The sequence below is a fragment of the Streptomyces sp. NBC_01723 genome (assembly GCF_036246005.1).
Taxonomy (GTDB): Bacteria; Actinomycetota; Actinomycetes; order Streptomycetales; family Streptomycetaceae; genus Streptomyces.
In genome coordinates this window covers 3,001,506-3,059,176 of record NZ_CP109171.1, presented here as the reverse complement: position 1 = coordinate 3,059,176, position 57,671 = coordinate 3,001,506, and the positions used below count along the sequence as shown (strand labels likewise).

Genomic DNA, 57,671 nt, shown 5'->3' with positions numbered 1-57,671 from the left:
ACGGCAAGAAGGGCCCGGACGGCGCGTACACGGCGGTCGAGCCCGCCGAGGGCGCCCTGGGGCCCGACAACACCGCCGACATCGCCGAGACCCTGCACATCGGCCGCATCGGAGTCCTGGACGAGGAGTACGCGCCGCTGGTCATCGACTGGCGGGCGCCCGCCGCGGCCCCCTTCTACCGGGCCACGCCGGTCGATCCGGGCCGGGTCGTGCGCCGCCGGGTGATCCGCTCCAAGGGGCGGCGCGTCCTCGGCGTCGAGGACGACCTCATGCGTCCCGAGGTCACGGCCCGGCTGGCCGGCGAGGAACTGGCCGTGGTCGGCGACGGCGCCCTGATGGCCGCGCTCGGCCAGGCCCGCACGCACACCATGCGGGACATCGTGGCCTCCATCCAGGCCGAGCAGGACCGCGTGATCCGCGCCCCCGCCGCCTCCGTGACCTATGTGGAGGGCGGCCCCGGCACCGGCAAGACCGCCGTCGCCCTGCACCGCGCGGCGTACCTGCTCTACCAGGACCGGCGACGGTACGCGGGCGGCATCCTGATCGTCTCGCCGACCCCGCTGCTGGTGGCGTACACCGAGGGCGTGCTGCCCTCCCTCGGCGAGGAGGGCCAGGTCGCCATTCGCGCGATCGGCTCCCTGGCCGACGACGCCGCGGGTGGCGAGGCCACGCTGTACGACTCCCCGGCCACCGCCCGCGTCAAGGGGTCCTCACGCATGCTCCGGGTGCTGCGCAAGGCCGCGCGCGGCGCGCTGGAGCCGGCCGACTCGCCGACCCTGCTGAGGGTCGTCGCCTTCAACCGCCGACTCGAACTGGAGGCCGAGGAACTGGCCTCCATCCGCCGCACCGTCCTCGGCGGCACCGCCCCGGTCAACCTGCTGCGCCCCCGCGCCCGACGGCTGCTCCTGGACGCCCTGTGGGAGAAGTCCGGTGCCGGGACCCGGCACAGCGACCCGGAGCTGGCCGCCGAGCTGCGTTCCTCCTTCGACGAGGACGTCAGCTCCGAGGACTCCTTCACCGAGTTCCTGGACGCCTGGTGGCCGGAGCTGACCCCGGGTGCCGTCCTGGCGGCCATGGCGGACGAGCGGCGCCTCGGCCGCTGGGCCCGGCGCGTCCTGAACCCGGGCGAGGTCCGCAAGGTGGCCCGTTCGCTGCGGCGCGAGGGCCGCTCCGTGCACGACGTCGCCCTGCTCGACGAACTCCAGGCGATCGTCGGCACCCCGGCCCGCCCCCGCAAGCGCCGCGAGGCGGACCCGCTGGACCAGCTCACCGGCCTGGACGAGCTGATGCCGCAGCGCGAGGAGACCCAGTGGGAGCGCGCCGAGCGGCTGGCGCAGGAACGCACCGAGTACGCGCACGTCATCGTGGACGAGGCGCAGGACCTCACCCCGATGCAGTGGCGGATGGTGGGCCGCCGCGGCCGGCACGCCACCTGGACCGTCGTGGGCGATCCGGCCCAGTCCTCCTGGTCCGACCCCGACGAGGCGGCCCAGGCCCGCGACGAGGCCCTGGGCACCCGTCCGCGCCGCCGCTTCGAGCTGACGGTGAACTACCGCAACCCGGCGGAGATCGCCGAACTGGCGGCCAGGGTGCTCGCCCTCGCCATGCCGGGCGCCACCTCGCCGTCGGCCGTGCGTTCGACCGGCGTGGAGCCGCGCTTCGTCGTCGTGGAGGACTCCCTGTTCGACACCGTCCGCGCGGAGGCGGCCCGGCTGCTCGGCCTCGTGGACGGCACCGTCGGCGTCGTGGTCGCCATGAACCGGCGCGAGGAGGCCCGGCGCAGGCTGGCCGGGCTCGGCGACCGGGTGGTGGCGCTCGGCAGCCTGGAGGCGAAGGGGCTCGAGTACGACGCCACCGTCGTGGTCTCCCCGGCCGAGATCGCCGACGAGTCGCCCGCCGGGCTGCGGGTCCTGTACGTCGCCCTGACCCGGGCCACCCAGCAGCTCACGGTGGTCTCCAGCGAGCGGGACGAGCCCGACGCCCGAGGGGTGCCGGACCTGCTCCGCGACTGAGGCGGACGTGCGAGAGGCCCGCGCCGTCCACGGCGCGGGCCTCTCGTCTCTTCGTTTAGGTGGCACCGACCCGCCATGCTCGCCTCGCGGCAAGTGGTCGCTCGTAGCGACGATGGTTGGGCCCGGGGGCTTGGATCGAGCCGGTGCCACGTCCAAGGTAACAAACGATCCCCGCAAGGCAATTCCCGTCCCGCGGGTTCCTTCGCGGGCCGCTCCGACGGCCGGTCCGCGGCTTCCGCCGCCCACTTCCCCCGACGGGTTTCCTCGGCGGGCAACTTCTCGTATGGTGGAAGTCGTTTTCCGAAAGAGGGCCGCGAACACAAAGTTCGCAATCCGGGGCGGCTACCGCGTACTCAGTGGTAGGTGCGACGATCGGACGGCACAACCCAGTTACACGGTGAAAGCAGAGGAAGTCGGCCATGGCAACGGCGCCCAGCGTCTCCTACTCGATGACGGTCCGGCTGGAGGTGCCCGCGGGCGGAACCGCCGTCTCGCAGCTCACCACCGCGGTGGAGTCCGCCGGAGGCTCGGTCACCGGCCTCGACGTCACGGCCTCCGGCCACGACAAGCTCCGCATCGACGTCACCATCGCGGCGGGCTCGACCTCGCACGCCGACGAGATCGTGGAGCAGCTGCGGGGCATCGACGGCGTCAGCCTGGGCAAGGTCTCGGACCGCACCTTCCTGATGCACCTCGGCGGCAAGATCGAGATGGCGTCGAAGCACCCCATCCGCAACCGTGACGACCTCTCCATGGTCTACACGCCGGGCGTGGCCCGTGTCTGCATGGCGATCGCCGAGAACCCCGAGGACGCCCGCCGCCTGACCATCAAGCGCAACTCCGTTGCGGTCGTGACGGACGGCTCCGCCGTGCTGGGCCTGGGCAACATCGGCCCGAAGGCCGCGCTGCCGGTGATGGAGGGCAAGGCGGCCCTGTTCAAGCGGTTCGCCGGCATCGACGCCTGGCCGCTCTGCCTGGACACCCAGGACACCGACGCGATCGTCGAGATCGTCAAGGCCATCGCCCCGGGCTTCGCGGGCATCAACCTGGAGGACATCTCCGCGCCGCGCTGCTTCGAGATCGAGGCCCGGCTGCGCGAGGCCCTGGACATCCCCGTCTTCCACGACGACCAGCACGGCACGGCCATCGTCGTCCTCGCCGCCCTGACCAACGCCCTGCGTGTGGTGAACAAGGGAATCGAGAACGTACGGGTCGTCATGTCCGGCGCCGGCGCCGCCGGTACGGCCATCCTCAAGCTGCTGCTCGCGGCCGGGGTGAAGAACGCCGTCGTCGCCGACATCCACGGCGTCGTGCACGCCGGACGCGCCGACCTGGTCGACGCCGCGCCCGAGTCGGCGCTGCGCTGGATCGCCGACAACACCAACCCCGAGGGCCTCACCGGCACCCTCAAGGAGGCCGTGCACGGCGCGGACGTCTTCATCGGCGTGTCGGCCCCCAACGTCCTGGACGGCGACGACGTGGCCGCCATGGCGGACGGCGCGATCGTCTTCGCGCTCGCGAACCCGGACCCCGAGGTGGACCCGGCCATCGCCCGCCAGACCGCGGCGGTCGTCGCCACCGGGCGCTCGGACTTCCCGAACCAGATCAACAACGTGCTGGTCTTCCCGGGCGTCTTCCGCGGTCTGCTGGACGCCCAGTCGCGCACCGTCAACACCGAGATGATGCTGGCCGCCGCGCACGCCCTCGCGGACGTCGTCACCGAGGACGAGATCAACCCGAACTACATCATTCCGAGCGTCTTCAACGACAAGGTCGCCGGTGCCGTCGCGGGCGCCGTGCGCGAGGCGGCGAAGTCCGCCGGAGTGGTGGCGTAGGTTCCGCGGGCGGGGGCAGACGGCCTGTGGCGTGGTGGTGAGGATCACCACCACGGGCGGCTCCACCGGCGCGTCGCGCGGCGGCGCGCCTCGGACCGCCCTCTAGTGTGGCGCAAGGCTCAGGCCCTCTCATCGTGTGACTCCCAAGGGTGTTCTCACGACTCCTGGGGGTGCCGGATTGGCTTTACCGCCGCAGGTGGAGGCAGGATGCCTCCCTGGGCGCGAGGGTCTGACGACCGACCCGGGTCCGGGGAGTGTCCGAGGCCCCTGGCAGCATCGGCATCGCTGTGCCCAACATGCGGCTCCGCCGCGTGGCACGCCTCAACGGCAAGAAGAACACGGGAGTAACAACATGAACCGCAGTGAGCTGGTGGCCGCGCTGGCCGACCGCGCCGAGGTGACCCGCAAGGACGCCGACGCCGTGCTGGCCGCGTTCGCCGACGTCGTCGGCGACATCGTCTCCAAGGGCGACGAGAAGGTCACGATCCCCGGCTTCCTGACCTTCGAGCGCACCCACCGTGCCGCTCGCACCGCCCGCAACCCGCAGACCGGCGAGCCGATCCAGATCCCGGCCGGCTACAGCGTCAAGGTCTCCGCGGGCAGCAAGCTCAAGGAAGCCGCCAAGGGCAAGTAGGCGCTCCGCCTGGAGTGCCGGGTAACTGCGCGGACCGTCCGCGTGGCCTGCGGGCCGTGGGCGGGTGCGGCGACGTCGTGGCTTGTCGCGCAGTTCCCCGCGCCCCTGACGGGGCGCACACAGCACAACGCCGATGGGGCGGTCACCCGGACTCCGGGTGACCGCCCCATCGGCGTTGTGCTGTCTAGCCGAGTGCCTTGCCCGGCAGTTCCACCTTCGCGCCCAGCTCCACGAGCTTCTCCATGAAGTTCTCGTAGCCGCGGTTGATCAGGTCGATGCCGTGGACCCGGGACGTGCCCTGGGCCGCGAGGGCGGCGATCAGGTACGAGAAGCCGCCGCGGAGGTCGGGGATGACCAGGTCGGCGCCCTCCAGCTTGGTCGGTCCGGAGACGACCGCCGAGTGGAGGAAGTTGCGCTGGCCGAAGCGGCAGTGGGAGCCGCCCAGGCACTCGCGGTAGAGCTGGATGTGGGCACCCATCTGGTTGAGCGCCGAGGTGAAGCCGAGCCGGGACTCGTAGACCGTCTCGTGGACGATGGACAGGCCCGTCGCCTGCGTCAGCGCGACCACCAGGGGCTGCTGCCAGTCCGTCTGGAAGCCGGGGTGCACGTCCGTCTCCAGGGCGATGGACTTCAGCCGCCCGCCCGGGTGCCAGAAGCGGATGCCCTCGTCCTCGATCTCGAAGGCGCCGCCCACCTTCCGGAAGGTGTTGAGGAACGTCATCATCGACCGCTGCTGGGCGCCGCGGACGTAGACGTCGCCCTCGGTCGCCAGCGCCGCCGACGCCCAGGACGCGGCCTCCAGGCGGTCCGACAGGGCACGGTGGGTGTAGCCGCCCAGCTCGTCCACGCCGGTGATGCGGATCGTGCGGTCGGTGTCCATCGCGATGATCGCGCCCATTTTCTGCAGGACGCAGATCAGGTCCTCGATCTCCGGCTCGACGGCCGCGTTCGACAGCTCGGTGACGCCCTCGGCCAGCACGGCCGTGAGCAGCACCTGCTCGGTCGCGCCGACGGACGGGTACGGCAGCCGGATCTTCGTGCCGCGCAGCCGCTGCGGGGCCTCCAGGTACTGGCCGTCCGCGCGCTTCTCGATCTTCGCGCCGAACTGCCGCAGCACGTCGAAGTGGAAGTCGATGGGCCGGCCGCCGATGTCGCAGCCGCCCAGGCCCGGGATGAAGGCGTGGCCGAGGCGGTGCAGCAGCGGGCCGCAGAAAAGGATCGGGATGCGCGACGAACCCGCGTGGGCATCGATGTCGGCGACGTTCGCGCTCTCCACGTGCGTCGGGTCCATCACCAGCTCGCCGGGCTCGTCGCCCGGACGGACCGTCACCCCGTGCAGTTGCAGCAGTCCGCGTACGACCCGCACGTCGCGGATGTCCGGCACGTTGCGCAGCCGGCTCGGCGCACTGCCCAGCAGGGCGGCCACCATGGCCTTCGGCACGAGGTTCTTCGCACCGCGGACCCGGATCTCGCCCTCCAGCGGGGTTCCGCCGTGGACAAGCAGTACGTCATCAGCGCCGTTGACGGTCATGAATCTCGCGTTCCGTGGGTTACGGGCAGGGGCCAGAAGGGAAAGGGTAATCGCCTTGTACCCCCCTTCCGTAAGCATGTGCAGGATCGGGCTACGTCATGGATTCGTCACAACACGCCGCGTTCCCCGGCGCGTACGGGGGGTCACGACCGTGGGGCGTGCGCGGGGTGCGTGTTCACCCCCGTGCCCCCGATTGCCTCCCCACGGGAGGGGAACATGCGGGATCATGTCAGGCATGACCGAGGTGTCCTCGCTCACGGGGCGGCTGCTCGTGGCAACGCCCGCCCTGGCGGACCCGAACTTCGAGCGTGCGGTGGTGCTCCTTCTCGACCACGACGAGGAGGGCTCCCTCGGTGTCGTCCTCAACCGTCCCACACCGGTCGACGTGGGCGACATCCTGGAGGACTGGGCGGACCTGGCCGGCGAACCGGGCGTGGTCTTCCAGGGCGGCCCGGTGTCGCTCGACTCGGCCCTCGGGGTCGCCGTCGTCCCGGGCGGAGCCTCCGGCGAGCGCGCGCCGCTGGGCTGGCGCCGGGTGCACGGCGCGATCGGCCTGGTCGACCTGGAGGCGCCGCCGGAACTGCTGGCGCCCGCCGTGGGCGCCCTGCGCATCTTCGCGGGGTACGCCGGCTGGGGGCCGGGTCAACTGGAGGACGAGTTGGCGGAGGGTGCCTGGTACGTGGTCGAGTCCGAACCCGGCGACGTGTCCTCCCCCTTCCCGGAGCGGCTCTGGCGCGAGGTCCTGCGCCGCCAGCGGGGCGACCTGGCGATGGTGGCCACGTATCCGGACGACCCGTCGCTCAACTGAAGCGTGTGAGCTTCAGTACCCTTGGCGTTTATGAGCACTCTCGAGCCCGAGCGCGGGACTGGTACGGGGACCCTCGTTGAGCCGACGCCGCAGACGTCCCACGGCGACGGCGACCACGAGCGCTTCGCCCATTACGTCCAGAAGGACAAGATCATGGCGAGCGCCCTCGACGGCACCCCCGTCGTGGCGCTGTGCGGCAAGGTCTGGGTGCCGGGCCGCGACCCGAAGAAGTATCCGGTCTGCCCCATGTGCAAGGAGATCTACGAGTCCATGAGCGGCGGCGGGGACGAGGGCAAGGGCGGCGACAAGAAGTAGCGGCCCCGCCCGCAGAGACTTTCCCGAAGGCCCCCGGAGTGTGCCCGCGCGCACTCCGGGGGCCTTCGTGCGTTCCGGGGCCGTCGAGCTTCACGAATTGGTTCAGACCTCTTGTGGACCTGTTCATGTACTCCCTACTCTCCTGACTGTTGTGCAGAGCGAAACCGTCGTTGCATATGCTGCAACGCACGTCCGGAGGAAACACTCCATGAAGCTCGCCCCACGCCTGGCCCTCCTGCTCGCCGTCGCCGTCGTCTCCGCGACCGCCTGCGCCCCCCAGACCTCCGACAACTCCTCCTCCGGCAAGGACGAGAAGAGCGGCACGCTACGGGTCTGGCTCTTCCAGGAGGTCAACACCAAGCCGAAGGAGAAGGCCGTCGACGCGGTCCTCGCCGACTTCGAGAAGGCGCACGCGGACACCGACGTCACGGTCGAGTACATCCCCGTCGAGACGCGCGCCCAGCGCATCAAGGCCGCCTTCAACGACCCGAAGAGCGCCCCGGACGTCATCGAGTTCGGCAACACCGACACCGCGGGTTACGTGAAGGACGGCGGACTCGCCGACGTCACCGAGGAGTTCGGGGACTGGGACGAGGCCAAGGACACCGACCCCACCGCCCGCCAGTCGGTCACCGTCGACGGCAAGGTCTACGGCGCCCCCTACTTCGTCGGCGTCCGCGCCCTGTACTACCGCACCGACGTCTTCGAGAAGCTGAACCTCGACGTCCCCCGCACGCTGGCGGAGGTGGCGTCCACCGCGAAGCAGGTCAGGGCGGCCGAGCCCGACCTGTACGGCCTCGCGGTCGGCGGCGCCTACACCTACGGCGCGATGCCGTTCATCTGGGCCAACGGCGGCGAACTCGCCACCGGCAAGGGCGGCTCGTACGCCTCGGCGATCGACAGCGCCGCCGCACGCAAGGGCATCGAGGCGTACACGTCCCTGTTCGGCGACGACAACTGCCCGGCCGCCAAGTGCGCCGGCATGGGCGGCAACGACACCGTCACCGCCTTCGCCTCCGGCAAGGCGGCCATGGCGATCGGCGGCGACTTCAGCCACCAGGCCGTGGAGGCCGGCAAGGTGAAGGGCAAGTACGCGGTCGTGCCGCTGCCCGGCGTCGAGCCCGGCTCCATAGCCCCGGCCTTCGCGGGCGGCAACAACATCGGCGTCCTCAAGAGCACCTCGCACCGCACCCTCGCCGTCGACCTGATGAAGCGGCTCGCGTCGAAGAAGGCGCAGGCCGACCTGTTCGACGCGATGGGCTTCCTGCCGACCTTCACGGACGTGCGGCAGCAGGTGGCGAAGGAGGAGCCGTTCGTGAAGCCGTTCGTCGACACGCTCGGCGCCGGTACGAAGTTCGTTCCGGCTTCGCCGGCTTGGGCGACGATCGACTCCTCGCAGGTGCTGCCGACGATGTTCCAGGAGGTCGTCAGCGGCAAGAAGGACGTCAGCGCTGCCGCCGGGGACGCCGCGAAGAAGATGGACGCGGCGTTTGGCTCCGCCGGATGAGTGTGGCGCCTACTGGCTCGGGGGGTGCGGTTCCAGGGCGGGTGCGGGAGCGTCGTGGCTTGTCGCGCCCACGCGGCGGCAGCCGCAAGTCCCACACGGCCCCGCGCCCCTTTCGGGGCGCTGCCCGTACCCCCTGGTTGTATCTCGCCCCCGCGCTCGTCGTCCTCGGCGGGCTGCTCGTCTACCCCGTCTACCAGCTCGGGCTGATCTCCTTCCTGGAGTACACGCAGGCCCAGGTGTCCGGTGGGGAGCCGACGACCTTCCGGGGGTTCGGGAACTACGCGGAGCTGTTCGGGGACGGGGAGTTCTGGCGGGTGCTGCTCGCCACCGTCGTGTTCGCCGCCGCCTGCGTGGTCTCCACGCTGGCCGTGGGGTGTGCGCTGGCCGTGCTGCTCACGCGGGTGCGGGCCGTGCCGCGGCTCGTGCTGATGCTGGCCGCCCTCGGCGCGTGGGCGACCCCGGCGGTGACCGGGTCCACGGTGTGGCTGCTGCTGTTCGACCCGGACTTCGGGCCGGTCAACCGGATGCTCGGGCTCGGCGACCACTCCTGGACGTACGGGCGCTACAGCGCCTTCCTGCTCGTCCTGCTCGAAGTGGTCTGGTGCTCCTTCCCGTTCGTCATGGTGACCGTCTACGCCGGGATCCGGGCCGTGCCCGCGGAGGTGCTGGAGGCGGCCGCGCTGGACGGTGCCTCCCAGTGGCGGATCTGGCGCTCGGTGCTGGCGCCGATGCTCCGGCCGATCCTGGTGGTCGTCACCATCCAGTCGGTCATCTGGGACTTCAAGGTCTTCACCCAGATCTACGTCATGACGAACGGCGGCGGCATCGCCGGCCAGAACCTCGTCCTCAACGTCTACGCCTACCAGAAGGCGTTCGCGTCCTCGCAGTACAGCCTCGGCTCGGCGATCGGCGTCGTGATGCTGCTGATCCTGCTCGCCGTGACGCTGGTCTACCTGCGGCTGCTGCGCCGCCAGGGGGAGGAACTGTGAATCTTCCACTGCGCCTTCCACGCGCGCGCGTGCGCCGTCCGTGGCGGCTGGCGGCCGAGGCGTCGGCGCTGCTGATCGCGGTCGTGGTGGCCTTCCCGCTGTACTGGATGGTGCTCAGCGCCTTCAAACCGGCCGGTGAGATCGAGTCGACCGAGCCGCGGCCGTGGACGCTGACGCCTACGCTGGACTCCTTCCGGCGGGTCTTCGGGCAGCAGGAATTCGGTCGTTACTTTCTCAACAGTCTGCTCGTGGCGGGCACCGTCGTGATCGCCTCGGCGCTGATCGCGTTCCTCGCGGCGACGGCGGTGACGCGATTCCGGTTCCGTTTCCGGACCACCCTGCTGATCATGTTCCTGGTGGCCCAGATGGTGCCCGTGGAGGCGCTCACGATCCCGCTGTTCTTCCTCATGCGGGACGCCGGTCAGCTGAACACCCTGGGGTCGCTGATCCTGCCCCACATCGCCTTCTCGCTGCCCTTCGCGATCTGGATGCTGCGGGGCTTTGTGAAAGCCGTGCCGGAGGCCCTGGAGGAGGCCGCCTACATGGACGGGGCGAGCCGGTCGAGATTCCTCTGGCAGATCCTTTTCCCGCTGGTCTTCCCGGGACTGGTGGCGACCAGCGTCTTCTCCTTCATCTCGACCTGGAACGACTTCCTGTTCGCCAAGTCGTTCATCATCAGCGACACCTCGCAGTCGACGCTGCCGATGGCACTGCTGGTCTTCTACAAGCCGGACGATCCCGACTGGGGCGGCGTCATGGCCGCGTCCACGGTGATGACGATTCCGGTGCTGGTCTTCTTCGTACTCGTGCAACGACGACTCGTCTCCGGCCTCGGCGGAGCGGTAAAGGACTGACGTGACGGACGTGATTCCCCAGCCCGTGCAAGTGACGTCCGGCGAGGGCGGCTTCTTCGCCCTCGGTCCGGACACCAGGGTGGTGGCGGACGAGGGCACCGGGTCCACCGAGCGGTGGCTGCGCGCCACGCTGGGCGCGGCCACCGGCCTGCCGCTGGCCCCCGGCACGGGGGACGACGGCGTGGTCCGCCTGTGCCTCGACGCCGCACTGCCCGACGAGGGCTACCGCCTCGACGTCGCACCGGCCGGCGTGCGGCTGACCGGCGGCGGTCCGGCCGGCCTCTTCTGGGGCGCCCAGACGCTGCGGCAGCTGCTCGGCCCGGACGCCTTCCGGCGCGCGCCGCTGCCCGACCGCCGGTGGCGGCTGCCGGCGGTCCGCATCGAGGACGCACCCCGCTTCCGCTGGCGCGGGCTGATGCTGGACGTCGCCCGGCACTTCATGCCGAAGGACGGCGTCCTGCGCTACCTGGACCTGATGGCCGCCCACAAACTCAACGTCCTGCACTTCCACCTGACGGACGATCAGGGCTGGCGCGTCGAGATCAGGCGGCACCCGAAGCTCACCGAGACCGGCTCCTGGCGGGCACGCACCAAATACGGCCACCGTGCCTCGCCGTTGTGGGAGGACAAACCCCACGGCGGCTACTACACCCAGGAGGACATCCGGGAGATCGTCGCCTACGCCGCCGAACGGCACATCACCGTCGTCCCCGAAATCGACGTACCGGGACACTCGCAGGCCGCCATCGCCGCGTATCCGGAACTCGGCAACACCGATGTGATCGACACCACCGCCCTCTCCGTCTGGGACACCTGGGGCGTCTCGCCGAACGTACTCGCCCCCACCGAGAACACACTGCGCTTCTACGAGGGCGTGTTCGAGGAACTCCTGGAGCTTTTCCCCTCGGAGTTCATCCACATCGGCGGCGACGAATGCCCCAAGGAGCAGTGGCGGCGCTCGGCCACCGCGCAGGCCCGCATCGAGGAACTCGCCCTCGCCGACGAGGACGAACTCCAGGCCTGGTTCATCCAGCACTTCGACACCTGGCTGAGCGAACGCGGACGCCGGCTCATCGGCTGGGACGAGATCCTGGAGGGCGGACTCGCCAAGGGCGCGGCCGTGGCCTCCTGGCGCGGGTACGCGGGCGGGATGGCCGCCGCACGCGCGGGACACGACGTGGTGATGTGCCCCGAGCAGCAGGTGTACCTGGACCACCGGCAGCACGCGGGTGAGGACGAGCCGGTGCCGATCGGCTTCGTGCGCACCCTGGAGGACGTCTACCGGTTCGAGCCGGTTCCCGCGGAACTGACACCGGACGAGTCCGGACATGTGATCGGCACCCAGGCGAACGTGTGGACCGAGGTGATGGAGAACCAGGTACGCGTCGACTACCAGACCTTCCCGAGGCTGGCCGCGTTCGCCGAGGTGGCCTGGAGCGCCCTGCCCGAACCGGCCGACCGGGACTTCGACGCCTTCGAGGAGCGGATGGCCGCCCACTACCGGCGACTTGACGCCCTGGGCGTCGGATACCGGCCGCCCGGCGGTCCGCTGCCCTGGCAGCGGCGGCCCGGCGTGCTCGGCCGGCCCCTCGACGGGCCACCGCCGAACAAGTAAGGAGAAAGCCCCTGAACGCCACCTGAGAGTGGCAACTCGCACGCATCGCGCGTAGTTCCGATCGCCGGAGATCCCTAGGTAAACCGCCCGACTTGTGGACGAGTCGGGCGAATGCCTCCTAGCGGACCCCTGCGTTCGGGCCCTGCAAAGATGTGCCAGAGTTGCCACGTCCGCCCTGTCAGGTCGTACCGTACGGCCACATGGGCGGGACCAGGTGGGACAGCGGGAAGGGGCAGTCGGTTTGACCACGCACGCACCGCAGGCGGCGCAGGCCGTCACGCTGCCCACGACTCTGGACGAGGCCGTGGCGGCGCTGGCCGCCATGCCCGCCGCCGTCCCCGTCGCGGGCGGCACCGACCTGATGGCCGCGGTCAACTCCGGCCAGCTCAGGCCCGCCGCGCTGGTGGGCCTCGGCCGGATCAGCGAGATCCGCGGCTGGCAGTACCAGGACGGCCACGCGCTGCTCGGCGCGGGCCTCACGCACGCCCGCATGGGCCGCCCCGACTTCGCCGCGCTCATCCCGGCGCTCGCCGCCGCCGCGCGGGCGGCCGGACCGCCGCAGATCCGCAACGCCGGCACCCTGGGCGGAAACATCGCCTCGGCCGCCCCCACCGGGGACGCGCTGCCGGTGCTGGCCGCCCTGGAGGCGACGCTGATCATCGCCGGCCCGGACGGCGCCCGCCGGGAGATGCCGGTCTCGCACCTGCTGGCCGGCATGGAGATGCTCCGCGCGGGCGAGCTGATCGGCTACGTGCGCATGCCGCTGCTGCACGCGCCGCAGGTCTTCCTGAAGGCCACCGGCCGCACCGGTCCGGGCCGCGCGACGGCCTCCGTCGCGCTGGTCCTCGACCCCGCCCGGCGCGGGGTGCGCTGCGCCGTGGGCGCCATCGCGCCGATGCCGCTGCGGCCCCTGGAGGCCGAGCAGTGGGTGGCCTCGCTCATCGACTGGGACAACGGCCGCGCGATCGTCCCGGAGGCGCTGCACGGCTTCGGCGAGTACGTCGCCGCCGCCTGCATCCCCGACGCGGCCCCCGCCGAGGACGGCTCCGTGGCGCAGCTCCCGCCCGCCGTACTGCACCTGCGGCGCACCGTCGCCGCGCTGGCCCGACGAGCACTGGGGAGGGCGCTGTCGTGACCGACGACCAGCACGGCGACCGGTACGACGACCGGCACGGAGAGGGCGCGCCCCCGAGCGGCGGCCGCTGGGACCCGCTGCCCCAGGGCGACTACGACGACGGCGCCACCGCCTTCGTGAAGCTTCCCGAGGGCGGCGTGGACGCGCTCTTCGCCTCCTCGGACAGCCCGCTCGCCGCACCCGGACACGGCTACGTGCCGCCGCAGATCACGGTCGCGCCCGCCACCGGCACCGACCCGGCCGCCACCGGCTCCTGGACCATGCCGTCCGCCCCCGTGGACGGCACCCAGTGGCAGCTGCCGGACACCGGACAGGAGCACGCCGCTCAGCAGGGCCACGCCGACTATCCGCCGCCGCACGACCCCTACGGCGGCGCCGCGCCCTACGACGCGAACGCCGGGCAGGGCGACGGTGAACGGTTCACCTACCGGCCCGGCGCCACCGGCCAGTGGGACTTCTCCGAGGCCGCGCCCCCCGAGGACGCGCAGCCGGGGTCCGGCCAGGACGTGACCGGACAGTGGTCCATCCCCGTCGCCGACGGTGACCTTCCGGACGAATCGGGCGAGTTCACCACCTCGTCCCTGGCCGAGCAGTGGGGCACCGGCGCTCCGGCCACCCTGCCGGGCGGCGCCACCGCGCCCTGGGCGACCCAGCCCACCGGGCAGCCGTGGGGCGACGACCCGGCGGAGGGCGGCCCCGGCGCCGGCGAGCAGCTGACGTCCAGCACGTCGCGCCCGCCCCGGCACCCGGCCGATCCGTACGCCCAGGCACCCGCCGAACCCGCCGCGGAGACCGACCCCGTGGCACCGGCGGCCGAAGCCACGGCGACCGGCGGTCCCCGTGGTGCCGAGGAGGCCCCTGAGGGCCCCGCCGGGCGCTCGGAGGGCCCCGCGGAGGGCGTGACCGCGGAATCCGTCCCGGAGGCCGCGGAGGAGCCCGTGACGGGCATGGCCGCCGCGACCGGCGACCGGACCGAACCGGCCGACGGAGCCGACCCGGCCGAGGCCGCGAGCGACACGCCCGCCGACGTGCACACCGACGTACGGGCCGCCCCGCCCGCGGCCGACGAACGCGCCCCGGCCGCCGCGCACGACGAGCACCCCCTCGCCTCGTACGTGCTGCGGGTCAACGGCGCCGACCGGCCCGTCACCGACGCCTGGATCGGCGAGTCGCTGCTCTACGTGCTGCGGGAGCGGCTCGGCCTCGCGGGCGCCAAGGACGGCTGCTCGCAGGGCGAGTGCGGCGCCTGCAACGTGCAGGTCGACGGACGTCTCGTCGCCTCCTGCCTGGTCCCGTCCGTGACCGCGGCCGGCAGCGAGGTGCGCACCGTCGAGGGCCTGGCCGCCGACGGACAGCCGTCGGACGTGCAGCGGGCGCTCGCCCGGCGGGGCGCCGTGCAGTGCGGCTTCTGCGTGCCCGGCATGGCGATGACCGTGCACAACCTCCTGGAGGGCAACCCGGCGCCGACCGACCTGGAGGCCCGCCAGGCCCTGTGCGGCAACCTGTGCCGCTGCTCCGGGTACCGCGGCGTCCTGGAGGCGGTCCAGGAGGTCGTCGCCGAACGCGAGGCACACGCCGGCGCCGACGCGCACACCGGCGCGGAGGGCGACGAGCCCCGCATCCCGCACCAGGCCGGCCCGGGCGCGGGCGGCGTCAACGCGTCGGCCTTCGAACCCCAGCCACCGCCCGGCGCGCCGGACCCGGCAGCGGGACCCCACGACCGGCCCTTCGGTGACCACGGCCAGGACGGAGGCCACGCGTGAGCAACGACACCGCGACTGCGGAGGCCGCGGGACCCGCCGAGGCGGCGCCCCCCGTCGCCGAGCCGATCCCGCACGGCCTCGGCGTGTCCCTGCCGCCCGCCGACGCCCGCGCCAAGACGGAGGGCACCTTCCCGTACGCCGCCGACCTGTGGGCCGAGGGCCTGCTGTGGGCGGCCGTACTGCGCTCACCGCACCCGCACGCGCGCATCGTGTCCATCGACACCACCCACGCGCGGGAGATGCCCGGCGTCCGTGCGGTCGTCACCCACGAGGACGTGCCCGGCGCCGTGCTGCACGGACGCGGCCGGGCCGACCGCCCGGTCTTCGCCTCCGAGGTGGTACGCCACCACGGCGAGCCCCTCGCCGCCGTCGCCGCCGACCACCCCGACACCGCGCGGATGGCCGCCGCCGCCGTCATCGTCGAGTACGAGGTGCTCGACCCGGTGATCGACCCCGAGCAGGCCTTCGAGGCCGAGCCGCTGCACCCCGACGGCAACCTCATCCGGCACATCCCGCTGCGCCACGGCGACCCGGACGCGGCCGGCGAGATCGTCGTCGAGGGCCTCTACCGCATCGGCCGCCAGGACCCGGCGCCGATAGGAGCCGAGGCGGGCCTGGCCGTACCGCGCCCCGACGGCGGCGTGGAGCTGTACCTGGCCTCCACCGACCCGCACGGCGACCGGGACGCGGCCGCCGAGTGCTACGGCCTGACGCCCGAACAGGTGAAGATCGTCGTCACAGGGGTGCCCGGCGCCACCGCCGACCGCGAGGACCAGGGCTTCCAACTGCCCCTCGGCCTGCTCGCGCTGAAGACCGGCTGCCCGGTGAAACTCACCGCCACGCGCGAGGAGTCCTTCCTCGGCCACGCCCACCGGCACCCCACCCTCCTGCGCTACCGCCACCACGCCGACGCCGAGGGCCGGGTGGTGAAGGTCGAGGCGCAGATCCTGCTCGACGCGGGCGCCTACGCCGACACCTCGTCGGACGCCCTGGCCGCCGCGGTCGCCTTCGCCTGCGGGCCGTACGTCGTCCCGAACGCCTTCATCGAGGGCTGGGCCGTACGCACCAACAACCCGCCCTCCGGCCACGTGCGCGGCGAGGGCGCCATGCAGGTCTGCGCCGCCTACGAGGCGCAGATGGACAAGATCGCCAAGAAGCTCGGCCTGGACCCGGCCGAGGTGCGGCTGCGCAACGTACTGGCCACCGGGGACGTGCTCCCTACCGGCCAGTCCGTCACCTGCCCCGCCCCGGTCGCCGAACTCCTCCAGGCCGTACGCGACTTCCCGCTGCCCGCCCTGCCCAAGGACACGCCCGAGGACGAGTGGCTGCTGCCCGGCGGCCCCGAGGGCGCGGGCGAACCGGGCGCGGTGCGCCGGGGCGTGGGCTACGGCATCGGCATGGTGCACATGCTCGGCGCCGAGGGCGCGGACGAGGTCTCCACCGCCACCGTGAAGGTCCAGGACGGCGTGGCGACGGTGCTGTGCGCGGCGGTCGAGACCGGCCAGGGCTTCACCACCCTCGCCCGGCAGATCGTGCAGGACACCCTCGGAGTCGACGACGTGCAGGTGGCGCCGGTCGACACCGACCAGCCCCCGGCCGGCGCGGGCTGCCGCGGCCGCCACACCTGGGTGTCGGGCGGCGCGGTGGAACGGGCGGCCAAGATGGTCCGCACCCAGCTCCTCCAGCCCCTGGCGCACCAGTTCGGGATGTCGACCGAGCTGCTCCAGATCGCCGACGGCAAGATCACCTCGTACGACGGCGTGCTGTCGACCACGGTCGCCGAGGCGCTGGACGGCAAGGAACTGTGGGCCACCGCCCAGTGCCGCCCGCACCCGACCGAACCGCTGGACGAGACCGGCCAGGGCGACGCCTTCGTCGGCATGGCCTTCTGCGCGATCCGCGCGGTGGTCGACGTCGACATCGAGATCGGCTCGGTACGGGTCGTGGAGCTGGCCGTCGCACAGGACGTCGGCCGGGTGCTCAACCCGGCCCAGCTGACCGCCCGGATCGAGGCGGGCGTCACGCAGGGCGTCGGCATCGCGCTCACGGAGAACCTCCGCACCCCGCGCGGCCTGATCCGGCACCCCGACCTGACGGGCTACGCCCTGCCGACCGCGCTGGACGCCCCGGACATCCGGATCGTGAAGCTAGTCGAGGAGCGCGACGTGGTCGCCCCCTTCGGCGCGAAGGCGGTCAGCGCGGTGCCGGTGGTGGCCTCTCCGGCCGCCGTCGCCTCCGCCGTACGGGCGGCCACGGGCCGCCCGGTGAACCGGCTCCCGATCCGGCCCCAGGCCGCGGTGGTCACGGCGACCTGACGCCCTTCCCGACGCCCTTCGCCCGGGAGGCAACGCGCGCGGCACGGGACGCGTCCTACGTAGCGGGACGGGCGGGGCCCGTGCGACGGGGCGTTGTCAGTGGCGGGCCCTAGGCTGCGAAGCGGTGGGGACGACTGCCGCTCCCACCGCGCTCGAGCACACCCGGGGGAGACGATGCAGGCGGTCACGAAGGATGCGACGGACACGACGGACACGACGGACACGACGGACACGACGGACACGACTGAGGCGCCACAGCGCCTGCCGTCCCTGCCGTCCCTGCTGACCCTCGCCCGCCTCACCACGGCCTCGGCGCGGGAGCCCTCCCGCTGCCCGGCGCCGCCGGGGCGCGAGACGCCGCTGTTCTGGACGTCGGCGGCGCTGATCGGCTGTCTGCTCGTGTCGGCGGGCCGGCGCACGACGTCCGGCCTCGCCCTGGATCTGCCCTACCGGCTGCTGACCCGCGAGTTGGGCCGGGGCCGGGTGGCCCGCTTCGAGGACGTCGACTTCCCCCCGGCCCTCACCCACGAGCCCACCCGCCGCTTCCTGCGGGAGACGGGCCTGCCGGAGGACACCTTCCCGCTGCTGGCGGACACCGACGGAATGGCGCTGCCGACCCTCGCGGAGTACTACGGCACGGAGTTCGCGGAGGCGCCGCCTGCCCACCTGGTCCGGCTGGGCCGGCTCCCCGACGGAGCCGACGTGGCGGTCGACGGCGCGACGGGCGCGGTATCGACCTGGCACCCGTCCGACGCGGACCCACGCCCGCTCACGCCGGACGTCTCGACCCTCGTCTTCAGCCTGTGGCTGCTGCACCACGCGGCAGCCGCGGAGGCCGTGGAGGCCGTGGCGGGATTCGAACCCGCGTAACTCGCTTTGCAGGCGAGCCCCTGAACCACTCGGGCACACGGCCGTGTCCCTCACTCGTGACCGACCGTAGGGCGGCCGGCGCGGGTGCTCAAGGAGTCCGGCGGGGCCGCAACACGACTGCCATACCGCGTTCATGAACGGGGCGGGTCGTACGACCAAGGTCCCGGTCCGGTACCGCCTCCCGACAGGGGTCAAGCGGTGCTGTGGCCCTTACCCTGGCGACCATGACCGTCCCTGAGCCCCGCGACACCGATGTCGCCGTCCCCGCCGCGACCGCCGGCGCACCCTCCGTTCCCTCCGACCCCGCCGTCCCCGACGAGACCGTGCTGAGCCGCGCCTACCGGGCGCTGAGCATCGGCATCGTCTCCGTCATCGTGCTGATCGCCTTCGAGGCGACGGCGGTCGGTACGGCGATGCCGGTGGCGGCGCGGGAGCTGGACGGGGTGTCGCTGTACGCGTTCGCGTTCTCGGGGTACTTCACGACGAGTCTCTTCGGGATGGTGCTCTCCGGCCAGTGGTCGGACCGGCGGGGCCCGCTGGCGCCGCTGACCTCTGGCATCGCCGCCTTCGCGGTGGGCCTCGTGCTGTCCGGGACGGCCGGCACGATGTGGCTGTTCATCCTCGGGCGGGCCGTGCAGGGGCTCGGCGGCGGCCTGGTGATCGTCGCCCTCTACGTCGTCGTCGGGCGGGCCTACCCGGAGCGGCTGCGGCCCGCGATCATGGCGGCGTTCGCGGCGGGCTGGGTCGTCCCGTCGGTCGTCGGCCCGCTCGCCTCCGGCGCGGTGACCGAGCACCTCGGCTGGCGCTGGGTGTTCGTCGGCATCCCGGTGCTCGTCGTCTTCCCGCTGGCGCTCGCGCTGCCGCAGATACGCGCCCGAGCGTCCGGTGCCGTCGGCGGCGGGAACGCGCCCGCCTCCTTCGACGGCCGCCGCATCCGGCTCGCCCTCGCCATCTCACTGGGCGCGGGTCTGCTCCAGTACGCCGCCCAGGACCTGCGCTGGGTCTCGCTCCTGCCCGGCGCGGTGGGCGTGGCGCTGCTCGTCCCGGCCGTCTTCGGCCTGCTGCCGCGCGGCACCTACCGGGCGGTGCGCGGGCTGCCCTCCGTGGTGCTGCTGCGCGGGATCGCCGCCGGGTCCTTCATCGCCGCCGAGTCCTTCGTACCGCTGATGCTGGTCACGCAGCGCGGCCTCAGCCCCACGCTGGCCGGCCTGTCCCTCGCCGCGGGCGGTGCGACCTGGGCCGCGGGGTCCTGGCTCCAGTCCCGGCCGCGCCTGGAACCCCACCGCGAGCGCCTGATGGCCCTCGGCATGGTCCTGGTGGGGGCGGCCATCACCACGGCACCCAGCGTGCTGATCGACGCCGTACCCGCCTGGACGGTGGCCGTCGCCTGGGGCTTCGGCTGCTTCGGGATGGGCCTGGTGATCTCCTCCACCAGCGTGCTCCTGCTCAAGCTCTCCGCCCCCGAGGAGGCCGGCAGCAACTCCGCCGCCCTCCAGATCTCCGACGGCCTCTCCAACGTCGTCCTGCTGTCGGTCGGCGGCGCCGCCTTCGCGGCCCTCGGCGGCGGCACGGTCAGCCACGCGGCCACGCAGGCGACCGGCTCCCATCCGGCGGCCTTCGCGGCGGTGTTCCTGCCGATGGCGGGCGTGGCGCTGGTCGGGGCGTGGGTGGCGACGCGGCTGCGGGCGCGGTGAGCACGGCGCCGGCGGTGCGCGGCCGGCCGTCGCGGTGAGCCCGGTGCGGCGCGCGGGTGCGCCGGGGCGGTTGTGACGTCCGTCCCACCCGGGGGTGACCCACCCCGGTGCGCGCGTCGATCGCGCCGGGGCGCCGGTAGGGTGGCCCGGTTGTCATACGTGGCCGAGCCGCTCTACCCCCTTCGGAGACCGTGACTACCACCGCCAGCTCCAGCACCTCGCACCACCTGTCCCCGGCCTTCCCCGGCCGTGCCCCCTGGGGCACCGCCAGCAAGCTGCGGGCCTGGCAGGAGGGGGCGATGGAGAAGTACCTCCAGGAACAGCCCCGGGACTTCCTGGCGGTCGCCACACCCGGCGCCGGAAAGACCACGTTCGCGCTGACGCTGGCGTCCTGGCTGCTGCACCACCACGTCGTGCAGCAGGTGACCGTGGTCGCGCCGACCGAGCACCTGAAGAAGCAGTGGGCGGAGGCCGCGGCCCGGATAGGCATCAAGCTCGACCCCGAGTACAGCGCCGGTCCGCTCAGCCGCGAGTACCACGGCATCGCCATCACGTACGCGGGCGTCGGCGTCCGCCCGATGCTGCACCGCAACCGCTCCGAGCAGCGCAAGACTCTCGTCATCCTCGACGAGATCCACCACGCCGGCGACTCCAAGTCCTGGGGCGAGGCCTGCCTGGAGGCGTTCGAGCCGGCCACCCGGCGCCTCGCGCTCACCGGCACGCCCTTCCGCTCGGACACCAACCCGATCCCCTTCGTCACGTACGAGGAGGGCAACGACGGCATCCGCCGCTCCGCCGCCGACTACACCTACGGGTACGGCTCCGCGCTCGCCGACGGCGTCGTGCGCCCCGTCATCTTCATGAGCTACAGCGGCAACATGCGCTGGCGCACGAAGGCGGGCGACGAGATCGCGGCGCGGCTCGGCGAGCCGATGACCAAGGACGCCGTCAGCCAGGCCTGGCGCACCGCGCTCGACCCGCGCGGCGAGTGGATGCCCGCCGTACTCCGCGCCGCCGACCAGCGGCTCACCGAGGTCCGCAAGGCCATCCCGGACGCCGGCGCCCTCGTCATCGCCGCCGACCAGGACGCCGCCCGCGCCTACGCCAAGCTGATCCGCGAGATCACCGGCGACAAGGCCACCGTCGTACTCTCCGACGACGTCGGCGCGTCCAAGAACATCGACACCTTCAGTCAGGACAACTCCCGCTGGATGGTCGCCGTCCGCATGGTGTCCGAGGGCGTCGACGTGCCGCGCCTGGCGGTGGGCGTCTACGCCACCACGATCTCGACCCCCCTCTTCTTCGCCCAGGCCGTGGGCCGCTTCGTCCGCTCCAGGCGACGCGGCGAGACCGCCTCCGTCTTCCTCCCCACCGTGCCCGACCTCCTCACGTTCGCGAACGAAATGGAACGCGAGCGCGACCACGTCCTCGACAAGCCCAAGAAGGACGGCGAGGAGGACCCGTACGCCGAGTCCGAGAAGGAGATGGAGGAGGCGAACCGGGAGCAGGACGAGGACACCGGCGAGCAGGAGCAGTTCTCCTTCGAGGCGCTGGAGTCCGAGGCCACCTTCGACCGGGTCATGTACAACGGCGCCGAGTTCGGCATGCAGGCCCACCCGGGCAGCGAGGAGGAGCAGGACTACCTCGGCATCCCGGGGCTCCTCGAACCCGACCAGGTCCAGCTCCTCCTCCAGAAGCGCCAGGCCCGCCAGATCGCGCACAGCCGCAAGAAGCCCGACGACGAGGCCGACCTGCTCGAACTGCCCGCCGAGCGGCGCCCGGTCGTCTCCCACAAGGAGCTGATGGAGCTGCGCAAGCAGCTCAACACGATGGTCGGCGCCTACGTCCACCAGAGCGGCAAGCCGCACGGCGTGATCCACACCGAACTGCGCCGCGTGTGCGGCGGCCCGCCCAGCGCCGAGGCCACCGGCGGACAGCTGCGCCAGCGCATCGCCAAGGTGCAGGAGTGGGCGACGCGCATGAAGTGACGCCGCCCCCCTCGGCGGCGTGTGCGGTACGTACCAGGACAAACACCGGCAGTGGATAACGGTTGCCGCCCGGATTCTGGACGGAGCCTTCCGCTGAGCGGACCTGGTCGTTACTGTCCCGCTACGCACACGCCCCGTGGCAGCGCCGCCGCGGAGCGCAGCCGTGAAGCGACGGGGCCCGGGTAAGAGGCCGGACCGTCAGCCGATCGGCGGCCTCTGAAGCGCGTCACTGACGGGACTCGGTGACGCATCCGCCGCGAGGGGGCCGCCGACCTCACCACTAAGGAGTGGGCGTCGTGACCGCGGAGACCTCTCAGACGCTCGACCGGGGACTGCGGGTCCTCAAGCTGCTGGCCGACACGGACCACGGGCTGACCGTCACCGAGCTGTCCCACAAGCTGGGCGTGAACCGGACGGTCGTCTACCGGTTGCTCGCCACGCTGGAACAGCACGCGCTGGTACGCCGTGACCTGGGCGGCCGCGCCCGGGTCGGACTCGGCGTACTGGGCCTGGGCCGCCAGGTGCACCCCCTCGTCCGCGAGGCCGCCATGCCGGCCCTGCGCTCGCTGGCCGAGGACATCGGGGCGACGGCCCATCTGACCCTGGTGGACGGAGCGGAGGCCCTGGCCGTGGCCGTCGTCGAACCCACCTGGACCGACTACCACGTCGCCTACCGCGCGGGCTTCCGCCACCCCCTGGAACGCGGCGCCGCCGGCAAGGCCATCCTCTCCGCCCGCCAGCCCGGCGACGCCGCGGACGACCCCGGCTACACCCTGACCCACGGCGAACTGGAGGCCGGCGCCTGCGGGGCGGCCGCGCCGCTGCTCGGGGTGACGGGCGTGGAGGGCAGCGTGGGCGTGGTCATGCTCTCGGAGGTGGTCCCGGAACGCGTGGGCGAACGCGTGATGCACGCGGCCCGGGAGGTGGCGGAGGCCCTGCGGTGACGTGCCTCGCCTCAGCCGTGCGAGGCGTGGGCGACGAAGTCGCGCCAGGCGGCGGGGGAGAGGGCGAGCTGGGGGCCGCGCCGGTCCTTGGTGTCACGGACGTGGACGGCGGCGGGGCACGTTGCGACCTCGACGCAATCACCGTCCCCGCTGCTGCTGTAGCTGCTCTTGAACCAGGCGATGCCTACTTCAACGCAGTCACCGTCTCCGCCGCTGCTGTAGCTGCTCTTGAACCATGCCAGCTCAGTGCTGCTCATCGGGCTCCTCGCATCTCCTGCAACAGGCCCAGGGAGTCTTCGAGTGAGAGAGCCTGTGAGCGCATCCTGGCATACCTCATCTGGAGGACGCTCACTTCCTTCGGGTCGGAGACGAACAGGCCCCCGCGCTGTCCCTCGTTGTAGGCGAACCAGCGGGCCTCGGGGGTCTCCAGCAGTTGCATGGGACCGGCCAGGCCGGCATGAGCCGCCCGTACCAACGGCATCACCTGCACTTCGACATTGCGCAGAGCTGCCAGCTCCATTACGTGCTCGATCAGCTGCCGGGTCGCATCTGCCCCGCCCGTGCGGCGCAGGAACAAATGCTCCTCGACGATGAAGCTGAACGCCGTGTTCGGCCGCTCCCGGAGCAGTTTCTGCCGTTCCGTCCTCGCCATCCATCGTGCCTCGATCTGTTCGTCGCTCAGGGGAGGCAACTGGTTCTCGAACAACGCGCGCGCATACGTCTCCGTCTGCAACAGACCCGGTACGAGCCGGCATTCATACGTACTGAGGCTGACGGCAGTGGCCTCCAGCCCAGCCCACTGCCGAAACCAGCTCGCGAGCCCCGGCTGCCGGGAAAGGTGCCGCACGGCCCCGCTGAGGATCCCGGCCGCATCCAGCACGTCCTCGGCCCGCCGTACGTACTCCGCCGTGGGAAAGCGCCGCCCCTGCTCAACCGACGCCACGGTCTGCACGGAGTACCGAACCCGTTCGGCCAACTCCTCCTGCGTCATCCCGGCCCGCTTCCGGAACCCCTGGACCACCGCCCCGAACGTCCTGAGGCTGTCGGACACGTCGGGCTCACCGCCCCCGCCGACCACGCCCGCATCCACCGCACCGTCCGCCATGGCGGCCACCTTCCGCACGCTCTCCCCGCCGCACACTTTGAAGACGCCCAGGCTTACAGCCCGTCACCACCACTGTCCACTCTTCGCACTCGTACGCTGACGGAGCGTACGAGTAGCTGACCTGGTGAAGTACGCGGCCGAACGCCACGGTGACCCCATGACGCCACTCTCGCCCCACCAACTGCCAGTCACCGTACGTATGTTCACGCAGCGCTTCAGCTCCACCCCACTCGGCGCCCGCCTCGCCCGCCACTTGGCCGCCACCCAGCTCCACGCGTGGGGCATCCCGTACAGAACCGCCCTCTCCGACGCCGCCACCCTCATCGTCGCGGAGCTGGCGGCCAACGCCGTGACCCACGGCCGAGTCCCGGGCCGCGACTTCGAACTGCGCCTCATCCACGCCCCGCACGTCCACCTCCACATCGAGGTCTCGGACACCAGGGCAGAACGCAGGCCACCCGCACCCGGGGAAGCACCGCCCCCGAGCCCGCTGGACGACACCGGCCGAGGCCTGCTCCTGGTCGACGCACTCGCCGACCACTGGGAGGTGGTCGACCGGATCTCACGGGGCGTCGCGCTGCCCGGCAAGACGGTCCGGGCCGAACTGAACCTCCGGCCGTCCGCTTGAACCCGGCTCACCTTCCACTCGAACACTCGCACCTTGTAAGTTCACGTGTGCATACGGGTTGTTGCTGTTGTGGGTGCGTCGACGGGGGTTGCGTGATGGTGGGCCACAGGCCGAGTGACTGGCATGTCCTGGACCTGGACAAGGACCCGACGCCGGGCGACCCGCAGCGCGTGCGCACGCTCGCGAAGACGTTGCACGACTTCGCGGACGACGTGTCCGAGGCGCTGCGTCTGGTCAAGGGCATGGCGGGGGAGACCACGCTCGCGGAGTGGGCGGGCAAGTCCGCGACGGTCTTCAAGGAGGAGTTCTCCGGCGTTCCGAAGAACCTGAAGAAGCTCGAGAAGTCGTACGGCATGTGCGGCGACGCTCTCGCCGACTTCTGGCCGAAGCTGGAGCGCGCCCAGGCCCTGGCCGACCGGGCCCTGGTGAAAGCCCGTGAAGCCCGTCAGGACCTGTCCTCCGCGCAGTCGAAGCTGTCCTCCGCGGACTCGTGGGTGACGCGGGCCACGAAGGAAGCCGACAAGTACAAGGACGATCCGACGGGCAGCAAGTCGGACGGGGACAAGCCGGACGAGGCGAAGGTCCGCGCCGCCACCCGTGACGCCCAGCACGCGAAGACGGCCCAGACAAACGCGCAGTCGGCCGTCGACTCGGCGCAGAGTGCGCTGGACGCGGCGAAGAAGATGGCCGAGGACGCGCGCAAGATGCGCGAGGACGCGGCCCGGGACGCGAAGAACAAGATCGACGAGGCGTCGGACGCCGGCATCCAGAACCGTTCGTGGTGGGAGGACGTCGGCGACTGGTTCTCCGACAACTGGGACACGATCGTCGCGGTCTGCAAGGTCGTCGTCGCGGTGCTCGGCATCGTCGTGATGATCATCGGCGGTCCGATTCTCGCCGCGATCGTGGTCGTGGCCGCTCTCGTGGTCCTCGCGGACACGCTCTACAAATACAGCAAGGGGCAAGCATCCCTGTGGGACGTGGGGCTGGCGGCTCTGGACTGCATACCCGGCATGAAAGGCCTGACCACCCTCGGCGGACTCGCCAAGGGTATGAAGGGGATGGCCACCGCCATGCGGGGTGGTCTGAAGACCTTGCGTTCCGGTGCCAAGGACCTTCTTGCGAAAGCCAAGCCCTACAAGGGCCGGTGCCGGGGCGGCGACCCGATCGACATGGTGTCCGGCGAGATGCTCATGGAGCAGGTGGACCTGGAACTCGGCGGGCTCCTGCCGTTGTTGGTCCGACGCACCCACGTCTCGACCTACCGCTGGGGTCGATGCTTCGGGGCGAGTTGGGCCTCGACGCTGGACCAGCGCCTGGAGATCGACGACCAGGGTGTCGTGTTCGCCAGTGAGGACGGCATGCTCCTGGCCTATCCGATTCCCGCACCCGGCACCGCGACCCTGCCTCTGGAGGGACCTCGACGGCCGCTGACGTGGAACGGTGACGACGAAGGCGCGATCACCGTCCACGACGACGAGACCGGACTGACCCACCACTTCTCCCCCGGTGTACGGCGCGATGATGGCACCCCCGCCTACACCCTGCCTCTCGCCGCGATAACCGACCGCAACGGGCACCGCATCGACTTCCTCTACGACGAGGGGGGCGCCCTCGCCGAGATGCGCCACTCGGGCGGCTACCGGGTGGCCATCGCCACGGAAGAGGGCCGGATCACGTCCCTGAGCGTTCTCAGCTCACCGGAAGACGGCTACGGCGCGGAAGTCCACTCACCATGGGCGGTGGTGCGACGCTACGCCTACGACACGGAGGGCAATCTCCGCGTCGTCTCCGACGGGCAGGGCCGGGACTTCCAGCTCACGTACGACGCCGAGTCCCGCATCACAAGCTGGACCGACCGCAACGGCGGTTGGTATCGCTACACCTACGACGAGCGGCACAGGGTCACGGCCGGCAGAGGAGCGGACGGTTTCCTCGACTGCTCCCTCACCTACGACGACGCGGCACGCGTCAACACGTACCGCAACTCCCTCGGCCGGACCACCACCTACCGGTTCGACGAGCGTCTGCAACTCGTCCAGGTCACCGACCCCCTGGGAGCCTCGACCCGCCGGGAGTGGGACGAGAACGGACGCCTCGTCTCCTGGACCGACCCCCTGGGCCGCACCACCCGGCAGGTCTTCGACGCGGCCGGTCACCTGACCGAGGTGGTCAGACCGGACCTCAGCTCTGTCCGGGCCGACTACGACGAGGCAGGCCGCACCCGCCGGCTCACGGAGCCCGACGGTTCGTTCTGGACCTACACCTACGACGAGCGGGGCAACCGCCTGTCCGTCACCGACCCGTCCGGGGCGACCACTCGCTACAGCTACGACGCTCTGGGGCGGCCCCTCTCCGTCACCGACGCGCTCGGCCACACCCGGCACATCCAGACCGATCCGGCCGGTCTGCCGCTGGCCCTCACCGACCCGGAGGGCCGGACGACCCGAGCACGACGCGACTCCCTCGGACGCGTGACCGCTGTGACCGACCCCGCCGGCGCCACCGATCGATTCGGCTGGACCGTCGAAGGACTGGCCTCGTGGCGTTCGCTCCCGGACGGCGCGACGGAGGCCTGGAGCTGGGACGGCGAGGGCAATCCCGTCTCGCACACGGCCCGCGACGGTGCGGTCACCACGTACGAGTTCACCCACTTCCACCAACCGGCCTCCCGCACCACACCGGACGGCCGCCGCTACACGTTCTCCTACGACACCGAACTGAACCTGACCGGTGTCCACAACGCGGACGGCCGCACCTGGGAGTACGCATACAACGAGGCCAACCGCCTGATCCGGGAGACGGACTTCAACGGCCGCACGCTCACCTACACCCACGACGCGGCCGGGCAGCGTACGTCGTGGACCAATGGCGCCGGACAGACCACGGACGTGACCGTGGACCTGCTTGGCCGGCCACGCCAGTACCGCACGGGGGACGAGAGCACTCGCTACGAGTACGACAGCACCGGCTCACTGCTCCGCGCGGCCAACCGCGACACCACGGTCGAACGCACCTACGACTCCATGGGGCGCACGTTGACCGAGACGGTCAACGGCCGGACCACCAGCTACACGTACGACGCCCTCGGCCGTCGCATCAGCCGGCGCACTCCCTCGGGCATCACCTCGACGTGGACGTACGAGGCGACGGGCCACCCGCGGACCCTGAGCGGCGCCGGCAGCCAACTGCGCTTCGACTACGACACCGCCCATCATGAGATCCGCAGGACGCTGGGTGCGGAGGCGGTACTCCACCAGAGCTGGGATGGTTCCGGCCGGCTGACCGAGCAGTCGGTCACCGCGCCCAACCGCGGCAGGGGCGACGCAGGCGGTGAGCTGCTCCAGCACCGCACCTACGCGTACGACGTCGACGGAGCGCTCAGGGAGATCGACGAGCTGCTCGGCGAAAGCCGTCGGTTCGACGTGGATCCGGTCGGCAGGCTGACCGCGGTCAGGACCGCCGACCGCGAAGAGAACTACGGGTACGACCGTGCGGGCAACCTCGTCACCAGCTCCCCGTACGACGGCACCACGGAACCGCTGCCCCACCACGTCGACGGCACCAGACTGCACCGTGCCGGACGCACCACCTACGCCTACGACGGCCAGGGGCGCCTGATCCGCAAGACGGTCCGTCTCCTCAGTGGCGGACGACGCACCTCCCACTACGGGTGGAGCCCGGAGGACCGCCTGGTCCGGGCCGTCACACCGGACGGATCCGAGTGGCGCTACACCTACGATCCGGACGGCCGACGGGTCGGCAAACAACGCCTCGGCATCGTCGGGGACGTGCTGGAGGAGACGACGTTCAGCTGGGACGGAACACGCCTCGCCGAACAGATCGAGACCGACGGCACCGTCACCACGTGGGACTACGCGCCGGGTTCCTACCGACCCGTCGCCCAGACAGTGAGCGGTGGCGGCGAACGGGCGGTGGCGGACCGAGGCGGAAGCGACCTGAGCGACGACACGGACGCCCGCTTCTACGCCATCGTCACCGACCTCGTCGGAACACCGACCGAACTCGTCTCGGCGGACGGCCGGATCGTCTGGCACCGCAGATTCACGGCCTGGGGGCAGCCGACCGGCGCACCGCCCCCAGCCCCGGAGGCCGACTGCCCGCTGCGGTTCCCCGGGCAGTACGCGGACGCCGAGACCGGCTGGAACTACAACTACTTCCGTTACTACGACCCGGAGACCGCGCGCTACGTCAGCGCCGATCCGCTGGGACTGGCCCCGGACCCGAACGACTACGCCTACATCACCAACCCGCTTGTTCTCCTCGACCCGCTGGGCCTCATCCGCATCCGCGGCCAGCAAGGTCGCTGGGAGAGGGACCCGAACTCGCCCGTACAGGCCCACAACCGCGACACCGAGTACCCCGGCAGCTATCGCCAGTCCACCCATGACGCCATGGCCGCCACCTGGACCGACGAGGGCATCGCCCAGGGCGGCACACCCATGCGGCCCACCGGACAGCTCGACCCCCAGGGTCGTCAGATCATGGAACGCATCCCAAGGTCTGAGCTGACCTGGCGCAACTCCGCGGGCGAGATCATCCCGTCCAACCAGCTCACGTACGAGCACCTGACACCGGTGGTCGATCACTGGAACCAGACGGGCTACCGTTCCGACCGGGCCGTACGCAACGACTTCTACAACCGCCCCGAGAACATGGAGCCCATGACGCGAAGCGAGAACTCCCGCGGCGGTGCGCTCATGGACGCCACCTACCGCCAGGATGTCCACCCCACCCTCTACTCATGCAGCTAGGGCCCCCGACCCGAGCACAGGAGCCACCCTCATGAACCCTGGATCCGTCCTGTCCGCCATGCCCGGCGCCGCTCCCGTTCCCGGTCTGGCCTCCGCGTGGCGGTGGTCGCCGAACCCGATGTTCACCTTCACCGCCGCGCTTTCCACCGACGGCGGGCACAACCTGCAGGTCAACGTACGTGGTCGCTACGACGAGGCGCTCGTCACGGCTTTGCTCGCCCACGCGCGCGCCCATGACGACACCTTCGTGGGTCAGGGGCGGCCCCTGGTGGCCGTCGGCGGCTTCCACCACGACGGGACGCAGTTCGACACCGTAGGGGTGGCGGCCCCCGAAGTGCACGGCTACCACGCCACCGAGAACCCGGAGCTGTCAGCGGTCACCTACGCCGTCTTTCCCGCCTACGCCAGTGAGATCTCCGGCAGCGAGAACGAGGAGGAGGCATGGGGGAGGTTCCGCAAGATGCTCCAGCCGAACAAGCTCGACCGAACCGAGATGCCGTTCGTCAAGATGCGCTACGACAACACCCGTACCCAGAGCATGAGCAAGGGCGACGCCCGCGGCTTCGCTCCCCTGGACACGCTGGTGCGAGAACTGGAACTGCTCGACGGTGCTCCCGGCAGCTTCGTCGAGTGGGAGAACCGGCACGGCGCCGTCTGGCGGGTGGACAGCACCGGCGACACACTCGAGCTGACGCACGACGCGACGCAGGAGCCGGTGATCCCCGGCCGACTGCAAGCCGTGGCCCGCACCAGCGTTCAGTAAGTCCCCATCCGTCTCCCGTAGCCCCCGGCACCCGGCGGACCGTGCCGCACGGCGCCGCCGCCCCGCCCCCACCCCGAGCGCCCGCGCCCCCACGTTAGATTGACCCCGTGCTCTCACGTCTCTCCCGCCCCCAGTTCCTCGCCGTCTGCGGTGTCCCCGTCGTGGGGCTGCTCGCTGCCGCGCTCTTCGCGCCGTTGCCGTTCTCCGTGGCGCAGCCGGGGCTGACGGCGGACGTGCTGGGGAAGAACCGGGGCGCCGAGGTGATCACCATCAAGGGCGCGCCGACGCGCGAGACCAGCGGGCAGTTGCGGATGACGACCATCGAGGCGACCGGGCCGGATGCCAGCGTGCGCCTCGGTGACGTGGTCGACAGCTGGTTCGACACCGACCGGGCCGTGATGCCGCGCGATGCCGTCTACCCGAGCGGCGACGACGTGGGCGAGATCGAGCAGTACAACCAGGAGCAGATGAAGGAGTCGCAGGACGCGGCGACCACGGCCGCCCTGGACTACCTGCGGCTCGACGGGCGTGACATCGACGTCGACCTGCGGCTGGAGGACGTCGGCGGGCCCAGCGCCGGGCTGCTCTTCTCCCTCGGCATCGTCGACAAGCTCGGCGCCGGCGATCTCACCGGCGGCGAGGTCATCGCCGGTACCGGCACCATCACCACCGGCGGCAAGGTAGGCGCCGTGGGTGGCGTGCCGCTGAAGACGCAGGCCGCGCGGCGGGACGGGGCGACCGTCTTCCTCGTACCGAAGGCCGAGTGCTCCGACGCGCAGGCCGAGCTGCCGAAGGGACTGCGGCTGATCCCGGTCACCACCCTCAAGGGCGCCGTCGACTCCCTCACGGCCCTGGAGAGCGGCAAGGGCAGCGTGCCCGCCTGCTGAGGCCGGACAACCGGAGACCGGGGCCGCCTAGCCCTCCACCACGAAGCCCTTCTCCTTCATCCAGTCCAGTGCCACCTGGTGCGGATCCTCGCCGTCCACGTCGACCTTCGCGTTCAGGGTCTGCGCGACGTCGTTGGTCAGCGCCTTGGTGACCGGGTCGAGGACCGAGGCGATCGCCGGCCAGGCCTTCAGGGTGGCGGTCCGGACCATGGGTGCCGCGTTGTAGTTCGGGAAGAACTTTCGGTCGTCCTCCATCACCACCAGGTTCATCGACTTGATCCGGCCGTCGGTGGTGAAGACCTCGCCGAAGGTGCACGCGCCCTTCGCGGTCTGGGTGTAGATGATGCCGGTGTCCATCTGCGTGACGTTCCCGGCCGGCAGGGACATCCCGTACGCCTTCTCCAGCCCCGGCAGCCCGTCCGCGCGGTTGGCGAACTCGCCCTCCACGCAGAGCGTCACCGCGCCCGGGTCCGACTTCGACAGCTCGGCCACCTCCGAGAGCGTCTTCGTGCCGTACTTCTTGTAGTTCGCCTGGTTCATCGCCAGCGCGTACGTGTTGTTCATCGGCGCCGGCGGCAGCCAGGTCAGGCCCTTCTTCGCGTCCGCGTCCTTCACCGCCTGCCACTGCTGCCGGGGGTCGGGGATCGGCTTGCTGTTGCCCAGGTACGTGATCCAGGCGGTGCCCGTGTACTCGTACGTGGCGTCGGCGTCGCCGTTCTCCACCGCCGCCCGGGTGCCGACGGAGCCCTGGATGCCCGTGCGGTCGAGCACCTCCGCACCGGCCGCCTGGAAGGCGATGCCCATGATCGCGCCGAGCACCAGCTGCTCGGTGAACTCCTTGGACGTCACCGTGAGGTCGGCGTCCGCGAGGGGCCGGCCCCGCCCGATGGACCCGGGACCCACGTCGTCGACCATGGGGGAGCCGCTGGTCAGCCCGCACCCGGCGGAGGCCACCAGGACGGCGGCGGTCAGCATCAGACACGTACGCCTGCTCACGGCGCCGACTCGGGGCCGTCTCATGTCCCCACCTCCAGGCCCCGCGGCCGCAGCAGCAGTTCCGCCAGCGAGGCCAGCCAGTCCACCAGCAGCGCCAGCGCCACGGTGAGGATCGAGCCGAGCACCAGCACCGGCATCCGCTGGCTGGTGATCCCGGTGGTGATCAGCACGCCCAGGCCGCCGCCCCCGCCGAAGGTCGCCAGCGTCGCCGTACCGACGTTCAGGACGAGCGCCGTGCGCACGCCGGCCAGGATGAGGGGGACGGCCAGGGGGAGTTCCACCCGGGTGAGCACGCCCAGCGGGGACATGCCGATGCCGCGGGCCGCCTCCAGAAGCGTCGGGTCGTTCGCCTTCAGGCCGGCGATGGTGTTGGAGAGCACGGGCAGCACGGCGTAGATGATGATGCCGATCAGGGCGGCCCGGCGGCCGATGCCCAGCCAGATCACCAGCAGCGCGAGCAGACCGATCGCGGGGGTCGCCTGGCCCATGTTGGCGAACGCCATCGCGACCGGCGTGGCCTTCCGGAACATCCGCCGGGTCAGCAGGATGCCCAGCGGGATCGCGATGATCAGTACGAAGAACGTGGAGATCACCGTGAGCTGCACGTGCTGCCACAGCGCCTTGGTGACCTGCCCGTTCGACAGCGCGTTCCGGCTGAGCGCGTCCAGGTCCGCCTGCCGGAACCACAGCCAGGTCGCCAGCAGTACGGCGATCAGCACGACCGGCAGCAGGGTCAGCTTCCGCCAGCCGATCCGGAGCTGGGCCGCCTGCGGGGACGCCCGCCGGGGCTCCGGTTCGGCCTCGTGCTCCGCCTCGTCCCCGGGGTCGTCCCGGAAGGCCACGCCGCCGGGCTCGTGCTCGCCCCCGGGGCGCCGGCCGCCGGGGGAGGGGGAGGAACCGCTCATGCCCGGCCCCCGATCCCCCCGAAGCCCTCCTGCTCGGCATGGGTCTGCTCGCTCCGGGTCTCCTCCAGGTCGTGCCGGTGCTCCAGCGCGTCCAGCCGGTCGGCCTCCAGCAGCTCGTGCACGGAGTTCATCAGCGTCTCCATGTCGACGACGCCCGTGTACTCCCCGCGCCGCCCGGTCACCGCGACCCGCCCCGCGTTGTCGGTGAGCACCGCCTCCAGCGCGTCCCGCAGCGTCGCGTCCCGGGTCACCGTGTCGTGGACCAGCGTCCCGGCCCGCGCCAGCGAACCCCTGGCCCGCATCAGGTCGCCGCGCCGCAGCCACTTGTAGGGCCGGCCGCGCCGGTCGAGGAGCAGGATCTCGTTGGTGCCCGCGTCCCGGAGCCGGTCGAAGATGTGCTGGAGCGGGTCCTCCACGGTCACCGTCGGGTAGTCGGTGATCGCCACGTCCCGCACCCGGCTCAGGTTCAGCCGCTTCAGCGCCGCACCCGCGCCCACGAAGCCCGAGACGAAGTCGTCCGCCGGGTTGGTGAGAATGGCCTCCGGGGTGTCGAACTGCGCGATGTGGGAGCGTTCGCGCAGCACGGCGATCCGGTCGCCCAGCTTGATCGCCTCGTCGAAGTCGTGGGTGACGAAGACGATCGTCTTGTGCAGCTCGTGCTGGAGCCGGATCAGCTCGTCCTGGAGGTGGTCCCGGGTGATCGGGTCGACCGCGCCGAAAGGTTCGTCCATCAGCAGCACCGGCGGATCCGCCGCCAGCGCCCTCGCCACGCCCACCCGCTGCTGCTGGCCGCCGGACAGCTGGCGCGGATAGCGGTTGTGGAACTCCCCGGGGTCGAGACCGACCAGGTCCAGCATCTCCTCCACCCGCGACTTGATCCGCGCCTTCGACCAGCCGATCATCCGCGGCACCAGGGCGATGTTCTGGGCGACGGTCATGTGCGGGAAGAGACCGGAGGCCTGGATCGCGTAGCCGACCTTGCGGCGCAGCTTGACCGGGTCGATGTCGGTGACGTCCTCGCCGTTGATGCGGATGCGTCCGCCGCTGGGCTCGATCAGCCGGTTGATCATCTTCAGGGTGGTGGACTTTCCGCAGCCCGACGGGCCGACGAAGATGACCATCTCGCCGGCCTTGATCTCCATCGACACGTTCTCGACGGCCGGCTGCGGGTTGCCGGGATAGAGCTTGGTGAGGGACTCCAGCTCGATGGTCGCTCCGGTGGTGGCCCGGGTGGCGGCACCGTCCCCCTCGGGCGCGGCGGTGGGCTCGGTCGTCTCAGGCACGGATCCCCCTGGGAATGGTCAGGCGTCCGAGCAGGACGTACGCGGCGTCGAACAGAAGAGCCAGGATGATGATCCCGAGCGTGCCCGCGAGCACCTGGTTCAGCGCGTTCTTGCTGCCCAGCGAGGCGATGCCGCGGAAGATCTCGTTGCCGAGGCCGGGACCCGAGGCGTAGGCGGCGATCGCGGCGATGCCCATCAGCATCTGGGTCGAGACGCGGATGCCGGTGAGGATCGGCGGCCAGGCCAGCGGCAGCTCCACCCGCAGCAGCCGGGCCGGGCGCGACATCCCGATGCCCGTGGCGGCGTCCACCAGCGCCGGGTCGACCCCGCGCAGGCCGACGATCGAGTTCCGCACGATCGGCAGCAGCCCGTACAGGGTCAGGGCCGTCACCGTCGGCGGCACGCCCAGACCCACGATCGGGATGAGCAGACCGATCATGGCCAGCGACGGGATGGTGAGGATGGTCGACGTGGACAGCGTCGCCAGGTTTCCCGCCCACTCGCTGCGGTAGGTGACCACGCCGATCAGCACCCCGAGCAGCGTCGCCACCACCATGCACTGGAAGACGGCGCTGGCGTGCTGATAGGCGTCGGCGAGCAGCTGCTGGTGGCGGCTGCCCAGGAAGTCCCAGAAGTTCACGTCCGCTCACCTCCGGGATCGGGTCGTCTCAGTCGCCTCTGCCGGTGTCCTCGGCCGCCTGCTCCACCAGCGGGATGATCCGCAGCGGGACGGGGTTCTCCATGACGATCGCCGTGGAGGCCCGGACGATGCCATCAAAACCGACGACCAGGTCGATCACACGCTGGAGATCGGCGTTCGAGCGGGCCACCAGCCGGCACAGCATGTCCCCGGTACCGGTGGTGGTGTGCAGCTCCAGCACCTCCGGCACGGTCGCCAAGTGGGCCCGTACATCGGCCCCTTGACCCTGCCGGATCTGGAGCGTCGCGAACGCGGTGACCGGGTAGCCGAGGGCCGCCGGGTCCACCTCGGGACCGAAGCCGCGGATGACTCCGTTCGACTGAAGCCGGTCGAGGCGGGCCTGCGCGGTGCCCCGCGCCACCCCGAGCCGACGGGACATCTCCAGCACCCCGATCCGCGGCTCCCGGGCCAGCAGCCCGATGATCCGCCCGTCCAGCCGATCGATCCCCGCACCCGCCATGACCGCACCCTCCCGGCCGGTCGCCCCGGCTAGTCATCCCCGCTAGTCATCCTGTACAGATCGCCCGCACCGACCGTTGTTTCACTAGTCAGGTTGCCCACTGAAAAGGCGAACTATTGCGCACCTTGCAGGCAGGGGAGAACCTGCGGCTATGACGCAGACCACACACCACACTCCCGACACCGCCCGGCAGGCCGATCCCTTCCCGGTCAAGGGAATGGACGCGGTCGTCTTCGCCGTGGGCAACGCCAAGCAGGCCGCGCACTACTACTCCACCGCCTTCGGCATGAAGCTGGTCGCCTACTCCGGACCGGAGAACGGCAGCCGGGAGACCGCGAGCTACGTCCTGGAGAGCGGCTCCGCCCGCTTCGTGTTCACCTCGGTGATCAAGCCGTCCACCGAGTGGGGCACGTTCCTCACCCAGCACGTGGCCGAGCACGGCGACGGCGTCGTCGACCTCGCCATCGAGGTGCCGGACGCGCGCGCCGCCCACGCGTACGCCGTCGAGCACGGCGCCCGCTCGCTCGCCGAGCCCCACGAGGTCAAGGACGAGCACGGCACCGTCGTCCTCGCCGCGATCGCCACCTACGGCGAGACCCGCCACACGCTCGTCGAGCGCACCGGCTACGACGGCCCCTACCTGCCCGGCTACGCCGCCGCCGAGCCCATGGTCGAGCCGCCCGCCCGGCGCACCTTCCAGGCCGTCGACCACTGCGTCGGCAACGTCGAACTCGGCCGGATGAACGAGTGGGTCGGCTTCTACAACAAGGTCATGGGCTTCACGAACATGAAGGAGTTCGTGGGCGACGACATCGCCACCGAGTACAGCGCCCTGATGTCGAAGGTCGTGGCCGACGGCACCCTCAAGGTCAAGTTCCCGATCAACGAGCCCGCGATCGCCAAGAAGAAGTCCCAGATCGACGAGTACCTGGAGTTCTACGGCGGCGCCGGCGTCCAGCACATCGCGCTGAACACCAACGACATCGTGCAGACCGTCCGCTCCATGCGCGCGGCCGGCGTCCAGTTCCTGGACACCCCCGACTCGTACTACGACACGCTCGGCGAGTGGGCCGGCGAGACCCGGGTGCCGGTCGAGACCCTGCGCGAGCTGAAGATCCTCGTCGACCGGGACGAGGACGGCTACCTGCTGCAGATCTTCACCAAGCCGGTCCAGGACCGCCCGACCGTCTTCTTCGAGATGATCGAGCGGCACGGCTCGATGGGCTTCGGCAAGGGCAACTTCAAGGCCCTGTTCGAGGCGATCGAGCGCGAGCAGGAGAAGCGCGGCAACCTCTGACGGCCGTCGTCACCGGACGCGTCAGCTGGGCGGGCCCTCCTCCGAGGGCTCGCCCAGCTCCTTCAGCGCCCGCTCCGCCTCCGGCGCCCCCAGCGGCGAGAAGTGCGGGTTGATCATCAGCGCCTCCCGCAGATGCCGCCGCGCGGGTCCGTACCGCTCCAGCTCCTTCTCGATCACACCCCGGTGGAACACGTACAGCGCGCTGCGCACCCCGCCGCCCTTCTCGCTGTCCGTCGCGAGGGCCGCGAACTCCAGCGCCTCCTCGTGCTCACCGCTTCGGTGCAGTGCCCAGCCCAGCGCGTCGGCGACCGCGGTCCCCGGCTGCCGCCCCCACTCCTCCCGCAGCCGCCGCACCGCGGCCGCCGGGTCCCCGTGGTCCGCCTCGAACCGCCCCAGCACCAGCTCCTCGTCGGCCCCGGCCGCCTCGGCGCCGCGCACCCGCGCGCGCAACAGGTCGTACTGCACCCGCGCGGCCTGCTCCAGCCCCAGCGACTCGTACAGCTCGCCCAGCTCCAGGGCGTACTCGGGACTCGGCCGCTTCGCCAGCGCCGCCTGATACGCGGTCAGCGCGTCGGTCGTCCGTCCCAGCGCCGCCATCGCCCGGCCCTGCCCGGCCTGCGCGGCCCGCTGGTCGGGGTCGGTGCGCAGCGACTCCTGGAAGAACCGCAGCGCCCCCTGAAGGTCCCCGCGCTCGAACGCCAGCCGCCCGGCCTGCTCCAGATACGCGGCCCGCTCGGCCGGCGCCTGAGCCGCGGCCGCCGCGTCGGAGATCTGCGCCGCCGCGTCCTCCCGCCAGCCCCGGTCCCGGTACACGGCCGCGGCCCGCGCCTTCACGGCCGGTGTGCCCGCACGCAGCTCCAGCATCCTGTCCAGGGCGCGGCCGACGCCCTTGTGGTCGCCGAGCCCGGTGTAGGCGTCGATCAGCACCGCGTGCGCCGTCCAGCGCTTCGGCGCCGCCTCGGCCGCGCGCTCGCCCCACTTCTTCGCCGCGGGGAAGTCCCGGCGCGCGACCGCCAGCGCCGCCAGCCCCTCGAGGGCCTGCGGGTTGCGCTCCGCCCCCACCTTCAGCGAGGTGTTCAGCGCCTTCTCGGCCTTCGCCCAGTTCGCGAAGGACTCCGTCCGGCGGCCCTGCTCGACGTAGGCCGTCCCCAGCACCGCCCACGACACCCCGTCCAGCGGATGCGCCCGCAGGTGCGACTCCCGGTCCCCGATCAGCACCGCCAGGTCCGGGAGCGCGGCCGGCACCCCGGTGGTCACCGCCCCCCGGGCCACGGCTGCGGGACCCGGCGCGGGCGGGGGAGCGTCGTCCCCCTCCCGGGGCAGCAGCACCAGGACCCCGCCGAGTACGACGGCTCCGGCGACTGAGGCGATCAGCACCCGGCGCGTGCGGCGGGAACGCCACCCGTGTTCGATCTCCATGGCGCCCACTGTGCGCCCATATGACGAGCACACCGTGCTTGCGCCGGGCGGCGTCCACGGGGTTCACACCGATGGCCCCGAGTGCGAACCTGTGATCATGAGCCGTATCGAAGCGCCTCAAGACGCAGCCGACGCAGCCGACGGAGCCGACGCAGCCGACGGAGCCCCGGCGGTCGCCAGCGCCCTCGTCGAGCGTCTCCTCGCCGGGCTGCCCGGCGAGGCCGTTCTCACCGACCCCGACGTCACGGCCTCCTACGCCAACGACATGGCGAGCTTCTGCCCGTCCGGCGTCCCCGCGGTGGTCGTCCTGCCGCGTACCGTCGAGGACGTCCAGCACGTCATGCGCACCGCCACCGAGCTGCGCGTCCCGGTCGTCCCGCAGGGCGCCCGCACCGGGCTGTCCGGCGCGGCCAACGCCACCGACGGCTGCGTGGTGCTCTCCCTGACCAGGATGGACCGCATCCTGGAGATCAACCCGGTCGACCGCGTCGCCGTCGTCGAGCCGGGCGTCGTCAACGCCACGCTCTCCCGCGCGGTGAACGAACACGGCCTGTACTACCCGCCGGACCCCTCCAGCTGGGAGATGTGCACCATCGGCGGCAACATCGGCACCGCCTCCGGCGGCCTGTGCTGCGTCAAGTACGGGGTGACCGCCGAGTACGTCCTCGGCCTGGACGTCGTCCTCGCCGACGGCCGCCTGATGTCCACCGGCCGCCGCACCGCCAAGGGCGTCGCCGGATACGACCTCACCCGCCTGTTCGTCGGCTCCGAGGGCTCCCTCGGCATCGTCGTACGGGCCGTCCTCGCCCTGCGCCCCAAGCCGCCCGAGCAGCTGGTGCTGGCCGCCGAGTTCGCCTCCGCGTCGGCCGCCTGCGACGCGGTCTGCCGGATCATGGAGGGCGGCCACGTGCCGTCCCTCCTCGAACTGATGGACCGTACGACCGTCAAGGCGGTCAACGACCTCGCCCACATGGGTCTGCCGGAGACCACGGAAGCCCTGCTGCTGGCCGCCTTCGACACCACCGACCCCGCCGCCGACCTGGGCGCCGTCGGCGCGCTGTGCGAGGCCGCCGGTGCCACCCAGGTGGTGCCCGCCGACGACGTCGCCGAGTCCGAACTCCTCCTCCAGGCGCGGCGCCTGTCCCTCACCGCGCTGGAGGCGGTCAAGGGCACCACGATGATCGACGACGTGTGCGTGCCGCGCTCCCGGCTCGGCGACATGCTGGAGGGCATCGAGTGCGTCGCCGCGAAGTACGACCTCACCATCGGGGTCTGCGCCCACGCGGGCGACGGCAACACCCACCCCACCGTCTGCTTCGACGCGCGGGACCCCGACGAGTCGCGGCGGGCCCGCGAGTCCTTCGACGAGATCATGGCCCTCGGCCTGGAACTGGGCGGCACCATCACCGGCGAGCACGGCGTGGGCGTCCTGAAGAAGGAGTGGCTGGCCCGCGAGATCGGCCCGGTGGGACTGGAGATGCAGCGGGCCGTCAAGCACGTCTTCGACCCGCTGGGCATCCTCAACCCCGGCAAGCTCTTCTGACCCGCGGAGGGGCTCACCGGGCGAGCAGTTCGGCCAGTCCGTCGTCGATGCCGAGCTGTCCGCCCTCGGTGCCCGGCGGCACGGCGCGCAGCGTCCGCTCCAGCCAGGAGGACACCTGGGCGGCGGGCGCCTCCAGGAGGGCGTCCCCGTCGGGGCTGCTCAGCGCCATCAGTACGACGCTGCGGCCCTCCGCCTTCGACGGCCACACCCGCACGTCCCCGTGCCCGGACGGCCGGAAGACCCCCTCCACCAGGAGTTCGCGCGCGAACGTCCAGTGCACCGGGTGACCGGAGTCGATGTGGAAGGTGATGTGCACGGCGTAGGGGTCGTCGGTGTGGTAGCCGAGCAGGGCCGGCACGGCGATACCGCATTCGGGGGACAGGACGAGCCTCAGCTCCAGCTCGCGTTCCACGACGGTGGGGTGCATGGCGGGTTGTTCCTCTCTCGTACGGATCCGCACGGGCCGCCCGGAGCGGGCCCGCACGAGTGAGAGCGGCCGGAGCCGCGAGCGTTACGCGGGTTCGCGGAACTTTTTTCCCACCACCTCTGTCCCAGGTGTGAAGGTCCATGCACGAGGTTGCCCGGAAAGGAGTGGGTCCGGCGGGACCGGCGGTGCGGATTGCGCCCGTCTGATAGATGTTTGGTGCCCCTCTATCAACCCCCGAGCAGATACGGGACGACGGACATGAGCGCCCCAACCCCGGCCCCCGGCGACGACAGGCCCCGCGAAGGGTATTACCCGGACCCGTCCATTCCTGGATACGTCCGGTACTGGAACGGCGCCTCCTGGGTGTCGGGCACCAGCCGGCCCGCCCCCAAGGACGGCGAGTCGCTCGTGCCGCCGCCCGGCGCGCCGGCCTCGGCCTCCGTCGAGGAGACCGGCCCGCACTTCTTCGACGAGGACCCGATCGCGGAACAGCCGCCCACGGCGTCGCAGCACGGCAGCCGTCCCGAACCCGCGACGGCCTGGGGCGCCGACCGCGCCCAGCGCTCCGGCCACCCGGACGCCCCGGGCCGGTCCGTCGCCTGGCCGGGCCCGGCGCAGGGGACCGACCCGAGGATCCCGCACGCCCGGCAGGGGGGACCGGCCGCTGAGGCCGCCCCCGCCGACGCGCGCTCTGGCGCGGGTGCCGGTGCCGGTGCCGCGCGGGCGGACGTCCCGGCGGAGCCCGCGTCCGGCGAGGCGGAGGACCGGGGCGGCAACACCTTCGTCTTCCGCCGCCCGACGGCGGGCCCGCAGGACGCCCCGGCCGCGGGCGGCACCCCGGCCCCCGCCCCCGCCCCCGCGTCTCCCGCCGACGACGAGGGCACCATGACCTTCCGTGCCGTCAAGCCCCGCGCGGGCGCGCAGCCCGGCGGCGCCGCCGCTGCGGACGGACCCGGATTCGGCGCCGGGAAGGCGGCCGCCGCCCGGGCGGCCTCCCCGCAGTCTCCGTCCCCGCAGGCGCCCGCGAGCCCGGCCGGTCCGGCCGTTCCCCAGCAGGCGCCCGCTGCCCACCAGGCGCCCACGCCGCAGCCCGCCACGCCGGTCGCGGCCGGTCCCGGCGGCGGTCAGTCCTCGTGGGCGCAGCAGGTGCACCGGCTGGCGGGGGCGGGCGGCGAGGAGCAGCCCGTCGTGCCGTGGAAGCCGCCGGTCGAGGACGTGTTCCAGGCCGCCGCCCGGCGCCAGGCGGCGGCCCGGCCCGCCGGTCTCGGCAAGCGGCTGGCCGCGCGGCTGATCGACACCGTCGTCCTCGCGGGCGTCACCGCCGTGGCCGCCGTACCGCTCGGCACCAAGGCGATCGACCACGTCAACGACAAGATCGATCAGGCGAAGCTCTCCGGTGAGACGGTCACGGTCTGGCTGCTCGACGGCACGACGTCGCTGTACCTGGGGATCGTGCTGGCCGTGCTGCTCGTCTTCGGTGCCGTCTACGAGGCGCTGCCCACCGCCAAGTGGGGCCGCACCCTGGGCAAGCGGCTGCTCGGCCTTGAGGTGCGGGACATCGAGGCCCACGAGGCGCCGTCCTTCGGCGCCGCGCTGCGCCGCTGGCTGGTCTACAGCGTGCCCGGCCTTCTGGTCGTCGGTGTGGTGGGCGTCGCATGGTGCCTGTTCGACCGGCCGTGGCACCAGTGCTGGCACGACAAGGCCGCCGGCACGTTTGTCGCGGGCTGACCGGGCGGGGCGGGGCCGGGGGCGGGGGGCTTGCGTCTCGTGCCGGGTGCGGGTGCGGGTGCGGGTGCGTGGGGGCTGGTCGCGCAGTTCCCCGCGCCCCTTGAGGGACGTGCGCTGGACGTGCCCCGAAGGGGCGCGGGGAACTGCGCGAGTGACCACAGCGCACCCGCACCCGGCGACGCACCCTTGGCCGCTTCCCCTGACGGCGTACTCCGGACGGCCGCTCGCCGGATGCGGGGAAAGAGAGTCCGAGTTCGACTCGGGACATGAGCAGCGAACCGCCCCCCGGATCCGGCGGGCAGCCGCCGGAAGACGACCCGTTCAGGAAACCGCCTCCGTCCCCCGGCCCGGGCCCGGAGCCCGGATCCGGCGAGGGCGGCCCCTACGGCACCCCGCCTCCGGGTGGCACCCCGCCCCCGGGTGGTGCACAGCCCCCCGGCGGAGGAGGCCCGTACGGTGCTCCGCCCCCCGGCGGAGGAGACCCGTACGGTGCTCCGCCCCCCGGCGGCGGTGGCCCCTACGGCGCCCCACCTCCCGGCGGCGGCGGCCCCTACGGCGGTGACCCCTACGGTGGTGGCGGCGCCCCCGGCGACCCCCTCGCCGGGATGCCCCCGCTCGCCGACAGCGGTCGCCGCACCCTCGCGCGGATCATCGACATGATCCTCGTGGGCATCGTGGTCTGGCTGCTCAGCTGGGCCTTCAATGTCCAGGAGTACACGGTGGACGGCGAGGACATCGAGGTCGGCAACTCGCTCTGGCAGTCCGTGATCGCCGCCGTGCTCTACATCGCCTACGACACCTACCTGATCAGCAGGACGGGCCAGACCCTGGGCAAGAAGTGGCTCGGGATGCGCGTGGCCAACCTGGACAACGGCGCGACGCCCTCGGCGCAGACGTCGCTGATCCGTGCCCTGGTGCTGTGGATCCCGTTCGCGTTCTGCTGTGCCTGCGTCTGGACGGTCATCGCGGGCGGCTGGAGCTACTTCGACCGGCCCTACAAACAGGGCCTGCACGACAAGGCCGCCAAGACGGTGGTGGTCAGCACCCGCTGACGGCCCCGCCGACGGCCCGGACGCCGGCTCCTAAGCGGCGCGTCCCCGCGACTCGCCCGCCCCCGCGGAGATCCGGGCCGCCGGCACCGGCGTCCGGTCCGCGGCGGGCCCGCGGGCGGCAACGGGGGACATGGTGCGTGTCCTGGGCTGGGGGACCGTCATGGCGACCAGCAGCCCGAGGGCGAGCGCGGCGACGGCGATGACGGCGACTGAGGGACCCGAACTCGTCTGTGACAGCAGCAGCATGGCGAGTGTCGAGAAGATCACGGTGCACGAACCGTAGGCGAACTGTGCGGCAGTCGGACGGGGCATGGCCATCGTGTCCTCGGAAGACGATCTTGGGGGTGAGACGGGCTGTCGGCCTGGCTGTCCGCCGGCTTCCGGGCGTTCCGCCAAGCGACTCTAACCCGCTGTGTGCCCTAGTGGAACCAGCAGTAAGCATGACCTAACCGACATGGCCGATGCACGGGGGGCGCACGGATTCATGGCGTCCGGGAAGTGGACGGTGCCGCGCGCCCGCCGGAGGGGCCGGCGGCCCTGGCCGGGTGTCCGCAAAGCGAACGAGGTCTCCGCATAGTGCACTTGTTCTGCTCAAGTCAAGGTCTGTCTTTTCTGGTGAACCTCTAGTCAAATGTCGTCACTTGACTACACGCGTTGAGCACGTGTGCGCGGACTTTGCTCTGTCCTTGTCCCCCCATCCGCGCGCGTGGACGCGGGGGAGGAACTCAAGTGACCAGCAGATCCTGGATGTTCAGAACGGCGGCGACCACCGTCGCATTCGCCGCGGCGACCGCCACGCTGTCCGCGGCCGGCGTGGCCCAGGCGGACTCGCCGGCCCGGCCCTCGGCCGTGGACCGCCAAGACCCGAACCCGGCGAAGGGCACGGACTCCCACGACCTCAAGGGCCCGCTGAGCGACACGCAGGCCGCCCAGCGGGAGGAGGCCCTCAACCAGGTCATATCCGGCAAGGCCTCGGTGAAGAAGAAGGACGGCTCCAACGTCGTCCAGCTCAAGAGCAAGAAGGGCGACAGCAAGTACGTCGAGCTGGGCCGGGAGAAGACCGACAAGATCTTCACCATCCTGGTCGAGTTCGGCGACAAGGTCGACAGCCGCTACGGCGGCGAGGCCGGCCCGCTGCACAACCAGATAGCCAAGCCGAACCGCAAGACGGACAACTCCACGGCCTGGAAGGAGGACTACGACCAGCAGCACTTCCAGGACCTGTACTTCGGTTCGGGCAAGGGCGTCGACTCGGTCAAGACGTACTACGAGAAGCAGTCCTCCGGCCGCTACTCGGTCGAGGGCGAGGTCTCCGACTGGGTCAAGGTCCCCTACAACGAGGCACGCTACGGCAACAACGCCTGCGGCGACACCAACTGCCCGAGCGTGTGGAACGTCGTCAGCGACGGCCTGAACGCCTGGGTCGAGCAGCAGAAGGCGGCCGGCCGCACCGACGCCCAGATCAAGGCGGACGCCGCCCGCTTCGACGAGTGGGACCGCTACGACTTCGACGGCGACGGCGACTTCAACGAGCCCGACGGCTACATCGACCACTTCCAGGTCGTGCACGCGGGCGAGGACGAGTCCGCGGGCGGCGGCGTCCAGGGCACCGACGCGATCTGGGCGCACCGCTGGTACGCCTTCGGCACGGACGCCGGCGCCACCGGCCCCGCGCAGAACAAGCTCGGCGGCTCGCAGATCGGCTCCACCGGCGTCTGGGTCGGCGACTACACGATCCAGCCCGAGAACGGCGGACTCGGCGTCTACGCCCACGAGTACGGCCACGACCTCGGTCTGCCGGACCACTACGACACGGCCGGCGGCGACAACTCCACCGGCTTCTGGACGCTGATGTCGTCCGGCTCGTGGCTGGGCACCGGCCGCAACGAGATCGGCGACCTGCCCGGCGACATGAACGCCTGGGACAAGCTCCAGCTGGGCTGGCTGAACTACGACACCGCCAAGGCGGGCGTCAGCTCCTGGCACAAGCTGGGCCTGGCCGAGTACAACACCAAGCACAAGCAGGGCCTGGTCGTCGAGCTGCCGAAGAAGGCGGTCACCACCGAGATCGTCACCCCCGCCGAGGGCAAGACCCAGTGGTGGAGCGGCAGCGGTGACAACCTCAAGAACACGCTGACCCGCAGCGTCGACCTCACCGGCAAGTCGTCCGCCGCCCTCACCCTGGACGGCTGGTACGACATCGAGGCCAACTACGACTACCTCTACACCGAGGTGTCCACCGACGGCGGCGCCAACTGGACCGCCATCGACGGCACGTTCGACGGCCAGCCGATCCCGCGCGACGCCGCCGACAAGCCGGCCCTGCACGGCACGGCCGACGCCCACGGCAAGCTGGCCTACCCGCTGGACGCCTACGCCGGCAAGAAGATCGACCTCCGCTTCCGCTACCAGACCGACGGCGGCGTGGCCCAGAAGGGCTTCACGGCCGACGCGATCACCGTGACGGCCGACGGCGAGGCGCTCTTCACCGACAACGCCGAGACCGCGGACGCCGCTTGGACCGCCAACGGCTTCTCCCGCGTGGGCGCGTCCTTCACCAAGGACTACGCGCAGTACTACATCGCCGAGAACCGTCAGTACGTGTCGTACGACAAGACGCTGAAGACCGGCCCGTACAACTTCGGCTTCTCGGAGCGTCCGAACTGGGTGGAGCACTACGCGTACCAGAACGGCCTGCTGATCTGGAAGTGGGACACCTCCCAGGCGGACAACAACACCAGCCAGCACCCGGGCTCCGGCCTGGTCCTGCCGATCGACTCGCACCCGACCGCGCTGAAGTGGAAGGACGGCACCCTGATGCGCAACCGCATCCAGGCGTACGACTCGCCGTTCAGCCTCTACAAGACGGACGGCATGACGCTGCACCAGGCGGACGTCGCGAAGTACATCCCGGGCTCGAAGGGCGTCTCGGTCTTCAACGACCGCACGAACGACTACTACGACCCGGCGAACCCCACCGGCGGTGTCAAGATCACTGACACCAACACGAAGATCAAGATCCTCAAGGAGGCCAAGGATGGCTCGACGATCGAGCTGGAAGTGGGCTCCGCAGGCAGGTAAACAGCATTAGTGCAGGTCAGACGGTGTTCGGCGGTGACCCCCTGGCGGGTCACCGCCGATCCGTGTTTAGGTGCGTCCTGTGGTTCTCTTATTGACACCGGGTCCGACGCCCGGACCGACGCCGGCTGACACGGGGGTATGACCGCATGGCCGCAGGAGGCTTCTGCAAGCTGCCGAACGGCACGGTGGTGGTGGCACTGAACCTGCCCAGCCCCGCCCGCCCGGAGGGCAGCCTGCGCTTTCTCATCCACGCCCGCAACCGGGCGCGCGCCCTGACCAGGCTGCGCAACCTGGGACTGCGTGCGGTCTACCTGCGGGGCAACGCGGCCCCGCCGACCCCGGACGAGATCACCGCGGTCCTGCACCACCCGGACGGCCTGATATGGCGCACGGCGCCGGTCGCCGGGGTGGCGGGCGGCCCGGACCTGGTCCAGGAGCTGTGGCACCCGATCCGCGCCCTGCTCGGACGCCCGACGGCCCAGACCCAGACCCAGACCCAGACCTAGAGCCGACCGGCCGACTACTGCACGACCGGCTTCCCGGACAGCTCCACGCCCGCCTCCAGCAGCTCCTCCAGAGCCCGCTCGGTGGTCGCCTGGGCCACGCCGGCGGTCAGGTCGAGCAGCACCTGGGTGCGGAAGCCCTCGCGGGCCGCGTCCAGGGCGGTGGCCCGCACGCAGTGGTCGGTGGCGATGCCCACCACGTCGACCTCGTCGATCTCCCGGGCCCGCAGCCACTCGGCGAGCGGCGTGCCGTTCTCGTCGGCGCCCTCGAAGCCGCTGTAGGCCGCCGAGTACGCCCCCTTGTCGAAGACGGCGTCTATGGCGCCGGAGGCGACGGCCGGCGCGAAGTTCGGATGGAAGCCGACTCCCTCGGTGCCGGCGACGCAGTGCGCCGGCCAGGAGTGGACGTAGTCGGGGTTGTCGGCGAAGTGGCCGCCCGGCGCGATGTGGTGGTCGCGGGTGGCCACGACGTGGCGGTAGCCGGCGGGCGCCTGCCCGATCAGCTCGGTGATGGCGGCGGCCACGTCGGCACCGCCGGACACCGCGAGGCTGCCCCCCTCGCAGAAGTCGTTCTGCACGTCTACGACGATCAAGGCGCGGCGCATGGTCGGTGTCCTTCGACTGGGTCGATTGGTCGATTGTGAGGTCGGTGGGAACGGGCGGTGCGGGGGCCTGGCGGTCCGTACCAGCTTTAGTTACCCGAGCCCTCGTGCGCGTACTCCGTCGGAATGACTGGTTCCCCTCGGGAGAGCTGCGTGGCGGAGAGCGGCAGCCCGGCGCGCGCGGCCGCGTGCCGGTCCCGGGCGGCGTCCAGCGGCTCGCGGGCGACCACCTCACCGCCCTTGACCAGCTCGACCAGGAGCTGCCGGTCGGCGAGGTCCGCGGGCACCGGCCCGGTGCCGATGACCTCGGCCTCCGCGTGGCCGTCGGCGTCCAGGCGCCGGGCGGCCCACTTGCGTCCGCCGATCGACGTCTTGCCGCCGCTGGACTTCTTGGCCACCGGCACCAGCGGCGCGCCGTCGCCGGCGCCGCCGGACTCGCGGGCGACCAGCTTGTAGACCATCGAGGCCGTCGGGTGCCCGGACCCGGTCACCAGCTGGGTGCCGACCCCGTACGCGTCCACGGGCGCCGCCGCCAGCGAGGCGATGGCGTACTCGTCCAGGTCCGAGGTCACGACGATCTTCGTCCGGGTGGCGCCCAGCTCGTCCAGCTGCTGGCGCACCCGGTGCGCGACCAGCAGCAGGTCGCCGGAGTCGATGCGCACGGCGCCCAGCTCGGGCCCGGCGACCTCCACCGCCGTGCGGACGGCCTCGGCGACGTCGTAGGTGTCCACCAGGAGCGTGGTGTCCCGGCCGAGGGCGTCGACCTGGGCCCGGAAGGCGTCGCGCTCCCTGTCGTGCAGCAGGGTGAAGGCGTGCGCCGAGGTGCCGACGGTGGGGATGTTGTAGCGGAAGCCGGCCGCCAGGTCGGAGGTGGTGGCGAAGCCGCCGACGTAGGCGGAGCGGGCGGCGGCGACCGCGGCCAGCTCGTGGGTGCGGCGGGCGCCCATCTCGATCAGCGGGCGGTCCCCGGCGGCCGAGGACATCCGGGAGGCGGCGGCGGCGATCGCCGAGTCGTGGTTCAGGATGGAGAGGATCACCGTCTCCAGCAGCACGCACTCGCCGAAGGTCCCCTCGACCCGCATGATCGGCGAGCCGGGGAAGTACACCTCGCCCTCGGGGTAGCCCCAGATGTCGCCGCTGAAGCGGTACTGGGCGAGCCAGTCCAGGGTCTGCTCGTCGACGATGTCCTTCTCGCGCAGGAAGCTCAGCACGTCCGCGTCGAAGCGGAAGTTCTCCACCGCGTCCAGCACCCGCCCGGTGCCCGCCACGACGCCGTAGCGGCGCCCGTCCGGCAGCCGGCGGGTGAAGACCTCGAACACGCTCCGCCGCCCGGCGGTGCCCGCCTTCAGGGCGGCCCGCAACATGGTCAGCTCGTACTGGTCGGTGAAGAGCGCCGTGGAGGGAACGTCGACCGGCAGCCCAAGGTCCGCTGTGTTCATACGACGGATCGTACCCCCATTTCGTCACTCTGACGATTTCGATGCCCGCCCGGTTCGCGTGGCGCCCGCCACAGGCCCGTTTGTGCGGGTGCCCCCCTGTGGTGGCAGCATGGGCCCTGTGACGGCAGCCGCACCCATGGAGATCGAGAAGACCGAGTCGGCGGAGGAGGTCTTCGCCGTACCCGAGCCCGACGTGCCCTGGGTGACGATCGTGCACAACGACCCCGTCAACCTCATGAGCTACGTGACGTACGTCTTCCAGTCGTACTTCGGCTACTCCAAGGACAAGGCCACCAAGCTGATGATGGATGTCCACCACAAGGGCCGGGCGGTCGTCTCCGTCGGCTCGCGCGAGGAGATGGAGCGGGACGTCCAGGCCATGCACGGCTACGGCCTGTGGGCCACCCTCCAGCAGGACCGGAAATGACCCTCGCCCGCCCGCAGGACGGAAGTAGCTGAATCGCCGCCATGTCAGGACAGTTCGAACCGCTCCCCGGCGGCGGCGCGGCCGTCGCCCTCGACGACGTCGAGATCTCCATCATCCGCTCGCTGGCCGTGCAGCTCCTGGAGCTGATCGGCCCCGGCCCCGCCGAGGACGCCTCCGACGACCCGCTCGCCGAGCTGTTCGCCGAGGGTCCGAGCGAGCCGCCGTCCGACCCGGTGCTGCGCCGCCTGTTCCCGGACGCCTACGGTGACCCGGAGGGCACCCCGCAGGCCCGGGAGGCCGAGGAGCAGCGGGCGTCCTCCGCCGAGTTCCGCCGGTACACCGAGAACGACCTGCGGGCCGGCAAGCGGGAGACCGCGCTCGCCGTGATCCGCGCGCTGGACGCCGTGGCCTCCCGGTCGGCCGGCAAGGACGCGGCGGTGCTGAAGCTGTCGGCGGAGGAGTCCCGGCAGTGGCTGGGAGCCCTGAACGACCTGCGCCTCGCGATCGGCTCCCGGCTGGAGATCACCGACGAGGACGACACCGACCTGCTCTACCGGCTCCCGGACGAGGACCCGCGCAAGCCGATGGTGATGGCGTACCTGTGGCTCGGTGGGCTGCAGGAGTCGCTCGTCGCGACCCTCATGCCCTGACCGCGGACCTGTGCCCGGAAGGTGTCGGTTCGTTCACCCTTCGTGTCCGCTCAGCGGAGCCTCAAATCCGGATAACGATCACCCCAAAAGCGCGCCCTTTTTTGCACCTCCAGTTCGCCATGTGTCCTCTTTTGTCTGTGTGACGCGTCACAGTCGGCCCCTGTGATCAGCTCCGCGGTCGTGGTAAATCTTCACGACCGCCCGGCGAACACCACCCGAATGTTCGGCCGGGTGCGCCACCGAGCCGGCGACCGCCGGCCAGGCACCGAGCGGGATGTGAGGCCCGCTCAGCTCCATCATCCGGGGGGATCGCGACCCGATCCGAGACCGTCCAAAGGTCCGGATCGGCATGGAGAAAGGCGCATCACACATGACCTCTGCGCAGGTCGACACGGAGAAGGCACCGGAAGAGGGCTACGAGCGCGGACTCAACAGCCGCCAGGTCCAGATGATCGCGATCGGCGGCGCCATCGGCGTCGGTCTCTTCCTGGGCGCCGGTGCGAACATCGCCAAGGCCGGCCCCAGCATCATCCTCATGTACGCCCTCGCGGGCGTGATCATCTTCTTCATCATGCGGGCGCTCGGCGAGCTCCTGCTCTACCGTCCCGTCTCCGGCTCCTTCGCCGAGTACTCGCGCGAGTTCCTCGGCCCCTTCTTCGGTTACTTCACCGGCTGGACGTACTGGCTGATGTGGGTGGTCACCGGCATGGCGGAACTCACCGCCGCCGCCATCTACATCCATTACTGGTTCCCCGAGATCCCGCAGTGGGTCTCCGCCCTGGTCTTCCTGGTCCTGCTCTTCGGGGCCAACCTCATCTCGGTGAAACTCTTCGGCGAGATCGAGTTCTGGTTCTCGATGGTCAAGGTCACCGCCATCATCGGCATGATCGTGATCGGCCTCGGCGTGCTCACCCTCGGCTTCAGCCAGGCCGGCGACACCGCCGCCGTCTCCAACCTGTGGGCCTTCGACGGCTTCTTCCCCAAGGGCATCGGCTCGTCCCTGATGACCCTTCAGGGCGTCATGTTCGCCTACCTCGCCGTCGAGCTGGTCGGCGTCACCGCCGGCGAGTCCGAGAACCCGGAGAAGACCCTCCCCAAGGCGATCAACACCCTGCCCTGGCGCATCGCGCTCTTCTACGTCGGCGCCCTCACCGTCATCCTGGCGGTGGTCAAGTGGACCGAGTTCGCCGAGGGCGTCAGCCCCTTCGTGGAGGCGTTCACCGTCATCGGCATCCCGGCCGGCGCCGGCATCGTCAACTTCGTCGTGCTGACCGCCGCCCTGTCCTCCTGCAACTCCGGCATGTACTCCACGGGCCGCATGCTGCGCACCCTGGCGGACAACGGCGAGGCCCCCAAGGTCTTCAGCCGGCTGTCGTCGACCAAGACCCCGGCGTTCGGCATCGCGGTCTCCGTCGTCTTCATGGGCATCGGCGTGGTGCTGAACTACGTCGTCCCGGAGAAGGCCTTCGGCTACGTCACCTCCGTCGCCACCGCGGCCGGCATCTGGACCTGGCTGATGATCCTCATCAGTCACGTCCTGTACCGCCGCAAGGTCGTCGCGGGCCGCCTGCCCGCCTCCTCCTTCCCGGCCCCGGGCGGCTCCGTCTGCTCCTACATCGCCATCGCCTTCCTCCTCTTCGTCACCTGCCTCATCGCCTACGACGCCGACGCCCGCGTCTGTCTGTACGTGATGGCCGGCTGGGCCGCCGCCCTCGGCATCGGCTGGGCCGTGCTCAAGAGCCGCAACCCGCAGATCGCCGAGCGGCACGGCGAGCCGGAGCTGGAGAAACTCGGCTGACCTGCGCGTTCGCGCGCTTCGCGGACATCCGGCCGCACGGGGTGCTCGTGGCACCCGGCACGGCCACCGCTCAGGATGTCCGGCATACGAGCCGGTCCGTACCACCCCTCGGTACGGATCGGCCCGCCCGTCTCCCGCCACCACCCTGCCTGACGCGCTACGCGCGGCCCCTTTCACTCTGCTTATCCTGGCCGCATGCTGACCATCACCCAGGCCCTGTACGACCAGATCGTCGCCCACGCGCGCGAGGACCACCCCGACGAGGCGTGCGGCGTGGTGGCCGGTCCCGAGGGCGAGGGCCGCCCCGAGCGGTTCATCCCGATGCTGAACGCGGCCCGCTCACCCACCTTCTACGAGTTCGACTCGCAGGACCTGCTCAAGCTCTACCGCGAGATGGACGACCGCGACGAGGAGCCGGCGGTCATCTACCACTCGCACACCGCCACCGAGGCCTACCCCTCCCGCACCGACATCAGCTACGCCAACGAGCCCGGCGCGCACTACGTCCTGGTCTCCACGGCGGACGCCGACGGCGCCGGCGACTTCCAGTTCCGTTCCTTCCGGATCGTGGCGGGAGAGGTCACGGAGGAGGAGGTCAAGGTGGTGGAGGCCTACTGATATCGCATGGCGGACGAAAATCGTCCACGATGCGATATCACACTCCGGAAGCCGGACCGGGAATCGATACGATGAGCCCATGGTTCTTCTCGACGTGAGCGACAAAGCGCCGGGCACGCTGCTCGTGGCGCGGCTGCACGTCGACCTGTGCAGGCTGAACAGCGCCATCTGTTGATCTTCCGCCGCCGCCGTACGGCCCTGTGGCCGTGCGCCGCGGCGTGCCGACGTGTGCCGCCGCGTGCCCTCCGAACCCACCACGAACTTCCGACAGGAGCCCTCAGCCATGGCCATCGAGGTCCGCATCCCGACCATCCTCCGCCAGTACACCGACGGTCAGAAGGCGGTGGAGGGCAACGGGGACACCCTCGCCAAGCTCTTCGCCGACCTCGAGACCCGGCACACGGGCATCCAGGCGCGCATCGTGGACGGCGAGCAGCTCCGCCGCTTCGTCAACGTCTACCTGAACGACGAGGACGTCCGCTTCCTGGACGGCATCGACACGAAGCTCAGCGACGGCGACAGCATCACGATCCTGCCGGCCGTCGCCGGCGGTATGGCCTGATCGGGATGCGGTACGACTCCCCGCTGGCAGCGGTGGGCAACACCCCCCTGGTGCGCCTGCCGCGGCTCTCGCCGTCCGACGACGTCCGCATCTGGGCCAAGCTGGAGGACCGCAACCCGACCGGCTCCATCAAGGACCGCCCCGCCCTGCACATGATCGAGCAGGCGGAGAAGGACGGCCGCCTCACCGCGGGCTGCACGATCCTGGAGCCGACCAGCGGGAACACCGGCATCTCCCTGGCCATGGCGGCCAGGCTCAAGGGCTACCGCATCGTCTGCGTGATGCCCGAGAACACCTCGCAGGAGCGACGGGACCTGCTCACCATGTGGGGCGCGGAGATCATCTCCTCGCCGGCCGCGGGCGGCTCCAACACCGCGGTACGGGTCGCCAAGGAACTCTCGGCCGAGCACCCGGACTGGGTGATGCTCTACCAGTACGGCAACCCGGACAATGCGGGCGCCCACTACGCCGGCACCGGTCCCGAGATCCTGGCCGACCTCCCGTCCGTCACCCACTTCGTGGCCGGCCTCGGCACCACCGGCACCCTCATGGGCGTCGGCCGCTACCTGCGCGAGCACAAGCCGGACGTCAGGATCGTCGCCGCCGAGCCGCGCTACGACGACCTGGTCTACGGGCTGCGCAACCTCGACGAGGGCTTCGTACCCGAGCTGTACGACGCCTCCGTGCTCACCACCCGCTTCTCGGTGGGCTCCGCCGACGCGGTCACCCGCACCCGGGAACTCCTCCAGCAGGAGGGCATCTTCGCGGGCGTCTCCACCGGCGCCGCGCTGCACGCCGCGATCGGCGTGGGCAACAAGGCGGTGAAGGCCGGCGAGAGCGCGGACATCGTGTTCGTCGTCGCCGACGGCGGCTGGAAGTACCTCTCCACCGGCGTCTACACGGCGGCCACCACCGAAGCGGCCATCGAGACCCTCCAGGGCCAGCTCTGGGCCTGACCGCCGGCTGAGGCCTACTGCGCGAGGTGACGGACCTGGTCCCACAGGACCGGGTCCACCACACCCACCCGGCGCCGGAAGTCGCCCACGGGCACCTCACGCAGCTCGTCGGTCTCCAGGAAGCTCGTCCGGCCCCGGGCGTCCCCGACGGAGCCCGGCGGCAACGTGATCACCCCGGTCCGCCCGTCCCGGTGCCGCGTGGTGATCTTCGCGACCAGTACCCGCCGCCCCCGCACCGAGATCACCAGGCACGGCCGGTCCTTGGCACCGGCGGTGTCCTCGTACGGCACGTTCGCCCACCAGATCTCCGCGGGCCGCGGACGCGTGGACCGGGCCCGGGGACCCGTGGGGCGTCCCGGCGGCCGCCGGCTGCCGCCCGGCCGGGGAGGGCGACGCCCGCGGCCCCAGCCGTCGACGACCGTGGCGACGGCTGCGAGCAGGACCACCGCCGCGAGGGCGAGCCACCAGGACGTGTGCATACCGAGACGGTACCGGCGCGCACTCTCCACGCGCGCCCCTTCAGTGCCTCCACGCGCCCCGGTTCCAGCCGAACCGGTGACACCGCAGGTGAGTTCGCCCACAACGCACCCTGGTGGAGGAGCGACCCGGGGTTTTGCGCCTTACGCTCGACGAACCGCACGACCCCCGTCTCTCCATACGCGCCAGCGGAGGTTTCTGCTTCATGAAGCTCACCGTCGTCGGCTGCTCGGGGTCGTTCCCGTCCGCGGAATCGGCCTGCTCGAGCTACCTCGTCGAGGCCGACGGCTTCCGGCTGCTCCTCGACATGGGCAACGGTGCCCTCGGCGAGCTGCAGCGCCACTGCGGTCTCTACGACCTCGACGCGATCTTCCTCAGCCACCTGCACTCCGACCACTGCATCGACATGTGCGCCTACTTCGTGGCGCGCTACTACCGGCACGAAGGCGGCCGCTGCGCCCCGCTCCCGGTCTACGGACCCGAGGGCACCGAGCACCGGCTCACCACCGCCTACGCCGACACCCCCTCGGCCTCGTCCATGAGCGAGGTGTTCGACTTCCACACGGTCAAGCCGTCGACCTTCGAGATCGGCCCCTTCACCGTGCACACCGAGCGGGTCGCCCACCCCGTGGAGGCCTACGCCATCCGCGTCGAGCACGGCGGCCGCTCGCTCACCTACTCCGGCGACACGGGTGTCACCCCCGTGCTGGACGAACTCGCCCGGGACACCGACCTGTTCCTGTGCGAGGCCGCCTTCACGCACGGCAAGGAGAGCATCCCCGACCTGCACCTCAACGGCCGCGAGGCGGGCGAGACCGCCGCCCGCGCCGGCGCCCGCCGCCTGGTGCTCACCCACATCCCCCCGTGGACCGACCCCCGGATCAACCTGGCCGACGCGCGCGAGGTCTACGACGGAGCGGTGGAGGTCGCGGCGACGGGTGCGGTGTACGAGGTCTAGCCCCGCCCGCGGACGTACGCGAAGGCCCCGGAACCTGCCCGGTTCCGGGGCCTTCGTCATGCCGTACGGCGGGGACTCACGCCTTCGTGAGGTCCTCGACCTCCTCCTCGGGCTCGCGGCCCGGGGTCTTCAGGTCGAACTTGACGATCGCGAAGCGGAACGTCACGTAGTAGATCGCCGCGAACACCAGACCGATCGGGATGATCAGCCATGGCTTGGTCGCCAGATGCCAGTTCAGGGCGTAGTCGATGGCACCGGCCGAGAAGTTGAAGCCCGCGTGCACACCCAGGCCCCAGGTGACCGCCATGGATATCGCGGTGAGCACCGCGTGCAGCACGTACAGGACCGGCGCGATGAACATGAACGAGAACTCGATCGGCTCGGTCACACCCGTGACGAACGAGGTCAGCGCCAGCGAGACCATCATGCCGAGGACGGCCTTGCGGCGCTCCGGGCGGGCCGTGTGCGCGATGGCGATGGCGGCGGCCGGCAGGCCGAACATCATGATCGGGAAGAAGCCCGACTGGAAGATGCCGGCGGACGGGTCACCGGCCAGGAAGCGGGTGATGTCGCCGTGCACGACCTCACCGGCGGAGTTGGTGAAGTCGCCGAGCTGGAACCAGGCCACGGTGTTCACGAACTGGTGCATGCCGACCGGGATCAGCGCCCGGTTCACGCCGCCGAACAGGGCCGCGCCGCCCGAGCCGAGGCCCGTCATCCACTCGCCGAAGTTGGAGATGCCGGTGCCGATGGGCTCCCAGACCAGACCGAAGAAGACACCGACCACGATGCCGACGAAGGCCATGATGATCGGCACCAGCCGGCGCCCGTTGAAGAAGCCGAGCCAGTCCACCAGCCTGGTGCGGTGGAACCGCTGCCACAGCACGGCGGCGAGCAGACCCATGATGATGCCGCCGAGCACCCCCGGGTCGTTGTACGTCGCGGCGATGTCCTCGCCCTTCTTGACCACCGCCTCGGTGACCGGGAAGGCCTCGAGGACCTTGCTGTAGACGAGGAAGCCGACCACCGCGGCCAGGGCCGTCGAGCCGTCCGCCTTCTTGGCGAAACCGATGGCCACGCCTATGCAGAACAGGATCGGAAGCGATCCGGTCAGGGCACCGCCGGCGTTGTTGAAGACCGCGGCGACGCGGTCCCAGCCGAGGCCGTCCTTGCCGAAGATGTCGTCCTGGCCGAGCCGGACCATGATGCCCGCCGCCGGCAGCACGGCGATCGGGAGCTGCAGGCTGCGGCCGACCTTCTGCAGACCCTGGAAAAGACCAGATCCCCGCTTCTTTGCGGGGGCCGCCTTGTCGGTGGCGGTGCTCATACTTCCTCCATCGGGTGGTGGTCTACACCACTCAGTGGTGTAGACCTGTTGTAGCACGATGAAGGCCGCGTAAGGAACCCACGATTCCGCTACCGGAGCGCTACGCGCAGTGCCGGATCAAGTCCCCAGTTCAGACCCGTGCGAGGGCGTGCCGAAGGCCCCCGGACCGGGCGGTCCGGGGGCCTTCGGGAGACCACGTGCAAAGAGTACGTGAGGGTGCGTGAGGTCTACACCTTCGTGACGTCCTCCACCTCGTCCTCGGGCTCACGGCCCGGGGTCTTGAGGTCGAACTTTGTGATCGCGAACCGGAAGACCACGTAGTACACCAGCGCGAAGCACAGCCCGATCGGGATGATCAGCCACGGCCTCGTCGCCAGGTTCCAGTTGATGACGTAGTCGATCAGCCCCGCCGAGAAGCTGAACCCGTCCTTCACACCCAGCGCCCACGTCACCGCCATCGACACACCCGTCAGCACCGCGTGCACCGCGTACAGCACCGGCGCGATGAAGAGGAACGAGTACTCCAGCGGCTCCGTGATCCCCGTCACGAACGACGTCAGCCCCACCGACAGCATCAGACCCCCGACCTCCTTGCGCCGGTGCGGCTTCGCGCAGTGCGTGATCGCCAGCGCCGCCGCCGGCAGCGCGAACATCATGATCGGGAAGAAGCCCGTGGTGAACTGGCCCGCCGTCGGATCGCCCGCCAGGAACATGTTGATGTCGCCGTGCACCACCGTGCCGTCGGGCTTGGTGTACGAGCCGAACTGGAACCACATCGGCACGTTCAGGAACTGGTGCAGGCCGATCACCAGCAACGCCCGGTTCGCGACCCCGAAGATGCCCGAACCCCACGCGCCCAGTCCGTTCAGCCAGTCGCTGAAGCTCTCCAGCGCGCCACCGATCGGCGGCCACACCCACAGGCACAGTGCCGCGAACGCGATCGCCACGAACGCCATGATGATCGGCACCAGCCGGCGCCCGTTGAAGAAGCCGAGCCAGTCCACCAGCTTCGTACGGTGGAAGCGCTGCCAGAAATAGGCCGTCAGCAGCCCCATCACGATGCCGCCGAAGACCCCCGGGTTCTGGAAGGTGAACGCGGTCACCGTCTCCGACCCGTCCGTCAGCCGGCACCCGATCTGCGGGATGGCCTCCGACCCCTCCGGACAGTCCTCCGGGAACTGCCGCAGCACGTTGAAGTAGACGAGGAACCCCGCCACCGCCGCCAGCGCCGTCGAACCGTCCGCCTTCTTCGCCATCCCGATGGCCACGCCCACACAGAACAGCAGCGGCAGCCCCAGCGAACCGTCGAGCAGCGCGCCGCCCGCGCCGGTCATCACCTTCGAGACGTTCGACCAGCCAAGACCGTCGTCCCCGAAGACATCCGGCTGTCCGAGCCGGTTGAGAATGCCGGCGGCGGGCAGGACCGCGATGGGCAACTGAAGACTGCGTCCCATCTTCTGCAGGCCCTGGAACGCCTTGTTCCAACGCGCGCGCCC

The 57,671-nt window shown here is 71.2% G+C and carries 50 protein-coding genes and 1 tRNA gene (2 of these 51 cut by a window edge); 34 read left to right on the top strand and 17 right to left on the bottom strand.

Annotated elements, in window-relative coordinates; all coding sequences use genetic code 11:
- From OIE75_RS14230 to OIE75_RS14220, 3 genes are all read left to right on the top strand, one after another.
- Positions 1–2,012 carry the 3' portion of a HelD family protein gene (locus tag OIE75_RS14230; protein ID WP_329471114.1) on the top strand. It extends 310 nt beyond the left edge of the window, so 2,012 of the gene's 2,322 nt are visible here — the last part of the coding sequence; the start codon falls outside the window, past its left edge; its stop codon occupies positions 2,010–2,012.
- Positions 2,013–2,431: 419 nt separating this feature from the next.
- A complete protein-coding gene (locus OIE75_RS14225; RefSeq protein ID WP_122619819.1) occupies positions 2,432–3,847 on the top strand; it encodes an NAD-dependent malic enzyme in 1,416 nt (471 codons plus the stop codon).
- Positions 3,848–4,199: 352 nt separating this feature from the next.
- Complete coding sequence (locus tag OIE75_RS14220; RefSeq protein WP_003990598.1) at positions 4,200–4,481, top strand: HU family DNA-binding protein; 282 nt, start codon at positions 4,200–4,202, stop codon at positions 4,479–4,481.
- Between the two features lie 184 nt (positions 4,482–4,665).
- Here OIE75_RS14220 and murA read toward each other — a convergent pair whose 3' ends face one another.
- Entirely contained in the window at positions 4,666–6,012 is a 1,347-nt protein-coding gene (gene murA / locus OIE75_RS14215; protein WP_307012540.1) for a UDP-N-acetylglucosamine 1-carboxyvinyltransferase, read from the bottom strand.
- A gap of 235 nt (positions 6,013–6,247) precedes the next feature.
- On the opposite strand from murA, the gene OIE75_RS14210 reads away from it, so the two are divergent.
- From OIE75_RS14210 to OIE75_RS14165, 10 genes are all read left to right on the top strand, one after another.
- Entirely contained in the window at positions 6,248–6,820 is a 573-nt protein-coding gene (locus OIE75_RS14210) for a YqgE/AlgH family protein (RefSeq protein WP_064728163.1), read from the top strand.
- Between the two features lie 30 nt (positions 6,821–6,850).
- Positions 6,851–7,135, top strand: coding sequence for a DUF3039 domain-containing protein (locus tag OIE75_RS14205; protein WP_030402030.1), 285 nt, complete (start codon positions 6,851–6,853; stop codon positions 7,133–7,135).
- 208 nt (positions 7,136–7,343) lie between these two features.
- Positions 7,344–8,642 (top strand): extracellular solute-binding protein, encoded by a 1,299-nt coding sequence (locus OIE75_RS14200; protein WP_329471113.1) that lies wholly within the window; start codon positions 7,344–7,346, stop codon positions 8,640–8,642.
- Positions 8,639–9,631, top strand: coding sequence for a carbohydrate ABC transporter permease (locus OIE75_RS14195; RefSeq protein WP_329471112.1), 993 nt, complete (start codon positions 8,639–8,641; stop codon positions 9,629–9,631). The genes OIE75_RS14200 and OIE75_RS14195 overlap by 4 nt, the downstream gene beginning before the upstream one ends.
- The gene (locus tag OIE75_RS14190; RefSeq protein ID WP_307012534.1) at positions 9,628–10,485 is read left to right on the top strand and encodes a carbohydrate ABC transporter permease; all 858 of its coding nucleotides are present in this window, start codon (positions 9,628–9,630) and stop codon (positions 10,483–10,485) included. The genes OIE75_RS14195 and OIE75_RS14190 overlap by 4 nt, the downstream gene beginning before the upstream one ends.
- A 1-nt stretch (position 10,486) precedes the next feature.
- A complete protein-coding gene (locus OIE75_RS14185; RefSeq protein WP_443078354.1) occupies positions 10,487–12,100 on the top strand; it encodes a beta-N-acetylhexosaminidase in 1,614 nt (537 codons plus the stop codon).
- Between the two features lie 241 nt (positions 12,101–12,341).
- Entirely contained in the window at positions 12,342–13,235 is an 894-nt protein-coding gene (locus OIE75_RS14180; RefSeq protein ID WP_122619826.1) for an FAD binding domain-containing protein, read from the top strand.
- Positions 13,232–14,998, top strand: a complete 1,767-nt coding sequence (locus OIE75_RS14175; RefSeq protein ID WP_329471111.1) for a 2Fe-2S iron-sulfur cluster-binding protein — start codon at positions 13,232–13,234, stop codon at positions 14,996–14,998. The genes OIE75_RS14180 and OIE75_RS14175 overlap by 4 nt, the downstream gene beginning before the upstream one ends.
- Entirely contained in the window at positions 14,995–17,313 is a 2,319-nt protein-coding gene (locus OIE75_RS14170) for a xanthine dehydrogenase family protein molybdopterin-binding subunit (RefSeq protein ID WP_329471110.1), read from the top strand. Before OIE75_RS14175 ends, OIE75_RS14170 begins: the two co-directional genes overlap by 4 nt.
- Before the next feature lie 174 nt (positions 17,314–17,487).
- Positions 17,488–18,183 (top strand): SUKH-4 family immunity protein, encoded by a 696-nt coding sequence (locus tag OIE75_RS14165; protein ID WP_329471109.1) that lies wholly within the window; start codon positions 17,488–17,490, stop codon positions 18,181–18,183.
- On the opposite strand, the gene OIE75_RS14160 is transcribed toward OIE75_RS14165, so the two are convergent.
- Positions 18,152–18,226: transfer RNA gene (locus OIE75_RS14160), tRNA-Cys, on the bottom strand. The genes OIE75_RS14165 and OIE75_RS14160 overlap by 32 nt on opposite strands.
- A 181-nt stretch (positions 18,227–18,407) precedes the next feature.
- On the opposite strand from OIE75_RS14160, the gene OIE75_RS14155 reads away from it, so the two are divergent.
- The 3 genes from OIE75_RS14155 (at position 18,408) to OIE75_RS14145 (ending at position 22,809) form a co-directional block, all read left to right on the top strand.
- Entirely contained in the window at positions 18,408–19,877 is a 1,470-nt protein-coding gene (locus tag OIE75_RS14155; protein ID WP_329471108.1) for an MFS transporter, read from the top strand.
- A 191-nt stretch (positions 19,878–20,068) separates the two neighbouring features.
- Positions 20,069–21,865, top strand: coding sequence for a DEAD/DEAH box helicase (locus tag OIE75_RS14150; protein WP_125492700.1), 1,797 nt, complete (start codon positions 20,069–20,071; stop codon positions 21,863–21,865).
- A gap of 296 nt (positions 21,866–22,161) precedes the next feature.
- Positions 22,162–22,809 (top strand): IclR family transcriptional regulator, encoded by a 648-nt coding sequence (locus OIE75_RS14145; RefSeq protein ID WP_122619831.1) that lies wholly within the window; start codon positions 22,162–22,164, stop codon positions 22,807–22,809.
- 11 nt (positions 22,810–22,820) lie between these two features.
- Here the strand turns inward: OIE75_RS14145 and OIE75_RS14140 are convergent, their stop codons facing one another.
- Complete coding sequence (locus OIE75_RS14140) at positions 22,821–23,066, bottom strand: DUF397 domain-containing protein (protein WP_307012520.1); 246 nt, start codon at positions 23,064–23,066, stop codon at positions 22,821–22,823.
- A complete protein-coding gene (locus OIE75_RS14135) occupies positions 23,063–23,914 on the bottom strand; it encodes a helix-turn-helix domain-containing protein (RefSeq protein WP_329471107.1) in 852 nt (283 codons plus the stop codon). Before OIE75_RS14135 ends, OIE75_RS14140 begins: the two co-directional genes overlap by 4 nt.
- 157 nt (positions 23,915–24,071) lie before the next feature.
- Here OIE75_RS14135 and OIE75_RS14130 point away from each other — a divergent pair, with 157 nt between their 5' ends.
- The 4 genes from OIE75_RS14130 (at position 24,072) to OIE75_RS14115 (ending at position 30,967) form a co-directional block, all read left to right on the top strand.
- Positions 24,072–24,542, top strand: a complete 471-nt coding sequence (locus OIE75_RS14130) for an ATP-binding protein (protein ID WP_329471106.1) — start codon at positions 24,072–24,074, stop codon at positions 24,540–24,542.
- A gap of 95 nt (positions 24,543–24,637) precedes the next feature.
- The gene (locus tag OIE75_RS14125; protein ID WP_329471105.1) at positions 24,638–29,317 is read left to right on the top strand and encodes an RHS repeat-associated core domain-containing protein; all 4,680 of its coding nucleotides are present in this window, start codon (positions 24,638–24,640) and stop codon (positions 29,315–29,317) included.
- A gap of 31 nt (positions 29,318–29,348) precedes the next feature.
- Positions 29,349–30,080, top strand: a complete 732-nt coding sequence (locus tag OIE75_RS14120) for a hypothetical protein (protein ID WP_329471104.1) — start codon at positions 29,349–29,351, stop codon at positions 30,078–30,080.
- A gap of 107 nt (positions 30,081–30,187) precedes the next feature.
- Positions 30,188–30,967, top strand: coding sequence for a S16 family serine protease (locus OIE75_RS14115; protein WP_307012507.1), 780 nt, complete (start codon positions 30,188–30,190; stop codon positions 30,965–30,967).
- Positions 30,968–30,994: 27 nt separating this feature from the next.
- On the opposite strand, the gene OIE75_RS14110 is transcribed toward OIE75_RS14115, so the two are convergent.
- From OIE75_RS14110 to OIE75_RS14090, 5 genes are read right to left on the bottom strand one after another with little or no spacing between them, the layout of a single operon-like run.
- On the bottom strand, positions 30,995–31,987 hold the full coding sequence (locus OIE75_RS14110; RefSeq protein WP_329471103.1) for a glycine betaine ABC transporter substrate-binding protein: 993 nt from the start codon (positions 31,985–31,987) through the stop codon (positions 30,995–30,997).
- Positions 31,984–32,868 carry an ABC transporter permease gene (locus OIE75_RS14105; RefSeq protein WP_329471102.1) on the bottom strand — a complete coding sequence of 295 codons (885 nt, stop codon included), beginning with the start codon at positions 32,866–32,868 and terminating at the stop codon, positions 31,984–31,986. The genes OIE75_RS14110 and OIE75_RS14105 overlap by 4 nt, the downstream gene beginning before the upstream one ends.
- Entirely contained in the window at positions 32,865–34,151 is a 1,287-nt protein-coding gene (locus OIE75_RS14100; protein ID WP_307012501.1) for a betaine/proline/choline family ABC transporter ATP-binding protein, read from the bottom strand. Before OIE75_RS14100 ends, OIE75_RS14105 begins: the two co-directional genes overlap by 4 nt.
- Positions 34,144–34,791 (bottom strand): ABC transporter permease, encoded by a 648-nt coding sequence (locus tag OIE75_RS14095; protein WP_122619839.1) that lies wholly within the window; start codon positions 34,789–34,791, stop codon positions 34,144–34,146. The genes OIE75_RS14100 and OIE75_RS14095 overlap by 8 nt, the downstream gene beginning before the upstream one ends.
- A gap of 28 nt (positions 34,792–34,819) precedes the next feature.
- Positions 34,820–35,311, bottom strand: a complete 492-nt coding sequence (locus OIE75_RS14090; protein ID WP_122620524.1) for an Lrp/AsnC family transcriptional regulator — start codon at positions 35,309–35,311, stop codon at positions 34,820–34,822.
- A gap of 151 nt (positions 35,312–35,462) precedes the next feature.
- Here OIE75_RS14090 and hppD point away from each other — a divergent pair, with 151 nt between their 5' ends.
- Positions 35,463–36,608, top strand: coding sequence for a 4-hydroxyphenylpyruvate dioxygenase (gene hppD, locus OIE75_RS14085; RefSeq protein ID WP_329471101.1), 1,146 nt, complete (start codon positions 35,463–35,465; stop codon positions 36,606–36,608).
- 21 nt (positions 36,609–36,629) lie between these two features.
- Here the strand turns inward: hppD and OIE75_RS14080 are convergent, their stop codons facing one another.
- Positions 36,630–38,027 carry a tetratricopeptide repeat protein gene (locus OIE75_RS14080; RefSeq protein WP_329471100.1) on the bottom strand — a complete coding sequence of 466 codons (1,398 nt, stop codon included), beginning with the start codon at positions 38,025–38,027 and terminating at the stop codon, positions 36,630–36,632.
- Positions 38,028–38,118: 91 nt separating this feature from the next.
- Here OIE75_RS14080 and OIE75_RS14075 point away from each other — a divergent pair, with 91 nt between their 5' ends.
- On the top strand, positions 38,119–39,570 hold the full coding sequence (locus OIE75_RS14075; RefSeq protein ID WP_329471099.1) for an FAD-binding oxidoreductase: 1,452 nt from the start codon (positions 38,119–38,121) through the stop codon (positions 39,568–39,570).
- 13 nt (positions 39,571–39,583) lie between these two features.
- Here OIE75_RS14075 and OIE75_RS14070 read toward each other — a convergent pair whose 3' ends face one another.
- On the bottom strand, positions 39,584–39,997 hold the full coding sequence (locus OIE75_RS14070; RefSeq protein ID WP_307012494.1) for an SsgA family sporulation/cell division regulator: 414 nt from the start codon (positions 39,995–39,997) through the stop codon (positions 39,584–39,586).
- Positions 39,998–40,255: 258 nt separating this feature from the next.
- Between OIE75_RS14070 and OIE75_RS14065 the strand changes: the two genes are divergently transcribed.
- Both OIE75_RS14065 and OIE75_RS14060 read left to right on the top strand, forming a co-directional pair.
- On the top strand, positions 40,256–41,725 hold the full coding sequence (locus tag OIE75_RS14065; RefSeq protein WP_329471098.1) for an RDD family protein: 1,470 nt from the start codon (positions 40,256–40,258) through the stop codon (positions 41,723–41,725).
- A 266-nt stretch (positions 41,726–41,991) separates the two neighbouring features.
- Positions 41,992–42,777, top strand: coding sequence for an RDD family protein (locus OIE75_RS14060; RefSeq protein ID WP_329471097.1), 786 nt, complete (start codon positions 41,992–41,994; stop codon positions 42,775–42,777).
- Between the two features lie 30 nt (positions 42,778–42,807).
- Here OIE75_RS14060 and OIE75_RS14055 read toward each other — a convergent pair whose 3' ends face one another.
- Positions 42,808–43,095 (bottom strand): hypothetical protein, encoded by a 288-nt coding sequence (locus OIE75_RS14055; RefSeq protein ID WP_373462958.1) that lies wholly within the window; start codon positions 43,093–43,095, stop codon positions 42,808–42,810.
- Between the two features lie 411 nt (positions 43,096–43,506).
- Between OIE75_RS14055 and OIE75_RS14050 the strand changes: the two genes are divergently transcribed.
- Both OIE75_RS14050 and OIE75_RS14045 read left to right on the top strand, forming a co-directional pair.
- Positions 43,507–45,858, top strand: coding sequence for an immune inhibitor A domain-containing protein (locus OIE75_RS14050; protein ID WP_329471096.1), 2,352 nt, complete (start codon positions 43,507–43,509; stop codon positions 45,856–45,858).
- A gap of 146 nt (positions 45,859–46,004) precedes the next feature.
- Positions 46,005–46,364, top strand: a complete 360-nt coding sequence (locus OIE75_RS14045; protein WP_329471095.1) for a hypothetical protein — start codon at positions 46,005–46,007, stop codon at positions 46,362–46,364.
- 14 nt (positions 46,365–46,378) lie between these two features.
- Here OIE75_RS14045 and OIE75_RS14040 read toward each other — a convergent pair whose 3' ends face one another.
- Entirely contained in the window at positions 46,379–46,966 is a 588-nt protein-coding gene (locus OIE75_RS14040; protein ID WP_125493660.1) for a nicotinamidase, read from the bottom strand.
- A gap of 86 nt (positions 46,967–47,052) precedes the next feature.
- A complete protein-coding gene (locus OIE75_RS14035; RefSeq protein ID WP_307012487.1) occupies positions 47,053–48,402 on the bottom strand; it encodes a nicotinate phosphoribosyltransferase in 1,350 nt (449 codons plus the stop codon).
- A 109-nt stretch (positions 48,403–48,511) separates the two neighbouring features.
- Here OIE75_RS14035 and clpS point away from each other — a divergent pair, with 109 nt between their 5' ends.
- From clpS to OIE75_RS14000, 7 genes are all read left to right on the top strand, one after another.
- A complete protein-coding gene (gene clpS / locus OIE75_RS14030) occupies positions 48,512–48,829 on the top strand; it encodes an ATP-dependent Clp protease adapter ClpS (protein ID WP_307012486.1) in 318 nt (105 codons plus the stop codon).
- 41 nt (positions 48,830–48,870) lie between these two features.
- Positions 48,871–49,479, top strand: coding sequence for a DUF2017 domain-containing protein (locus OIE75_RS14025; protein ID WP_307012484.1), 609 nt, complete (start codon positions 48,871–48,873; stop codon positions 49,477–49,479).
- Between the two features lie 370 nt (positions 49,480–49,849).
- On the top strand, positions 49,850–51,277 hold the full coding sequence (locus OIE75_RS14020; protein ID WP_307012483.1) for an amino acid permease: 1,428 nt from the start codon (positions 49,850–49,852) through the stop codon (positions 51,275–51,277).
- 195 nt (positions 51,278–51,472) lie between these two features.
- Complete coding sequence (locus tag OIE75_RS14015) at positions 51,473–51,895, top strand: Mov34/MPN/PAD-1 family protein (RefSeq protein ID WP_122619851.1); 423 nt, start codon at positions 51,473–51,475, stop codon at positions 51,893–51,895.
- A 79-nt stretch (positions 51,896–51,974) separates the two neighbouring features.
- Positions 51,975–52,070, top strand: a complete 96-nt coding sequence (locus OIE75_RS14010) for a putative leader peptide (protein ID WP_019065921.1) — start codon at positions 51,975–51,977, stop codon at positions 52,068–52,070.
- 108 nt (positions 52,071–52,178) lie between these two features.
- Positions 52,179–52,457 carry a MoaD/ThiS family protein gene (locus OIE75_RS14005; RefSeq protein WP_122619852.1) on the top strand — a complete coding sequence of 93 codons (279 nt, stop codon included), beginning with the start codon at positions 52,179–52,181 and terminating at the stop codon, positions 52,455–52,457.
- A gap of 5 nt (positions 52,458–52,462) precedes the next feature.
- Positions 52,463–53,413: a PLP-dependent cysteine synthase family protein gene (locus OIE75_RS14000; protein WP_307012481.1), complete on the top strand. Its 951-nt coding sequence runs from the start codon at positions 52,463–52,465 to the stop codon at positions 53,411–53,413.
- 14 nt (positions 53,414–53,427) lie between these two features.
- Here the strand turns inward: OIE75_RS14000 and OIE75_RS13995 are convergent, their stop codons facing one another.
- A complete protein-coding gene (locus tag OIE75_RS13995; protein WP_122619854.1) occupies positions 53,428–53,892 on the bottom strand; it encodes a type II toxin-antitoxin system PemK/MazF family toxin in 465 nt (154 codons plus the stop codon).
- Between the two features lie 203 nt (positions 53,893–54,095).
- On the opposite strand from OIE75_RS13995, the gene OIE75_RS13990 reads away from it, so the two are divergent.
- The gene (locus OIE75_RS13990; protein ID WP_307012479.1) at positions 54,096–54,848 is read left to right on the top strand and encodes an MBL fold metallo-hydrolase; all 753 of its coding nucleotides are present in this window, start codon (positions 54,096–54,098) and stop codon (positions 54,846–54,848) included.
- A gap of 76 nt (positions 54,849–54,924) precedes the next feature.
- Here OIE75_RS13990 and OIE75_RS13985 read toward each other — a convergent pair whose 3' ends face one another.
- A complete protein-coding gene (locus OIE75_RS13985; RefSeq protein WP_329471094.1) occupies positions 54,925–56,175 on the bottom strand; it encodes a PTS transporter subunit EIIC in 1,251 nt (416 codons plus the stop codon).
- A gap of 227 nt (positions 56,176–56,402) precedes the next feature.
- On the bottom strand, positions 56,403–57,671 hold the 3' portion of the coding sequence (locus OIE75_RS13980; protein WP_307012476.1) for a PTS transporter subunit EIIC. The gene runs 27 nt beyond the window's last position; 1,269 of the gene's 1,296 nt are visible here — the last part of the coding sequence; the start codon falls outside the window, past its right edge; its stop codon occupies positions 56,403–56,405.

Excerpts from the sequence above, each read along its gene's own strand:
- OIE75_RS14225 (WP_122619819.1), top strand. The coding sequence starts at position 2,432 with ATGGCAACGGCGCCCAGCGTCTCCTACTCGATGACGGTCCGGCTGGAG.
- OIE75_RS14220 (WP_003990598.1), top strand. The coding sequence starts at position 4,200 with ATGAACCGCAGTGAGCTGGTGGCCGCGCTGGCCGACCGCGCCGAGGTG.
- murA (WP_307012540.1), bottom strand. The coding sequence starts at position 6,012 with ATGACCGTCAACGGCGCTGATGACGTACTGCTTGTCCACGGCGGAACC.
- OIE75_RS14210 (WP_064728163.1), top strand. The coding sequence starts at position 6,248 with ATGACCGAGGTGTCCTCGCTCACGGGGCGGCTGCTCGTGGCAACGCCC.
- OIE75_RS14205 (WP_030402030.1), top strand. The coding sequence starts at position 6,851 with ATGAGCACTCTCGAGCCCGAGCGCGGGACTGGTACGGGGACCCTCGTT.
- OIE75_RS14200 (WP_329471113.1), top strand. The coding sequence starts at position 7,344 with ATGAAGCTCGCCCCACGCCTGGCCCTCCTGCTCGCCGTCGCCGTCGTC.
- OIE75_RS14195 (WP_329471112.1), top strand. The coding sequence starts at position 8,639 with ATGAGTGTGGCGCCTACTGGCTCGGGGGGTGCGGTTCCAGGGCGGGTG.
- OIE75_RS14165 (WP_329471109.1), top strand. The coding sequence starts at position 17,488 with ATGCAGGCGGTCACGAAGGATGCGACGGACACGACGGACACGACGGAC.
- OIE75_RS14155 (WP_329471108.1), top strand. The coding sequence starts at position 18,408 with ATGACCGTCCCTGAGCCCCGCGACACCGATGTCGCCGTCCCCGCCGCG.
- OIE75_RS14140 (WP_307012520.1), bottom strand. The coding sequence starts at position 23,066 with ATGAGCAGCACTGAGCTGGCATGGTTCAAGAGCAGCTACAGCAGCGGC.
- OIE75_RS14135 (WP_329471107.1), bottom strand. The coding sequence starts at position 23,914 with ATGGCGGACGGTGCGGTGGATGCGGGCGTGGTCGGCGGGGGCGGTGAG.
- OIE75_RS14130 (WP_329471106.1), top strand. The coding sequence starts at position 24,072 with ATGACGCCACTCTCGCCCCACCAACTGCCAGTCACCGTACGTATGTTC.
- OIE75_RS14125 (WP_329471105.1), top strand. The coding sequence starts at position 24,638 with ATGGTGGGCCACAGGCCGAGTGACTGGCATGTCCTGGACCTGGACAAG.
- OIE75_RS14120 (WP_329471104.1), top strand. The coding sequence starts at position 29,349 with ATGAACCCTGGATCCGTCCTGTCCGCCATGCCCGGCGCCGCTCCCGTT.
- OIE75_RS14110 (WP_329471103.1), bottom strand. The coding sequence starts at position 31,987 with ATGAGACGGCCCCGAGTCGGCGCCGTGAGCAGGCGTACGTGTCTGATG.
- OIE75_RS14105 (WP_329471102.1), bottom strand. The coding sequence starts at position 32,868 with ATGAGCGGTTCCTCCCCCTCCCCCGGCGGCCGGCGCCCCGGGGGCGAG.
- OIE75_RS14090 (WP_122620524.1), bottom strand. The coding sequence starts at position 35,311 with ATGGCGGGTGCGGGGATCGATCGGCTGGACGGGCGGATCATCGGGCTG.
- hppD (WP_329471101.1), top strand. The coding sequence starts at position 35,463 with ATGACGCAGACCACACACCACACTCCCGACACCGCCCGGCAGGCCGAT.
- OIE75_RS14080 (WP_329471100.1), bottom strand. The coding sequence starts at position 38,027 with ATGGAGATCGAACACGGGTGGCGTTCCCGCCGCACGCGCCGGGTGCTG.
- OIE75_RS14070 (WP_307012494.1), bottom strand. The coding sequence starts at position 39,997 with ATGCACCCCACCGTCGTGGAACGCGAGCTGGAGCTGAGGCTCGTCCTG.
- OIE75_RS14065 (WP_329471098.1), top strand. The coding sequence starts at position 40,256 with ATGAGCGCCCCAACCCCGGCCCCCGGCGACGACAGGCCCCGCGAAGGG.
- OIE75_RS14060 (WP_329471097.1), top strand. The coding sequence starts at position 41,992 with ATGAGCAGCGAACCGCCCCCCGGATCCGGCGGGCAGCCGCCGGAAGAC.
- OIE75_RS14055 (WP_373462958.1), bottom strand. The coding sequence starts at position 43,095 with ATGGCCATGCCCCGTCCGACTGCCGCACAGTTCGCCTACGGTTCGTGC.
- OIE75_RS14045 (WP_329471095.1), top strand. The coding sequence starts at position 46,005 with ATGGCCGCAGGAGGCTTCTGCAAGCTGCCGAACGGCACGGTGGTGGTG.
- OIE75_RS14040 (WP_125493660.1), bottom strand. The coding sequence starts at position 46,966 with ATGCGCCGCGCCTTGATCGTCGTAGACGTGCAGAACGACTTCTGCGAG.
- OIE75_RS14035 (WP_307012487.1), bottom strand. The coding sequence starts at position 48,402 with ATGAACACAGCGGACCTTGGGCTGCCGGTCGACGTTCCCTCCACGGCG.
- clpS (WP_307012486.1), top strand. The coding sequence starts at position 48,512 with ATGGGCCCTGTGACGGCAGCCGCACCCATGGAGATCGAGAAGACCGAG.
- OIE75_RS14025 (WP_307012484.1), top strand. The coding sequence starts at position 48,871 with ATGTCAGGACAGTTCGAACCGCTCCCCGGCGGCGGCGCGGCCGTCGCC.
- OIE75_RS14020 (WP_307012483.1), top strand. The coding sequence starts at position 49,850 with ATGACCTCTGCGCAGGTCGACACGGAGAAGGCACCGGAAGAGGGCTAC.
- OIE75_RS14015 (WP_122619851.1), top strand. The coding sequence starts at position 51,473 with ATGCTGACCATCACCCAGGCCCTGTACGACCAGATCGTCGCCCACGCG.
- OIE75_RS14010 (WP_019065921.1), top strand. The coding sequence starts at position 51,975 with ATGGTTCTTCTCGACGTGAGCGACAAAGCGCCGGGCACGCTGCTCGTG.
- OIE75_RS14005 (WP_122619852.1), top strand. The coding sequence starts at position 52,179 with ATGGCCATCGAGGTCCGCATCCCGACCATCCTCCGCCAGTACACCGAC.
- OIE75_RS14000 (WP_307012481.1), top strand. The coding sequence starts at position 52,463 with ATGCGGTACGACTCCCCGCTGGCAGCGGTGGGCAACACCCCCCTGGTG.
- OIE75_RS13995 (WP_122619854.1), bottom strand. The coding sequence starts at position 53,892 with ATGCACACGTCCTGGTGGCTCGCCCTCGCGGCGGTGGTCCTGCTCGCA.
- OIE75_RS13990 (WP_307012479.1), top strand. The coding sequence starts at position 54,096 with ATGAAGCTCACCGTCGTCGGCTGCTCGGGGTCGTTCCCGTCCGCGGAA.
- OIE75_RS13985 (WP_329471094.1), bottom strand. The coding sequence starts at position 56,175 with ATGAGCACCGCCACCGACAAGGCGGCCCCCGCAAAGAAGCGGGGATCT.